This is a genomic window from Pseudomonas sp. GXM4 (genome assembly GCF_008923895.1).
Lineage (GTDB): Bacteria > Pseudomonadota > Gammaproteobacteria > Pseudomonadales > Pseudomonadaceae > Aquipseudomonas > Aquipseudomonas atacamensis.
In genome coordinates, this window is record NZ_WBRZ01000020.1 from 1 (window position 1) to 40,395 (window position 40,395).

The 40,395-nt window shown below is 61.7% G+C and carries 26 protein-coding genes; 14 read left to right on the plus strand and 12 right to left on the minus strand.

Translation table 11 applies throughout. The features are described from left to right. Positions 1-185 (minus strand): hypothetical protein (locus tag F8N49_RS28015; RefSeq protein WP_218574811.1); only part of this gene is annotated, 185 nt, incomplete at its 3' end. 207 nt (positions 186-392) lie between these two features. On the opposite strand from F8N49_RS28015, the gene F8N49_RS05200 reads away from it, so the two are divergent. From F8N49_RS05200 to F8N49_RS05235, 8 genes are read left to right on the plus strand one after another with little or no spacing between them, the layout of a single operon-like run. Then, on the plus strand, positions 393-1,706 hold the full coding sequence (locus tag F8N49_RS05200) for an aspartate aminotransferase family protein (RefSeq protein ID WP_083386944.1): 1,314 nt from the start codon (positions 393-395) through the stop codon (positions 1,704-1,706). Next, positions 1,696-2,199 carry a GNAT family N-acetyltransferase gene (locus F8N49_RS05205; RefSeq protein ID WP_151550949.1) on the plus strand — a complete coding sequence of 168 codons (504 nt, stop codon included), beginning with the start codon at positions 1,696-1,698 and terminating at the stop codon, positions 2,197-2,199. The genes F8N49_RS05200 and F8N49_RS05205 overlap by 11 nt, the downstream gene beginning before the upstream one ends. A gap of 6 nt (positions 2,200-2,205) precedes the next feature. After that, positions 2,206-2,688, plus strand: coding sequence for an adenylyltransferase/cytidyltransferase family protein (locus tag F8N49_RS05210; RefSeq protein ID WP_039758830.1), 483 nt, complete (start codon positions 2,206-2,208; stop codon positions 2,686-2,688). A 13-nt stretch (positions 2,689-2,701) separates the two neighbouring features. Further along, positions 2,702-4,414, plus strand: a complete 1,713-nt coding sequence (locus F8N49_RS05215; protein WP_083386945.1) for an NAD-dependent epimerase/dehydratase family protein — start codon at positions 2,702-2,704, stop codon at positions 4,412-4,414. Next, positions 4,408-6,669, plus strand: coding sequence for a glycosyl hydrolase family 65 protein (locus F8N49_RS28020; RefSeq protein ID WP_218574812.1), 2,262 nt, complete (start codon positions 4,408-4,410; stop codon positions 6,667-6,669). Before F8N49_RS05215 ends, F8N49_RS28020 begins: the two co-directional genes overlap by 7 nt. Next, positions 6,669-7,910, plus strand: coding sequence for an MFS transporter (locus F8N49_RS05225; protein ID WP_122746456.1), 1,242 nt, complete (start codon positions 6,669-6,671; stop codon positions 7,908-7,910). Before F8N49_RS28020 ends, F8N49_RS05225 begins: the two co-directional genes overlap by 1 nt. After that, complete coding sequence (locus F8N49_RS05230; RefSeq protein WP_122746455.1) at positions 7,894-8,997, plus strand: DegT/DnrJ/EryC1/StrS aminotransferase family protein; 1,104 nt, start codon at positions 7,894-7,896, stop codon at positions 8,995-8,997. The genes F8N49_RS05225 and F8N49_RS05230 overlap by 17 nt, the downstream gene beginning before the upstream one ends. Next, entirely contained in the window at positions 8,994-10,103 is a 1,110-nt protein-coding gene (locus F8N49_RS05235) for an NAD(P)/FAD-dependent oxidoreductase (RefSeq protein WP_122746454.1), read from the plus strand. The genes F8N49_RS05230 and F8N49_RS05235 overlap by 4 nt, the downstream gene beginning before the upstream one ends. Positions 10,104-10,123: 20 nt before the next feature. Here F8N49_RS05235 and F8N49_RS05240 read toward each other — a convergent pair whose 3' ends face one another. Then, a complete protein-coding gene (locus F8N49_RS05240; RefSeq protein ID WP_122746453.1) occupies positions 10,124-11,128 on the minus strand; it encodes an NAD(P)-dependent oxidoreductase in 1,005 nt (334 codons plus the stop codon). A 114-nt stretch (positions 11,129-11,242) separates the two neighbouring features. Then, entirely contained in the window at positions 11,243-13,066 is a 1,824-nt protein-coding gene (locus tag F8N49_RS05245) for an NAD(P)/FAD-dependent oxidoreductase (RefSeq protein WP_056786821.1), read from the minus strand. 246 nt (positions 13,067-13,312) lie between these two features. Here F8N49_RS05245 and F8N49_RS05250 point away from each other — a divergent pair, with 246 nt between their 5' ends. Together F8N49_RS05250 and F8N49_RS05255 are read left to right on the plus strand one after the other, a co-directional pair. Next, entirely contained in the window at positions 13,313-15,202 is a 1,890-nt protein-coding gene (locus tag F8N49_RS05250; RefSeq protein WP_151550950.1) for a sigma-54-dependent Fis family transcriptional regulator, read from the plus strand. Between the two features lie 331 nt (positions 15,203-15,533). Next, positions 15,534-16,037 carry a trypsin-like peptidase domain-containing protein gene (locus F8N49_RS05255; protein ID WP_151550951.1) on the plus strand — a complete coding sequence of 168 codons (504 nt, stop codon included), beginning with the start codon at positions 15,534-15,536 and terminating at the stop codon, positions 16,035-16,037. Here F8N49_RS05255 and F8N49_RS05260 read toward each other — a convergent pair whose 3' ends face one another. The 9 genes from F8N49_RS05260 to F8N49_RS05300 form a co-directional block, all read right to left on the minus strand. Next, positions 16,038-17,225, minus strand: coding sequence for an HlyD family type I secretion periplasmic adaptor subunit (locus tag F8N49_RS05260; protein WP_370593533.1), 1,188 nt, complete (start codon positions 17,223-17,225; stop codon positions 16,038-16,040). 5 nt (positions 17,226-17,230) lie between these two features. Further along, positions 17,231-19,393 carry a type I secretion system permease/ATPase gene (locus F8N49_RS05265; protein ID WP_151550952.1) on the minus strand — a complete coding sequence of 721 codons (2,163 nt, stop codon included), beginning with the start codon at positions 19,391-19,393 and terminating at the stop codon, positions 17,231-17,233. Further along, positions 19,390-20,796 carry a TolC family outer membrane protein gene (locus tag F8N49_RS05270; RefSeq protein WP_256675402.1) on the minus strand — a complete coding sequence of 469 codons (1,407 nt, stop codon included), beginning with the start codon at positions 20,794-20,796 and terminating at the stop codon, positions 19,390-19,392. Before F8N49_RS05270 ends, F8N49_RS05265 begins: the two co-directional genes overlap by 4 nt. Before the next feature lie 73 nt (positions 20,797-20,869). After that, positions 20,870-32,590: a BapA/Bap/LapF family large adhesin gene (locus F8N49_RS05275; protein ID WP_122750732.1), complete on the minus strand. Its 11,721-nt coding sequence runs from the start codon at positions 32,588-32,590 to the stop codon at positions 20,870-20,872. A 407-nt stretch (positions 32,591-32,997) separates the two neighbouring features. Next, entirely contained in the window at positions 32,998-33,957 is a 960-nt protein-coding gene (locus tag F8N49_RS05280) for an alpha/beta hydrolase (protein ID WP_151550953.1), read from the minus strand. Positions 33,958-34,018: 61 nt separating this feature from the next. Beyond that, the gene (locus F8N49_RS05285) at positions 34,019-35,047 is read right to left on the minus strand and encodes a transketolase family protein (protein ID WP_071171997.1); all 1,029 of its coding nucleotides are present in this window, start codon (positions 35,045-35,047) and stop codon (positions 34,019-34,021) included. Then, positions 35,044-35,892, minus strand: coding sequence for a transketolase (locus F8N49_RS05290; RefSeq protein ID WP_122750734.1), 849 nt, complete (start codon positions 35,890-35,892; stop codon positions 35,044-35,046). The genes F8N49_RS05285 and F8N49_RS05290 overlap by 4 nt, the downstream gene beginning before the upstream one ends. Positions 35,893-35,909: 17 nt before the next feature. Beyond that, positions 35,910-37,208 (minus strand): MFS transporter, encoded by a 1,299-nt coding sequence (locus F8N49_RS05295; RefSeq protein WP_073474915.1) that lies wholly within the window; start codon positions 37,206-37,208, stop codon positions 35,910-35,912. A gap of 100 nt (positions 37,209-37,308) precedes the next feature. Continuing rightward, on the minus strand, positions 37,309-38,058 hold the full coding sequence (locus F8N49_RS05300; RefSeq protein ID WP_024012667.1) for an SDR family NAD(P)-dependent oxidoreductase: 750 nt from the start codon (positions 38,056-38,058) through the stop codon (positions 37,309-37,311). Positions 38,059-38,252: 194 nt separating this feature from the next. Between F8N49_RS05300 and F8N49_RS05305 the strand changes: the two genes are divergently transcribed. From F8N49_RS05305 to F8N49_RS05320, 4 genes are all read left to right on the plus strand, one after another. Next, positions 38,253-39,170, plus strand: a complete 918-nt coding sequence (locus tag F8N49_RS05305; protein ID WP_024012668.1) for a LysR substrate-binding domain-containing protein — start codon at positions 38,253-38,255, stop codon at positions 39,168-39,170. An 83-nt stretch (positions 39,171-39,253) separates the two neighbouring features. Next, positions 39,254-39,478: a DUF2188 domain-containing protein gene (locus F8N49_RS05310; RefSeq protein ID WP_039758787.1), complete on the plus strand. Its 225-nt coding sequence runs from the start codon at positions 39,254-39,256 to the stop codon at positions 39,476-39,478. A 49-nt stretch (positions 39,479-39,527) separates the two neighbouring features. Continuing rightward, on the plus strand, positions 39,528-40,058 hold the full coding sequence (locus tag F8N49_RS05315; RefSeq protein WP_151550954.1) for a hypothetical protein: 531 nt from the start codon (positions 39,528-39,530) through the stop codon (positions 40,056-40,058). Then, a complete protein-coding gene (locus F8N49_RS05320) occupies positions 40,058-40,300 on the plus strand; it encodes a hypothetical protein (protein WP_071172000.1) in 243 nt (80 codons plus the stop codon). The genes F8N49_RS05315 and F8N49_RS05320 overlap by 1 nt, the downstream gene beginning before the upstream one ends. The last annotated feature ends 95 nt before the right edge of the window (positions 40,301-40,395 follow it).

Genomic DNA, 40,395 nt, shown 5'->3' on the forward strand with positions numbered 1-40,395 from the left:
AGGATGTGATTAATAAGCATCACAGTTGTTTGCGAATTTTGCGGATCAGATTTTCCCATCATCGAAAGAATGCGTTTTGCTGTGGCTAACTTGCTGAAATATAAGTGCGAAAATTCATTTATATCTGTTTGAAATAATGCGCCTGATGTTTTGCGCGACTTTCTCTTAAGAAAAACAGTTTTCATTGGCAAACAAGCTGTTAGGCGGCCATTTATTTTTTAAATTGACGCGACGTAGATGGCGGGGCTAGTTTTTCCTCCAACTTGCTGCGCTGCTTTCTACGTTATTGCGTATCGCATGATCGAATCTTGTTCGAATGCCATGGCGAATTTAATTTGCCTGGGTATTGGACTTTGTTCGCTCTAAACTTTTTAAAGGGAGAGTCAGTCGTCATGGATTGTTTAAAGGAAACACGTGTTGGCAATGTTCTATCGGGATGGAATCACTTGTCGGTAGTCGGGCCGATAAATGTGCAGAATACCGCCGGCGCGCGCGTTCAGCTGTCATCGGGCGAATGGCGCGATGATTATATTATGGGCTGGGGATCCTGCCTGTTGGGGCACGATAGTCCGGTCATCAAAAACTCCATTCTCAAGGCACTGGAGCGGGGCTTTCTTCAGCAGTATGAGACCGATGAACATCGTTTGTTGAGTGAGCGGTTCTGTGCGGTCGTCCCCTGCGCCGAAAAGTTGCGGCTGGTCAACTCCGGACTGGAAGCGACCATGTATGCGACGCGTATCGCCCGTGCCGTTACCGGTCGACGCATCATCATCAAGTTCGAAGGGCATTTTCATGGGCTTAATGACTCTTTGACCTGGAACGTGGACTCTTCACCGCGCTCTGGCGCGTTATTGGCGGGAAGAGAACTGGAACGTTTATCGGGCACTGTGGGAATTCCTGACGAATTCGGCAACTTGACGGTTTCGGTTTCATGGAATGATCTGGAAGCGCTGGAAAATGTTTTTGAAAAATACAAGGACGATGTGGCAGGGGTGATCCTGGAACCTGTTGCATTGAATATCGGATGCATCAGACCGGATGAAGGTTTTCTGCAAAATGTGCGTGCGCTGACCAGCCGTAAGGGTGCGCTGCTGATCTTCGACGAAGTGCTCACCGGTTTCCGCGCAAACATTGGTGGTGCGCAAAAGGACTTCGGTGTCGTACCCGACATCGCTGCCTTCGGCAAGGCGTTCGGCTGCGGCATGCCGATCGCGGGTATTGCCGGTAAAGCCGAATACATGGACGTAATCGCACCACGCGGTCCTGTTCAGGTCAGCGGGACCAATACGGGGCGATACCTGTCCGTGTCCGCCGCGCTTGCCGCCATCGAGCATTTGCAGGATGGAGCGGTGCACCGGCACATCGCCGCGCTGGAATCGCGCTTGAAGGCCGGGCTTAGGGACGTTTTCGATAAACACCACATACCCTGTCATATCGATGGGTACGGCGGTCGAATCGGCGTCCACATCGGAACCTCCGAACGTCCTCGAACCATGAGGGAGATAGAGCATTTCTACCCGATCGACTTTGCCCAGAAGTTGTTCGCCCTGCTATCCCGTGAGTTCAACTTGTATGGCTTTTTGATGCCCCTCAGTTATTGCCCAGAGCCTGTCACCCTGAGTGCATCGCATACGGCTGAAATGTTGGCGGACGCCTGTGAGCGGCTGGATTCGGCACTCAAGAGGGTTCAGTACCATGCCAAATGAACCTGTTACGAAGATTCGCCTGCGGCGATTTGCAAAGGCTGACATGGAAGCTGTTCTGGGGTTGGTCGCCCAGATTGCCTCTGGCGAGGATCTTACCGAGTCTGCGGGTCAGCAATTTGCCAATGAACTTGCCAATCCTCAATTTGAGGGGGGGCGATTTGTCGCCACAGTAGACGGACGGGTGATCGGGACGATGGGCTGCGCCGCAGGTCCGATCCCCTCGAAGTATGTCCTGTGGGCAGACTGGTTGATTGTTGATAGCCAATACCGTCGATACGGGGTGGCTTCGTTGTTATATGACGAAATTGAAAGGTATGCCCTGGCAAATGAAAAGACATGGTTATGTCTGGATATAGGAAATATTGACAAAGAACGTGCAGCCTACCGTTTTCATTTGCGCAATGGTTTTCAAATCGTCGGGCAGCTTCCCGATTACTGGGGAGAACTTGAACACCTGAACATCATGGCTAAATCTCTTATCTCAAAGGAATGAATAATCATGGGCGTTTTAAGTGACATCACTGCATTGCAGGATGAGGCGGTTTATTGCCGCGAAAAAGGTTTGACTATCGGTCTTTGTCACGGCTGTTTCGACATTGTGCATCCTGGGCACCTTTATCATTTGCAACGTGCCAGAACAATGGTGGATCGATTGTTCGTGTCAGTTACCGCCGACCCATATGTCAATAAAGGAGCGGACCGGCCGGTATTCCCCGATCAAAAACGCGCAGAGTTTCTTGCCTCTATTCGCTATTGCGATCATGTCATCGTAAATCACACACCCACTGCTGAATTGATGATCAAGACGCTACGTCCCAACCTCTATTTCAAGGGTGCGGATTACAGTGACGGGTCAGACGTGAGACTTCAGGCGGAGCGCGCACTGGTTGAAAGCGCAGGGGGGCGAATGATCTTGACGGACGACAAGATATTCGACTCGACGTCCAGAATCGCCCGGCTCGTCATGTCCACGCACAGATGACAGGTAAGCAATCATGTCGAAACTTTTGCTGATTGACCTCGACGGAACAATGATCGACACGCCGCATTTTCAAGCGTGGAGCAACGCCGCTCACAGACTTGCCGGCAAACAACTGACTCAGCGCGAATACATTGACCACATTGCCGGACGTCCTCGCATGGAAGGCGCTTCACGATTGCTGGCGCTGATCACCGATGACATCGGCGCTCAAAGGAGCGGCTCGCTCAGCGCGGACGAACTGGCGGAGTACAAACAAAGGGAATTTCTTCAGCTCTCCCAAGGCACTGAGCTGTTCGAGGATGCAAAGCGATTGCTGGAACGTATCGCACAAGCCGCACAGCCAGTGATGTTTTATACGGCGTCTCTGAATGCGCCGCAATTGTTCGAGGCGGCTATCGAGCGCTCCAGTCTGCGGCAAGAATCAAGGTTATCGATTACCCGACAGGCGCCCGGTCAGAGCCGCGAAGCGCTGATTCAACAACTGGTCGGAAGCCGCGATCCGCAGGATGTCGAGCTGATTGACGACAGTCCGTATGCAACGGATCTGGCCTGTGGCCTGGGGCTCCATGCCTGGCAGATCCGCCGGCATGATCTTGAGCCCAAGGCTGCTCATCCACAGGCATCAATACTGTCATCGCTTGATGAATACCCCCTGGCAAACCCATCCCAAGGAAGGACCATGAATAATCAATCCGCTGTTCTCGTTACAGGCGGTGCGGGCTACATTGGCTCGCGTCTGGTACCAAAACTGCTGGCTGCCGGTTACCGGGTCCGGGTACTGGATGCGCTTTATTTCGGCAACGGCCTGGAGGGCGTGATGAACCATCCGGCACTGGAATTCATAAAGGGCGATATTCGCGATCCGCTGCTCGTCGAGCAGTCGCTTCGGGGGATGCACACCGTTGTCCATCTTGCCGCAGTGGCCAATGATCCCAGTTTCAATTCGGCACCCGAACTCGGCCAGTCCATCAATATCGATTGTCTGCCGCATCTCATGAGCAGTGCAAAGCGCCTTGGCTGCCGGCGCTTTATCTATGCCTCCTCAGCCAGTGTCTATGGCGTCAATACAGAACCGTTTGTCGATGAGCGCCAACCCTGCGTGCCCATCACCGACTACAACCGCTTCAAGGCTGACGGCGAAAAAATACTGTTCGGGCTCACTGATGCATCCTTTGAAACCGTCGCGGTTCGAGCCGCTACCGTGTGCGGCTGGTCGCCCCGCCAGCGCCTGGATCTGACCGTCAATATCCTTACCGCCAGTGCGCTGGCGCGCGGTGAAATTACCGTGTTCGGCGGCAGTCAATACCGCCCCAATGTGCATATCGGCGATCTGACCCGGCTGTATACGATGCTCGTGGAGCGCGAATCGCTGGACGAAGTCTGCGGAACCGCAATCAACGTCGGCTACGAAAACCACACGGTGACCGAGATAGCCGATCAGGTAAAACAGGTTGTCGATCGCTACTTCCTCGTCAACGTGCCGATCACCACTACCCGCAGCGATGATGTTCGGTCTTACCGTCTGGATTCGCGACGGGTGCAGCAGACACTGGGTTTCGAGTTCATCTATTCGATCAGGGATGCCATCGTGGAAATCTGCGAGCAATGGCAATCCGGGAACTTCAACGACAGTGACGATGTGTTATCCGACACCCGCTATCACAATGTGCGCAACATGCTGCACAAAGACTGGTCGTTCCAGCCGTCGGGGGACACGTCGTGCTGACCATCGCTTATGGAGAAGAGTGCGAGGATATCGTCGGTATCGAGCCGCGGACATCGTCCTTCGCAGCCTGCGTGGCGATTCTGGCCAATCCCTTGATCGGCGTGCGCCCGCATGTGCCCAGTGCCTCGCAGCGCGCACGGCGCACGCAACTGCTCTGCGCGGGGGTCTATGCAGCCGGGGTCGGCGTTTCGCGGGAGATCATTTCTTTGCCAGCGCCGGCAGTCCTGCGCCTCTACGATGTGGACACGGGCGAACCTCTTGAGCCATCAGGCGATGGACCGGCGGTGGTGTTGGCGATGGATCAGGCGACAGTCAGCAGCCGCGAGCTGTTCCAACTGCGGGGCGTCCGTTATGAGCTGACGATTGATCAATTCATTGATGCCCCTGATGACAGCGCCGTGTCGACCCGCATCAGCCTGACTCGACTGGGCGAGCCGACCGGTGCGCACCGTTTGCGACTGGATTACGGCGTGGATGGCAGTGCCGAGAATGAATACCTGGGCACCAGTGACTGGCTGACCGCCCGACATTACCGTTTTGGGCAAAGTGTTGTCGATCGAACGGCCTTCACTCTGGATGTCGATGCCGCAGAGTATCGGCTGCGCTACGATGTACGTGTCGAACAGTCCGGTTCAGCGGCGAGTTCCGTTGTTTGCTGGCGACACGGCCTGCAGGGTTGTATTGCTTCCGTCACCATGGATTTCGACTCGGTGTTGCAGCATCGCATCGCCACGCATTGGCGGGTTGCAATCGATGGCGAGCACAGTATGCCCGACGCGCTTTCTGGCGACTTCGATATGACCCATATCCAGAGCAGCCATCTTTGCCGATGGAGCAAGATCTGGAGCGAGCATGACGTCACTGTTCAAACCGCGCAGAGACGTATCGATCTGGGCATCAAGTACGCGATGTTTCAATTGCTGCAGCACGGCGTGGGAGTCGCGCCCCCCGAGCGGGGAACGCTCTCGCCGGCGCGCGGCCTGACCAGTACGTATCACTCCGGAGCGACGTTTTTCGATACCGAACTGCACAAGTGCATGTTCTGGATCTGGAACGAACCCGGCGTCGCCAGGGCGTTGATTGACTATCGCTACCACTGTCTGGAACAAGCGCGGGAGTTTGCTCGGGCCAGTGGCTATGAGGGAGCGCGTTTTCCGGAAGCAGCCAATGATCGAGGGCGGGAAAATGGTCCCCATTATGTGCTGGCGTATCCCGAACAGGACATTCGACGAGAGTGGAGTGTCCATGAGGTGCTCCACATTTCGGCAGACGTTTGCTATGCCGTGAACAAATACTGGAAGGTCACCGGTGACGATGCGTTCATGATCTCTCGCGGCTTTGAAATGCTGCTTGAGTGCGCCCGTTTCGCCGCGTCCGTGTTCAAGTGGTCCGAGAGTCGTCAGGCGTATGTCGTTGAATCGGTCATGGGGCCGGACGAATACCACTATCATGTGGACAACAGCTTTTTTACCAATTACATGCTGCGCTGGTGTCTCCGGTCAGCGCTTTCCCTGTGCGACCGGCCGGGCTTTCCGGGATTGCCCGAGGCACAGTCCAGGCGCTGGCAGTCGATAGCCGATAACGTCTTTCTGCCCTGGATCACTGTGGGTGGGGTGGTCATTCCTGAAGAGTTTGAGGGTTATGCCGCCTTACCTGACACGCAGCTGCGTTCCGACAAAAAGCGTGGGCCGCAGTTTGCGGACGAGGCCGAACGGGAGAGCGCAGAGAACCTGCAGAATTTCGCGTCGCAGGTGGTCAAACAGGCCGACATCGTGTTGTTGATGTCGATGTTTCCAGAAGATTTTTCAACGGACGTGAAACGCGCAGCGTTCCAATATTATGAACCGCGTACGGTGCATGAATCGTCATTGAGCTACGGCCCGCACGCGGTTGTCGCCGCGCACTTGGGCAAGACGTCGATCAGTGCCGATTTCATTGCTCGGGCCAGCCGCTACAACCTGGATTTCACCCCGCTCGACGACTACAGCAATGGCCTGCATCTTTCCGCCTATGCCGGAGCCTGGCAGGGCCTGGTGGAAGGGCTGGCAGGACTTGATCTGATTGCGGACCAATTGGCCTTCCGCCCGAGGTTGCCCGCCGATTGGGATGCCTACCACTTCACCCTTGAGTTTCGGGGCCGGCGTCTGCGCATTTGCGTAATCGGGGACGATGAGCTGGAAGTCCTTGAGGGCGGCCGGCAGTTGGCAACAGAACGTGGCCAGGATGGATATATATGCCTCAAGGAGGGGCACTGATGATCTCTATCAAAAAACGCTTATCCCCCTATAACGATGCGCTGCGAGTCTTGCCTTTTCGCAAGTTGCTGATCGGCCAGGGCCTGTCGATGGCCGGCGACGCCATCTGTCTGGCGGCGCTGCCGATAGCGCTGATACGGGACGGTTTTGGTGGTGATGTGTTTGGCTTCATCATGGCCGCAGTCGGAATCGGAACCGTCGTCGGTGCTCTGGCCGGCGGCATGCTGGCGGATCGCAAGTCGCCTCGACAGGTGCTCATCTACACCGATACGGCCCGAGGCATGGCGCAGCTTGCGGCCGTCGCACTGCTTCTGACCGGTGCGCCTTGGGGCTGGCTGGTGCTGGCCTATCTGATCTTCGGCATCGGCATCGGCGTTTCTCGGCCCTGCGCGCAGGTGCTGCTGGTCAGCCTGTTACCCAAAAAGGCGCTGGTCGCGGGCAACGGCGCGATGAACTTCATCGATAACCTGGTCGCCATTCTGTTTCCGGCGACGTTGGGCGTGTTCATCATCTTGTGGGATCCGGTCTGGGGGATACTGATCGATGGCTTGACCTTCTTCGGCGCGGCGATTTACACCGCTCAGTTACCGAATGTCGGCCGTCATGAATCCGAAGAAGAGTTCTCCCTGCGCGAGGCGTTCAAGGGCATCACCGTGGTCAGCCGTAACGCCACGCTGCTGCTGGGGTTTGCGGCGACGCTGGTGGTGAACGTGCTGTGTTTTCCGATTTTTCTGGTCGTTGCACCCTACGCGATCAGTCTTCGTTTCAGCGAAGAAATGTGGGGATATTGCCTGGCAGCATCAGGGTTCGGCGCTTGTCTCGGATCGGTTGTCACCGTGCTGGCCTCGGGGCACGAACGCCTGGTCGGGCTTGCGGTGGTATGCGGGTTGTTCCTGGCCGGAGCGATGGCGTTACTCGGGCTGGGAACGGCGGCATGGATGGCGGTTCTGGGGGCGACGTTCGTCGGTATCGTCGAAGCGTCCTGGCTCACCGGCTGGGCAACCGCCATGCAGACACTGTCGCCCGAAAAGGATCTGGGCAAAGTCGTGGCGGTGGATACCTTTGTCACCAGTGGTGTGCACCCGTTCATTTATCTGGGCAGCGGCGTAGTCGGCGGGATGATCGGCTATTCCCAGACGCTTGCGTTGACCGCCGTCATCAGCGCGGTTGGCACTCTGCTGATCGTCCTGACGTCCATCATGTTCATGCCAGGGAGTGCGCGTAATGATCAAGTGCAATAACGTACAGGAACAGGCCCAGGATCTCTGTGGCGAGATCTTTGAACGCTGGCGGGAGCTGTTGCAATCGGGCGAGTTCATTCTCGGCGATCAGGTTCTGGCGTTCGAGTCATGGATGTCGGATCGTTGTGGCGGCGCGCACGCCGTTGCCCTCAATTCAGGCACGGATGCGCTGTTTCTGGCATTGCGCGCGCTCGATATCGGCCCCGGTGACGAGGTGATCACCTGCGCCAATACCTTTGTTGCCACTGTCGGAGCCATTGTTGCTGTTGGCGCCCGGCCGATCCTGGCAGATGTGGGTGACGATGAACTCCTGAGCGTCGAGACGATTGCGCCACTTGTGACTGATCGGACCAAAGCCGTGATTCCTGTCTATCTGCGCGGACGCCCTCTGGATATCGACCCCATCATCGACCTGTGCCGCTCGCGCGGGGTTGCAGTGATCGAGGATTGCGCTCAGGCGATCGGCACTACGATCGATGGCCGGCAAGTCGGCACTTGCGCTGATGCGTCAGCGTTTTCCATGCATCCGTTGAAGACGCTCGGTGGTCTGGGTGACGGCGGGATGCTGGTGACTCGCGATCCGGGAATTGCCGAGTACGCGCGGATTGCACGCAATCACGGCCTGGAAAACCGTAACGAATCGATCCGGTTCGGCATCAACTCCAGACTCGACTCGTTGCAGGCAGCAGCACTCAACATCAAAGCGCAGTATCTGGATCAGTGGCTGAAGCGACGCGTGGAAATTGCCGCGTTCTATGATGACGTCCTCTCTACAACCCGCACGGGCGCTGACCTGGGGCGCGGCAAACCGGGAAATGCCTACTATCACTATGTCGTGCAATCCACGCACCGTGACGAGCTGCAGGCTTATCTGGCAGAGAACGATGTGCAAGCGGCCATTCATTATCCGGTGCCCATTCATTGGCAGAAGGCATGGTTGAGTAGTCAGCCACGCATCGCGTTACCCACAACCGAACGCCTGTCCCGGCAAATGATCACACTTCCTTGTCACCATCATTTGTCGGATGGCGACGTGGAAAAGGTCGTCACGCTGATCAAGCAATTTGAACGCGCGGTGAGACGGTGAGCGTCGATATCGAATGTGTTGTGATTGGCGCCGGAGTGCTCGGGCTGGCTGTCGCCCGGGCCCTGGCCTTGAGCGGCCGTGAAGTGGTTGTGGTGGAGGCGGGTGAACGCATTGGAACGGGCATCAGCTCGCGCAATTCAGAAGTCATTCACGCTGGCATCTACTACCCCACTGGCAGCTTGAAGGCGCAAGTGTGCGTCGACGGCAGGCATCGTCTGTATGCCTTTTGTGAAGCGCACGCAGTAGCGTGCCAACCTCTGGGCAAGCTTGTCGTCGCAACCGATGACGCGCAGTGCGGGACATTGCAGCGCTTATGGCAGCAGGGACGGCGCAACGGCGTCAACGACCTGCAACTGCTCAGCGCCCGGCAGGCGCTGGAACTGGAGCCTGAGTTGTCATGTATCGCGGCACTCTGGTCGCCCTCTACCGCAATTGTCGACTCCCATGCCTTGATGCTTGCCTTGCAGGCAGACGCCGAGGCGGCGGGCACCTCGTTTGCCTTTAACACGCCGTTCGAATCGGCCTGTCGTCGCCCGCAGGGTTTTGAGTTGCAGATCGGCGGTGCGCAACCCATGAACGTCAGCTGTGGCGAACTGATCAACTGTGCGGGCTTGTCTGCGCCCCGGCTTGCGGGCCACATCGTTGGTCTGTCTTCGCGACATGTGCCGTTGGCCAGGTTGTGCAAAGGCAGCTACTTCAGCTTCAGCGGTCGGATACCTTTTCGCCATCTGATCTATCCCGCGCCCGAAGCTGCGGGTCTCGGCGTGCACATGACGCTTGACCTGGGGGGGCAGGCGCGTTTCGGACCGGATGTCGAGTGGATCGATCAGGTTGATTACCGCGTGGATCCTCAGCGGGCCGAAGGTTTCTATCAGGCGATTCGCCGCTATTGGCCCGGTCTGCCCGATGGCAGCCTGGAACCGGCCTATAGCGGCATCCGCCCGAAAATCAACGCCGTACACGAACCGGCGGCGGACTTTGTCATCAGTGGCCCATCGGCGCATGGAGTGCCGGGGCTGGTTAATCTGTTCGGCATCGAATCTCCAGGGTTGACGAGCTGTCTCGCCATCGCGGAGCGTGTCGTACAGGCGCTCGGGCAAAATTGACCAGCCTTTGTCCAGAGGGGTCACACGTCCAATTCGATCAGCTTGCCATCGTCTTTTTCCAGCCGCTGCAAAAACACCTGTGCGTCCAGCAGCTGGTACGGAAAATAAAGCCCGGGCGGGGCAGGCGGCTGCCCATCCAGCCCAACCAGCCGCTCCAGCAACATGGCCACGCTGAGCCCGGTCAACGCTGCTGCGCCTGATCGGTGAACCACGGCGTGCCGGGTGCGCAATGGCTGTCCATCGTGATCAGTGCCTTCAAGTTCGATGAGTATTTCCGTCGACATCGGCTGGCCCTGACGCCGGGTCGAGCTGACGCCGCTGGCGAGGTTGAACTCGACGTTCGGGGCGTCGGTGGCGGCGGCCAGGCCGGTGACGTCGATCGAGGAAAAGCCGGCGCCCTGCATGATTGTGCCGTCGACGGCGCGGAAGCTGACCTTGGCGTCGTCGCCTTCGCGCCAGATGAATTCGCCGTCACGGCGGGTCAGTGCGGCGGGCAGCATTTTGTTCAGGTGCTCGAAATCGACGGCTACGGTCGGGCCGCCGCCGTCCTGTTCGTCGACCAGTGCGTGGATGCGTATGTCGTGCACGCGGGCGAAGGCTTTGGCGATGTGCAGCGTCGCTACCGTGGTCGCGCCGACCATCCATTCGTAGCCGAGGACAATGGGAGACGCGTCGGGCGAGTGGATGAAACTGGCGATTTGCGGGGCGATTTCGAACACGCCGGAAGAGATGCTCAAGTGCGGCAACTTGCGCCTTTGCGCAAAGCGCAGCCCGGCGAGGGCGTGGTCCATGTAGAACAGGGCGATGGCGCTGACCGGGCGATCACCCAGCCCCAGATTATCTGCGCGAGCATCGATGACCACACCCTGGGCATTGCCGATTTGCTCGGCGGTTTGCTCAGCCTTGGCGAGGTCGCGTCCGCCGATCAGCAAGGGGACGTCGGGATGCGCCGCGCGCAATGCGCGGGCCGTCTGATGGCCGATGGCGCCGGAGCCGCCCATGAACAGAATGGGATGAAGTGGCATGAATCCTCCTCATTTTTCCTGGATTGAAACGTGCTTGGGCTAGACACCCTAGCACGCACTTTCCAGTTCGCCGGTGCGCTTGGTCTGCGCACCGACGAACGACCACTTGAGGAATCAGCCCAGATGATGGCGCTCTGCAAGGCGATAAACATCGGTGTCGAGGCCTTCGAAACGGGCTTTCAACTGCAACGCCAGATACAGTGAATAGTGCCGTGACTGATGCAGGTTGCCGCCGTGGAACCAGAGGTTTTGCTGCTGGGTCGGCTTCCACATGTTGCGCAGTTCACCTTCATACGGGCCGGGGTCGTTGGTGGTGCCGGAACCCAGGCCCCAGCAGCGCCCGACCTTGTCGGCGACTTGCTGGGAAATCAGCTTCGCGGCCCAGCCGTTCATCGAGCCATAACCTGTCGCATAAACGATGAGATCGGCTGGCAAGCGGCTGCCATCGGTGAGCACCACCGCATCCGCTTCGATGCGTTCGACACCGAGGCCCGGCGCGCTCTTGAGCTTGATCGTGCCGTTGGCGATCAGTTCCGAGGCTCCGACGTCGATGTAGTAACCCGAGCCACGGCGTACGTATTTCATGAACAAACCCGATTCATCGTCGCCGAAATCGAGCATGAAACCCGCCCGGCTCAGGCGTTCATAGAAGTCCTTGTCGCGCTCCTTGATCGCGTCGAAGATCGGCCGATGAAACTGTGGCATGACCTTGTACGGAATCGATGCGAACAGCAGATCGGCCTTGTCCGTGGTCAGACCCGACTCGAGCGCCTCTTCGGAATAAAGCCCGCCGAAAACCAGTTCCATCAGGCTGTCCGAACGCACGATGTGCGTGCTCGAACGTTGCACCATGGTCACCTCGGTGCCGTTTTCCACCAGATCGGCGCAGATGTCGTGGGCTGAATTGTTCGCGCCGATGACCACTGCGCGCTTGCCTTTCCACGCATCGCCGCCGGGGTGACGGCTGGAGTGATGTTGCTGGCCCTGGAAGTTTTCGGCGCCTGGATACACCGGCACATTCGGTACGCCAGACATGCCGGTGGCGAGGATCAGTTGCGTCGGTTGCAGGGTGACGGGCTCGCCGTTGCGCAGGACCTCCACGGTCCAGCGGCCAGTCTCTTCGTCAAACGTAGCGCCGAGGCACTCAGTGCGCGGCCAATAGTTGAGTTCCATGACCTTGGTGTACATCTCCAGCCAGTCGCCGATCTGGTCTTTCGGGGTGAACACCGGCCAGTGGTCGGGGAAGGGCAGGTAGGGCATGTGGTCGTACCAGACCGGGTCGTGCAGGCACAGCGACTTGTAGCGGCCGCGCCATTGATCGCCGGGGCGTTCGGCTTTGTCGATGATCAGCGTCGGTACGCCCATGCGTTTGAGCCTTGCGCCGAGGCCGAGCCCGCCCTGACCGCCGCCGACGATCAGGCAGTACGGTTGCGTGGTGATGCCCAGCGCCGCTTCTTCATCGCGGCGGCGCTCCAGCCAGTTGCGCTTGTCAGCGTGGGCATGGCCGTGGCTCGCGCCCATCGGCCGGCGGCGGCCGCTGGGTTCTTCGAAGCCTTTGAGTTCGCGCATGGTGGTCAGCAGCGTCCAGCACAAACCTTCTTTCAGGCGCACATAGCCTTTGCCGCGCGCCGAGTCGGTTTCCAGGCTCATCCAGCCTTCAAGCACGCCATCGCTAAGCGTGGCTTCACCTTCGAGTTGCCAGCGTTCGGGCCGGGTCTGCTCAAGGCGTGTTTCGAGCATGTCGCGAATCGCCGGTTTGCCTTCCAGGGTGACGAGGTTCCAACTGAACAGCAGCAAGTCACGCCAGTGGCATTCTTCGGCAAACAGCTCCAGCGTGCCGTCCACATCTCGTTGCGCCAGACGTCCGCCGAGGCGTTCGACCCAAGCGGCGAGTTGCGCTGTTGGCGATTGCAAAGGGGTTTCAATAGCGATGTTCATGGGGCCACTCCCGATCTTGTTGTTTTGGTAAGCCATGGCATCAGAGCAAGGCTTGGGCCATCTCCTTGAAAGACACGGGCCAGAGCGTTTGATGCAAAGGCCGACAAGGCTTGGCACAGGCGACATGTCACAAATTCGAGAATCGCGGATGACACTGTGTCACTCGGCGCGAAATTCCCCCGCAACGAGCTTTTCATCTAAGCTGCGGACACACCCGTGTCTTCACCGAAGCGGAGAACAACAACAATGAAACCGGCCTCGATCAACGCCCACGCGCGCCAGGTACTGCAAGCCGTGCAGGGCTCTGTTGCCAGCCACAGCGCGGCGGCAGACCTGGCGATCACCCGTTCGTGGCGGCGTTGCCTGGATCAATACCAGCTCGATCCGGCCAGCCGCCGCGCGCCGGATGTGCTCGAACAGGCGCGTTTGCGCGAACACCGTGCGCCGCTGGAACACATCATTTCCGTTGCGCACTGGCAGATGAACAGCCTGCACCAGCAACTGGGACGTGACGGCCATGTCGTGCTGCTCACCGATGCGCGCGGCGTGGCGATCGACAGCGTGTTCAACGAAGCCGAACGCGGCGAGTTCCAGCGCTCCGGGCTGTGGCTCGGCTCGGTCTGGAGCGAGGAGCACGAGGGCACCAACGGCGTCGGCACCTGCCTGGTCGAGCGCCAGCACGTGACCATTCGCCGCGACGAGCATTTCCGTGGCCAGCACGTCGGCCTGACCTGTTCGGCCAGCCCGATATTCGACGCCAGCGGTGAGTTGCTCGCGGTGCTCAACCTGTCCTCCGTGCGCGAGGAAAGCAGCCTTGAGCAATGCTTCAAGGCCATGGCCCTGACCAATCTGTCGGCCAGGTTGATCGAGAGCTGTTTTTTCCTTGGCCACGATCCGCAGCGCTATTTGCTGCGGTTTCATCCCGACGCCGGGTTTGTCGGGCTGCTGGGTGAAGGCCTGCTCAGCCTCGACGAGAGTGCGCGGATCTGTTCGGTGAATGCGGCGGCGCTCGATCTGTTGGGCCTGAGCCGCGAGCAGATGGTCGGGCAGTCGTTGACGATGCTGCTGGAAACGCCGATGGAGCAGTTGCTCGAGCAGGCCAGTGCTCAGGCGCACGTCTGCTGGCCGATGCGCCTGGCCGACGGGCGCTTGTTCTACGGCCAGTTGCGCGAACCGATCCGCTCCGCGCCGTTGACCCTTGCGCCTGTCCCGCCAATCAAGGATGAGCGCGTGTGCCTGGAAGACCCGCGCCTGCAACGCGGATTCGCTCGCGCGTTGCGTGTACTGGAGCGTGACGTGCCGGTGTTTCTGCAGGGTGAAACCGGCACCGGCAAGGAGGCCTTTGCGGCAGCGCTGCATCGCGCCAGCTCGCGCGCCGGCCAGCCGTTTGTTGCGATCAACTGCGCGGCGATCCCCGAGACGCTGATTGAAAGCGAGCTGTTCGGCTATCGCGGCGGCAGCTTCACCGGCGCGCGCAAGGACGGCATGGTCGGCAAGCTTGAGCAGGCCCATGGCGGCATTCTGTTTCTCGACGAAATCGGCGACATGCCCCTCGCGCTACAGACCCGTCTGCTGCGCGTGCTCGAAGAGCGCCAGGTTGTGCCGCTGGGCAGCGCAACGCCGCGACCGCTTGATGTACGCCTGATCAGCGCCAGTCACCAGAATCTGCCAGCCTGCGTGGCCGACGGACGCCTGCGCGAGGACCTGTTCTATCGCATTGGCGGTTTCGCCGTGGAACTGCCGCCGCTGCGCGAGCGTTCCGACAAGGGCCGTCTGCTTGACCTCCTGCTGCGCGAAGAAGCGGCGGGCGCCACTGTGCGGCTGCAATCGGGAGTTCGAGAGCGCTTGCTGGCGCAGCCCTGGCCGGGCAACGTCCGGCAACTGCGCACCTGTTTGCGTACGTTGGTGGCGTTGGCAGTGGAAGGCCGGGTCACGCTGGAGGACGTGCATGAGTTACTGCCCGCAAGTGACGACCAACCTGTTGACGATCCACTGGGCGTATCCGAACGGCAAACTCTGCTGAGCTTGATTGAAGCTGAACACTGGCATATCGCGCGAGTTGCCCGTCGTCTGGGGATTAGCCGCAATACCCTGTACCGCAAGCTTCGTCAGCATGGGATCACTCGACCTGGTTGAAGACAATCGCGATCATTTGCGTTCATTCGCTGTTGATTGCGTGCATTGCCGGGAAATTGCTTGGATCCAATCATTAACTCACTATATCGCACGCCGACAAGCGGTAGGCTGAGCCTATTGCTAAAAGTGATGGCGCAATGACATATTGCAGCACCTTTCCTCACTTCAAGATGTACCGAAAATGCGCCCCCTCAAGTCACTTGTTGCAGCGTCGTTGCTGCTCAGCGGGTGCAATGGAATGCCAGTCGCTTATGTTCAGGATCCTGTTTTAGACCAAGCCTTTGTCGTCCACTCCGGCGCACCTTTGCCTTACGTGCTGATGGGGTCGGCTGTGCAATGGAACGAAGACTTCGCCGTGACGGTGAAGCACATTCCTTACTTGTCGGGCACGGTTTTCCAAGGGCAGGCAGACGTACAGTTCTTCCGCCACAAGGCCAATAGCGTGCCGGCGTGGCGCGGCTACAAGCCGGGCGAAGAGCTGACTTCGGTGGGCTTCAATTCGCTGTACATGTCGGTCAAGGGCACCGGCCAGGCGTTGCCGGCGATGGTTCGCCTCGACGTCAAAGAGGGCAATGTGCTTTACGGCACCCACAATGGCGCGCTGGCCAAAGGCATGTCCGGCGGGCCGGTGTTTTCTGCCGATGGCAAAGTGGTTGGCATCAACGTGGCGTTTCTCACCCGCGATGATGTCAGCCGCCTCAAGCGCAAGGACTTGCTCGATCAACCGCGCGTAAGCATCTTTTTGCCGTACGCGGAGATCAATCGCGAGTGGTCGCGCTATCAGGCCAGCATCACCCCCACAGCGCCACCAGCGACCAAACTGGCCAGCCGCTGATCAGCGTTCGCGCAACGCTTCGCGGGCGCGGTTGAGTGGTTTGATCAGGTAGTCGAGCACGGTTTTTTCGCCGGTGCGGATGTCCACCGTGGCGATCATCCCGGGCACGATGGCGAAGCGTTTGCCGGCCTTGTTGCGCAGTTCATCCGAAGCGGTACGGATGAACACGCGGTAGTAGAAGATCTCCGGCTTGGCTTCGTCCTGGATGGTGTCCGGCGAGATCGTCACCACCTCGCCGTCGAGGCTGCCGTAGATCGAATAGTCATAGGCGGTGATTTTCACTTTCGCCGCCTGGCCTGGGTGAATGAAGGCGATGTCGCGCGGCGAGATGCGCGTCTCGATCAGCAGTTGCTCATCGAGCGGTACGATCTGCATGACCTGGCCGTTGGGCGCAATGACGCCGCCAATCGTGCTGACCTCGATGTCCTTGACGATGCCGCGCACCGGCGAGCGCAGGGTCAGGCGCGACAGTGAATCGGTGCGCCCACGGATCACCGCTTCGAGCATTTGCGCCTCGGCGTTGGCTTTAGCCAGGTCTTCGCGGGCGCGGACCATGTAATCGGAGCGGGCTTCGGTGGCTTTCAATTCCAGCTCCGAACGCTGACGGGTCAGGCGCAGCACTTCGACCCGACTCGAGGCGCCGATCTTCGCCAGATTCTCGGTGATCGCCAGTTCGCTACGTACCAGTTTCAGCGAGCTCTGAATGCCGTCGAGGGTTTCCGCCAGACCTTTGCGCCGGGTCTGGTAGAGCTCGGTTTCGGCGCGGATCAGATCAGGAAACTCTTGCAGCGAGGCGTCAAAGGTCAGCGGCTTTTCGCTGACCTCGGCCTGCAAGCGGTTGACGCTGGCCAGCGCCGCGCGGTACTTGGCCGCGCTTTCGCCGACGTTGGACTGGTTCTTCACTGGGTCCAGTTGCGCGAGGATCTGCCCGCGCTCGACCAAAGCGCCTTCGCTGACATTGAGCTGCTCGAGAATGCCGCCCTCCATCGACTGAATGACTTGCTCGCGCGAGCTGGGCACCACTTTGCCGGTGCCGGTCGAGACTTCGACGATCTCGAACCAAGCCGCCCAGGCAATGAAGCAGGCGAGCATCAGCGCGCACCCCCAGATCACCTTTGCGCCACCGGCAAGTGCGCGCTCATCGCGGCCATCGAGGTAGGACATCGGATCCGGCACGTCGGTCATCATCGGCTTCATACCGCCACTCCTTTGCCCGGTGCGCGCAGCCGCGCGAGTGCCGCGTCGCGATGGTCGTCAATGACGATGCGGCCGTTGTCGAGGACGATGATCCGCTCGACCAGTTGCAACACACTGACCCGGTGCGTGGCGACCACCAGCGTTCGGCCCTGGGTCCAGGTCGCGAGTTTTTCCAACAGCAGCCGCTCGGTGACGTCATCCAGCGCCGCCGTCGGTTCGTCGAGCAACAGCACTTGTGGCTGACGGATCAACAAGCGTGACAGCAACAGGCTCTGACGCTGACCGCCCGACAGGCCCAAGCCACCTTCAAGCACTAAATGATCCATGCCTTTGGGCAGCTGCCGAACAAAGTCCAGGGCACCGGTAACGGTCAGCGCGGCGATGATTTCCTGATCGCTGGCCTGACCGGCGCCGAGGGTGATGTTGTCGCGCAAGGTGCCGTGAAACAGTCGCGCCTGTTGCGAGAGCAGGCCGACATCGCGGCGCAGGTCGGCCGGATCCAGATGTGCCAGGGCGATGCCGTCCAGAGTGGTTTCACCGCTGCTCAGATCCATCGCGCCGCCCAGTGCTTGCAGCAACGTCGACTTGCCGGCGCCGTTGCGGCCGAGCAGAGCGATGCGCTCGCCGGGCCGGATGCTCAGGTCGATGTTGTTGAGCGCCGGGGACGATTCCTCGCTGTAACGAAAACTGGCCTGACGCATGCGGTAGTCGCCGCGAATCGCCGGCAAGTGCACGCGCTGACTGCCTTCGGGATGATCCACCGGCATCTGCATGATCCGGTTCAAGCCTTCGAGCGCGACCTTGGCCTGCTGCCATCGCGTGAGCACGTGGGTTAGTTGCGCCATCGGCCCCATCATCCGCGACGACAGAATCGACGCGGCGACCAGACTGCCGGTGGTCAGGTCGCCGGCAATCACCATCGGCGCGCCGAACACAATGACCACCGCGAACACTCCGCCCTGTACGTTCTGCGTCCACGCCACCAGGCTGTTGGTCAAGGTGCGCAGGCGCAGGCTGCTGTCCGCCGAGGCGGCGTTGTACTGATTCCACTGTTGCTGGAAACGCTGCTCGGCCTGCAGCGCCTTGATGTCGTCGAGGCCCTGAATACTTTCCACCAGCATGGCGTTGCGCAGCGCCGCTTCACGCATCGACGCATTGGCGAGTCGCGCCAGACGCGGTTGCGCGATGATCCCGGGGAGCAACATGAACACCAACGCCACCAGTGGAATCAAAACCAGTGGCCCGCCGATCAAATAGAACACCAGCAGGAACAGCAGGAAAAACGGCATGTCCGCCAGTGCCGTGGCAGTGCTGGAGGTGATCAGGTCGCGGATCTGCTCCAGCTCGCGCAACTGCGATATGAACGAACCGGTGGATTTCGGCCGCGCCGAATTTCGCAGACGCAAAGCGTGGCCAAAGACCAGATCGGAGACGCGCAAGTCGGCGCGTTTGCCCAGCACATCGGTGATGCGCAGACGCAGGATGCGCATGACGAAATCGAACAGCAGCGCCAGCATCACCCCGCCGAACAACACGTACAGGGTCGGCAGCGACTCGGCCGGAATCACCCGGTCGTACACCTGCATGGAAAACAGTACCCCGGCCATGCCCAGCAGGTTGGCCACCAGCGAGGCGATCATCACTTGGCTGTAGGGCCGCAGATCGGTGAGGACGATGCGCCGGAACCAGTGCTCGTCGTAGGGCTTGATGTAATCGTTGGTGCGCACGTCCGCCACCGGTTGCGTCGGACGCAGAATCACCGTGCGCAGGGCTTGCTCGGCGAGCGCGGTGGCGTCCATGCGGCTCTGCAAACCCTGGTCGCCACTGAAGCAGATGCCCAGCTCGCCGGTTTCGCCGATGCTTTCGAGCACGCCGACCTGACCATCGCGCAGTTGCACCACCAGCGGCGTGCGCCAGCGGCTCAGGCTCTTGTTGTCGAATGCCGCGAATTTCACGCTTAAACCGGCCTGCCGCGCCATGTGCCGAACCACTTCTTCGACGCGGCCTTCGCTGTGCACCGAGGCCAGGCGCACGCTTTCCGGCGAGACGTCGAGGCGATAGTGGCGGGCGACCTTGAGCACCGCTTCCAGCCATGGCGAATAATCTTCGCGAGCTTCGGCAGCGGCGGGTTCGGGGACAGTGATGCTGACATCGGTCATGGCAGGATCTCGACATTCTGGATGGCGCTGTGGTCGATGCCGAAGACCCGGCGAATCGCACCGCTGTTGTAGAAGCAGTCGATCTGCAGACGTTGCAGCTCGGCCTGGGTGTTGACCAGATCGAAGCGCGACTGATGGATTTCCTGCTCGGCGTTGAGCAAGTCCAGCAGCGGCCGCGTGCCCAGCTCCAGGTACTGGCGGCCATACAACATGCGTGCCTCGGTGATGCTGGTCTGGCGAAATTCCAGCGAGCGCAGCCGCCGGTTCAGACCCGAGGTTTGCGCCTGGGCTTCGGCCAGACCCTGGCGCGCTTGCAGACGGGCGAAGTCTTCGGCCGAGTCCGCTGCGGTCAGCGCATGCCCGGCGGCGCGGCTGCGCGCACTGATCGCACCGCCCTGATAGATCGGCACTTCGAGGTTGAGGAAGATCCCGACCTGAGTGCGATCGGCGCGCGAGTTCTGATCGTCGTAATGGTCGTCCAGATATTGGTTGACCGACGGTTGCAGCGACAGGGTCGGGTAGGCCTCGGCTTTGGCCTGGGCCAGCTCGGCCTGGGCCTGAGTGCGTTGCGCGGCGGCCTGGAGGACGGCGGGCAGGGTGTCGGAGATCTGCGAGGCGTCGCAGGCCTGGGTTAGCGTAGGCGCGGCGGCGTCGCTGACCGCCGGCGGCGTGCGCCGTCCGAGCAGACTGGTCAGGGTCGCTTGCCAGCGCGCGTATTGCGCCTTGAATTCCTGCAATGTCGCCGTCGCGCCTTCGGCCCGGGACTGCGCCTGAACCATATCGGAGCGGGTGCTGGCGCCCATGTCGCTGCGCTGTTTGGCCAGGTCGACGATGCCGCCGATGCCCTGAATCTGCTCGCGCGCAACCTCGAGCAGACGCTGATAACGCTGCACTTCGATGTAGGCCCTGGCGGTGTCGCGGGCGATGTCGTCGATTGCCAGCAGAATCCCCGCCTGACTGCGCGCCACCCGGGCGCGGGCGGCGTCGACCGAACTGGAAACCTTGCCGAAGTCATACAGCATCTGTTTGAGGGAAATGTTCACCGACTGGCTGCCGGCATCGCTGCCGTAACCGCTGGTGTAGCCACCCTTGATGCCGCCGGTGACCTGCGGGTAATAACCGGACTCGGCGACGTTGACCCCTTCGCCTTGCTGGAACAGGGTGCCGATGGCCTCGCCGATGCGTGGGTGCCAGTCCACGGCCAGCCTGACCGCTTGTTCCAGCCCCAACGTATCTGCGTTGGCGGCCGTTTTTGAAGCAGGGGCAGGGCGCTGACGATTGTCATTGCCTGCAGGTTGTTGCAGTTGCGACGGGCTGATGCTGCGCAAGCTGCTGTCGAGGTTGTCGTCGGCGCGAACGCCGACGGTGAAAGCGGGGTAGAGGCCGATGGTCAACAGGACCACCGGCCATTTCTGGCGAAAAACTGACTCCACAGACTTCCCTTACTGTTGAGAGACCGACGTTTGATGTCTTGTTTCAAACCACTTGAATGCCGTTCTGTACCCACAAGTGGTGGCTCGGATCCTCCTGTGCCGTGTATTGAACATAGTCGATGCCGTCGGCCTGTTGCGTGCCATCGGCGACCCAGCCATCGGTCATGTGCACGCTGTCCTTTTCGTCACCCTTGATCAGCAGGGTGTTGTTGTCCGAAGAGGTAATCGCCAGCAGATCGCCGAGATTCAATGTCAGCGCAACCGCACTGGAATGGTTGAGGTCGAGGATTTCGACGTTGTGGATCTTGCTCTGCAGATCGCCGAGGTTGATCGACACATCGCCACCGGCCCAGAGCAGGGTGTCGGTGCCGCTGCCGCCGTCCACCGAGGTGAACTGCTGATCGGCGATGATCAGCGTGTCGTCGCCACCGCCACCTTGCAGGGTCACGGCGCCACCGTGCGAGCCGTCGAGGATGTCGTTGCCCTCGGTGCCCTGGATCAAGTCACTTCCAGTGGCATGGGCGAGACCGAGGTCATCACTGGCGAGGGCCGAGAAAGCGGTGCTGGCAAATGCGCCGGCCTTGTTCAGGTCGATGGTCAGCGTCGCGGTGTCTACCGTGCCGTTGGGGTGGGTGAGTTGGTAGGTGAAGGTGTCTTCCTGGCCGATCACCGCATCGGTCAGCCCGGCCTTGAGCGTGTAGGTGTAGTTGCCGTTGGCTTGGACCACCAGGGTGCCGTAGTTACCGACCAGCGAGACGCCGTTGTAACCCGGCGCAACGTAACTGCCGGCGACCAGCACGCTGAGCAAGGTGTAGACCGAGCCCAACACATCGGCGCCGCCGCCAGCGGTGTCGGTGAGCAGGTTGCCCGATACCGGTGTGTAGCTGCCGACCACGAACTGATTGTTGTAGGTCGCGACGTTGATCAGGCTGGTGTTGACGCTGGTCAGCAGGCCGAGGCCGCCCACTGCCACCCGCACCTGATAACTGCCGGCGGTCTGGTCGTCGAACTTGATCCCGTAGTTGCCGCCGCCGAGATTGACCAGGGCGTTGCCGCCGTAGCTCTTGACCAGCACGTACTGATTGGTGGCGGTGTTGAGCTTGTACAGGCCCACCGTCATCGAACCGAGCAGCGCCAGCAGGTTGCTCGAGTTGACCACCACGGTCAGGTCACTGACGGTATCGGCCGCGACCACGGTGTTGTAGTTACCGCTGCCGCCGCCCAGCAGCACATTGAAGGTGCCGAGGGCAGAGTTGGTGGTGACTTCGCGGTTGATCAGGGTGACGTCAGTCGAGGCGACGTCTGGCGTGGCATCCACCACCAGCGCCGGGCTGCCAAGGTTGGCATCGTTCCACACTTCGCTGGCTTGCGGGCTGTCGATGCGCACGTACAGATTGGCGGTGTCGCTCAAACCGTTCGGGTGCACCAGTTGGTAGTTGAACACGTCGACTTTGCCGACGCTGCCGACACTGCCGTTCGGTTTGTAGCTGTAGTTGCCGTTAGCGTCGATGGTCAGCGTGCCGTACAACCCTTGCACCGTGGTGCCGGCCCCAGCGCTGACCCAGGCGCCGTTCTTGAAGATCTGCAATTGCGCGCCGTTGTCCGGGCCGGTCTGATCGGCCGTGCCATCGACGCCGACGTTGGTGATGACGTTGCCGGTCACCGCTGGCCCGGCAATGCCGTTGAACTGGGTCAGGCTGCTGACATCCAGTTGCAGCTGGGTATTGACCGTGGTCAGCACGCCGATGCCTGTACTCGAAACCGTCAGTCGATAATCGCCTGACAGCAGGTTACCGATGTCGACCCGCACGCCCTGGCCGGCGAGCGCGATCAGGTCGAGCAGACCGCCGCTGCCGTTGACATCCAGAGTCACCCAGTTACCGCTGGCATCCTTGACTTGCAGGGTATAGACCACGCCATCGATCAGCGAAATCAGACTGCTGGTGGTCAGCGTCAGGGTCGGATCAAGACGCGTGCCGCCGGCGACGGTGAAGGTGAAGGTTTTCGAGAATCCGGCCAGCAGCGTGGTGAACGAGTCGTTGAAGGTCTGCGAGGCGGTGACCGGAGCCAGGGTGACGGTGCCAACGGTGAGGTTATCGCTGGCGATCACTGGCGCGTTGACGTCGACGTCCGGCGCAATGACGTTGGCGGCCACCGAAACGTTGCCGCGAGCGTCGCTGAGATTGACGGTGAGGTTTTCGCCGTTGATCTGCGCACTGCTCAGGGTGACGGTAAACACGCCGAGGTTGTTGACCGTAGCGGTGCCCAGGACGGTGCCGCTGGCCGACTTGATGGTCACGGTTGCGCCGGCTTCGCCGGTACCGGTGACGGTCAGGCCGTCGGCGCCGACCAGCAGCGCGGTGGCCGCCGCTGGAGGCGTCAGGTCTGGCGCCGTCGCGTTCGCCGCAGCCGATACGTTGCCGCTCGGATCGGCCTGGGTGACGCTGAGCACCTGGCTGTTGATCTGCGCCGATGCCAGTACTACCGAAAAGCTGCCGTTGGCGGCAACGGTCGCGGTGCCGAGCACCACACCGCCGACGCCGCGTACGCTGATGGTCGAACCGGGCACACCGACGCCAGTGAGCACGGTGCCGCTGCCATTGACGCTGACGCCGGTCGGCGCGCCGGGCGCGGTAATGTCCGGCGCTGTCAGGCTGGCGTTGGGCGACAGATTGCCGGCCGGGTCGACCAGACGCACGGTCAACAGCTGCCCGTCGAGTTGCGCGGTGTTCAGGTTGAAGCTGAACGTGCCGCCACTGCCCACGGTGGTAGTGCCAATCAGCGCGCCGCCCGGGCCGTAGACGTTGACCGTTGCACCGGCTTCGCCCGTACCGCTCAAAGTCAGACCGTTGGCAGCGAGCGTCAGACCGCTGGCTGCAATCGGCGCCTGCACGTCAGGGGCCGTCAGATTGAAGACCTGCGACAGATTGCCCGTCGGGTCGGCCTGTTGGACGTTGAGCTGTTGGCCGTTCAGTTGCGCGCTGGACAGTTGCACGGTGAAGGTGCCCCCAGCATTGACCACGGCGGTGCCGAGGACGGTACCGGCTGCGTTGGTCACGCTGACGGTCGCGCCGGCTTCACCCGTGCCGCTGACCGCCAGCCCGGTGCCGTTCAGGCTGACATTGCTCAGCGGCGCCGGCGCGGTGGTATCGGCGACGCTGAGATTGGTAACCGGCGAAACGTTGCCCGCCGCATCGCTTTGCGTGACGCTCAGTTGCTGGCCATTGAGTTGGGCGGAGGACAAGGTCACCGAGAACGAGCCATTGCCCGCCACCGTCGCCGTGCCCAGCACCGTGCCGCCGACACCGCGAACGGTAACGGTGGCGCCGGCTTCACCGAGCCCGCCGAGGACCAGACCGGCACCGCTAAGGACCAGCGCCGTCGGAGCGGCCGGGGGAGTGATATCGGGCGCCGTTACGTTAAGCCCGGATGAGGTGTTATTGGACGCATCGGTCTGTGTCGCATTGAGCACCTGACCGTTGACCTGCGGGGTATTGAGCTGCGCGCTGAAGGTGCCATTGGCGCCAACCGTCGCATTGCCCAACACCACGCCGCCAGCGCCGGTGATGGTCACCGACGCGCCGACTTCGCCGCGACCGGTGACCAGTGTGCCGCTGGCATTGACCGCCAGATCGCTGAGTGGCGCCGGCGCCGAGGTGTCGCCTGCGGTGATTTCAGTCGGCAGCGAGGCGCCACCCAACGCAGTGTTGGCGGTGACTTCGAGGCTTTGGCCGTTGGTTTGCGCAGGCGTCAGCACCACGCTGAACGTGCCATCCGGGCCAGTGACGCCGGTGCCGATCAGGCTGTTGTCCGGCGCGTAGACATTGATGGTGGTGCCGATCGCCGCCGTGCCGGTCAGCGTCACGCCGTCGGCTGTCAGCACAAGATTGTCCGGCGCAGCCGGGGCTGGCACTGCCGGAACAGTCAGGTCGGCGTCTGCGGACACGTTAGTCGCGACGTCTGTTTGATTCACTGTCAGCACCTGGCCGGCGGTGATGCCGGGGTCCAGATCGATCAGGAACGTGCCGTTGGCGGCCACTGTGCCGGTGCCGACGATATTGCCTAGCGCATCGGTTACTTCGACACTCGCGCCGGCTTCGCCACGACCGGCGAGCTGGCTCAGATCGCCGCTGATGGTCAGACCGGTGACGGCATCCGGAGCCGTGGTATCTGCCGCCGGGTAGAGCAGCTCTGGCGATGCGTTTTGCGCCTCGTCCGTCGCGATCACTGACAACAACTGACCATTGGCCTGAGCCGGATTCAGCGTGACTGTATAGGTGCCGTCGCCCAATGCCACCGCTGTGCCGAGCACGGTGCCGGTGGCGGACAGCACTGTCACGGTGCTGCCGGCTTCGGCGGTCCCGGCGAGCAAGGTGCCGGCGCCGGTCAGCGATGTCACCGTTGGTGCGATCGGTGCAGTGCTGTCCGGCGCGTCGACCAGAACGGGCTGGGACTCGTTGTTTTGTGCGTCGGCCTGTATGACCGAAAGCGCGCGGCCATCGAGTTGCGCAGCCGACAACGTGACGCTGAAACTGCCGTCTGTGGCCACCGTCGCCGTGCCGAGCACCACCGCGCCGTCAAGCACGGTGACGGTTGCGCCGGGCTCGCCAGTACCGGTGACGGTCAAGCCGTCCTGGCTGACGTTGAGATCGGCCACTTCCAGTGGATCAGTACTGTCGCCCGATTGCAAAGGTGCTGTGGGTGAAATGTTTGAAGCCGGATCAGTCTGATTGACGCTCAACAGTTCGCCGTTCACTTGCGGCGGGTTGAGGGTCACGCTGAACGAGCCATTGCCGGCCACGGTTGCCGAGCCCAACACAGTGCCAGTCGCGCTGAGTACACGCACCGTGGCGCCGGCTTCACCGGTACCGGTCAGTGTCAGGCCATCAGGCGTGAGAACGAGGTCGGTGGGCGCAGCGGGCAGGGTGATGTCCGGCGCAGTGACGGGCACGATCGGCGAAGGATTACCCGTGGCATCGCGCTGGATCACCGACAAGGCTTCACCGTTGAGCAGAGGCTGGTCGAGGGTGACGCTGAAACTGCCATCGGCCGCGACGGTGCCGGTGCCGACGATGGTGCCCACCGCGTTGGTGACGACTACCTGCGAGCCAGCCGCACCGGAGCCGGTGATGAGGCTGCCGCTGGCGTCGATCTCGACATCGGTCAGTGCGGCAGGAGGCGTGCTGTCAGGCGCCGTCAGGGTGCCGGCAGGCGAGGCATTGCCGGCTGCATCCGCCAACACCACGAACAGCGCTTGGCCATTGGTCTGCACCGGGGTCACGGTGATCTGGAAACGACCATCGCTACCCACGGTGCCGGTGCCCAGTTCGGTGCCATCGGCCGACGTCACACGGACAGTGGCGCCGACTTCGCCGGTACCGGTGAGAAGACCGCCATCGGCATTCAGTTGCAGATCGGCCGGCGTCGCTGGCGGGGTCAGATCCGGGGCGGTGACCGTCACCGGGGCGCTGACGTTGCCGGGTGGATCAGCCTGCTGCACGCTGAGGATCTGTTCGTTGATCTGCGGCGGATTGAGGGTGACGCTGAAGGTGCCGTCGCCGAGTACCACGCTGGTGCCGAGCAAGGTGCCATTGGCATCGCGCACGGTCACGGTCGCGCCGGGTTCGCCAGTACCGATGACCAGCGCGCCGGACGAGTTGATGTCGACGTTGTCCAGTGGATCAGGCGGGGTGAAGTCCGGTGTGGTCAGGTTCACTGCCGGCGAGTCGTTGCCCGCTGCGTCGGCCTGGACCACGGTGATCACTTCGGCGTTGGTCAACGCCGGGTTCAGTGGCAGGGTGAAGGTACCGGTCGCGCTGACCACGGCGGTGCCAAGCACGTCGCCGTCGCTGTCGATGACGCGCACCTGCGCGCCGGGTTCGCCGCGCCCGGTCAGGCTTGCGCCGTCGCCGCCGATGCTCAGTTGCGAAACGGCCGCTGGCGGTGTGCTGTCGACCGAAGTGAACGGCGTGGCTGCCGAGGTGTTGCCCGCCGCATCCGTCAGCGACACGGTCAGCGCCTGGCCATTGGCTTGCGGCGTGGTCAGGGTAATCGCAAACGTGCCGTCGATGCTCACGGTGCCGGTGCCGACCAGCGCTCCGGCGGCGTTGTACACGTTGACCGTGGTGCCGGCCTCACCGGTACCCGATAGCAGGGTGCCGTCAGCACTTGCCACCAGCGCCGCCGGCGCATTGGGCGCGAGCAGGTCCGGGGCGATCAGGTTGACGCTGTTGGATTCGTTGCCGGCGGTGTCGGCCTGGCTCAGGCTCAAAGTCTGGCCAGAGGTCTGTGCCGGGCTGAGGGTGACGCTGAAGGTGCCGTTGGCCGCCACCACCGCGCTGCCGAGAACCGTTCCGCCGGTGCCGAGCACGGTCACGGTGGCGCCGGCTTCACCGCGCCCGGTCAGGGCCGTGCCGTTCGGTGCCAGACTCAGTTCGCTGAGCGGCGTTGGCGCGGCGATATCGGCAGCGGTGTAGTCGGTCGGTGACGAATTGATACCGGTGCTCGAGGTTGCCACGGCAGACAGCTGTTCGCCGTTGAGTTGCGCGGCGTTGAGGGTGACGCTGAAAGTGCCATTGGCCGCCACCAGCGCGCTGCCGAGCAACACGCCCGAGGCATTGCGAATGCTCACGGTGCTGCCGGCGGTGGCCGAGCCGGTCAAGGTCAGACCGTCGACGCTGAGGGCCAGGTTGGTCGGTGCACTTTCCGCCAGATTGCCCGGCGCGGTCACCGGCGCCGCCGGTCCGGTGTTGCCGGCTGCATCGATCTGCACCACGGAAAGATTCGATCCAGCCACCGCCGCCGGGGACAACGTGACGCTGAAATTGCCATTGCTGGCAACGGTCGCAGTACCCAGCAAAACACCTCCGGCATCGCGAACTTCCACGCTGGCGCCGACCTCACCAATGCCGGTCAGGGTGGCACCACTGGCGCTCACCGCCAGATCGCTCGCCAACAACGGCGCCGTGCTATCGACCGCATTGACGATTGCCGGGGCTGACGGATTGCCTGCCGCATCGGTGGCCGTCACGTTCAGCGACTGGCCGTTGGTCTGCGGGCTGTTGAGAGTGAGTTGGAAGGTGCCGTTCGCGGCCGCCGTGGTGGTGCCGAGGAGGTTGCCCTGGCTGTCACGCACGGTCACCGTGGTGCCGGCCTCGGCGTTACCCGACAGTTGCACGCCGGCAGCGTTGAGGGTCAATGCGCTCGGAATCGCCGGCGCAGTCAAATCCACGGCGGTGACTTCAACCGCCGTCGACACATTGCCCGGCGGATCCTCCTGAGTAACGGTCAGCACCTCAGCATTCAGTTGTGCTGCGTTCAGCGTGACAGTGAACGCGCCGCCACTGCCGACCTGTGCGGTGCCGAGCAGGGTGCCATCGGCGCTGCGCACAGACACCGTGGCGCCCGGCTCGCCGTGGCCGGTGACGGTGACACCGTCAGCATTCACCGCAACCTGGGTCAGTGCCGCCGGCGGGCTGATGTCGGGCGCATTGACGCTGGTCGACGGCGAGACATTGCCAGCAGGGTCGGTCTGGTTGATCGCCAACGCCTCGCCGTTGGTCGGCGCTGGCGCCAGGGTCACGCTGAACGAACCGTCCGCGCCAACCACGGCACTGCCGAGCAAGGTGCCGTTGGCGGTGGTGACATTGACGGTTGCGCCAGCCTCACCCGTGCCGCTGAGGGTGCTGCCATCGGCGCTGATCAGCGGATTCTGCACGGCGGCCGGCGGGGTGCCGTCGACGGTGACCACGCCAGTGGAAATCGAGGCGTTGCCGTTGGCGTCGGTCAGAGTGACCTGCAGGGTTTCGCCGGTGTTCTGCGCGTTGGGCAGGGTGACCTGGAAGTTGCCGCTCTGATCGACCACGCCGGTGGCCAGAACATTGCCGGCGGCATCGCGCACGGTCACGGTGCTGCCGGCTTCGCCCTGGCCTTTGACCACGGTGCCGACGTCATTGATCGTAACGCCAGTCGCGGCAGCTGGCGGTTGCAGATCGGTAGCGATGATGCCGGCGGGTTGCGACAGGTTGCCGGCGGCATCGCTCTGGATCGCGGTAAGCGCCTGGCCATTAAGTTGTGCCGGCGTCAGCGTCAGGCTGAACGTGCCGTTGCTGGCCACCAGCGCAGTACCGAGCACGATACCTGTGGCGTCGGTGACAGTGACCGTCGCCCCGGCCTCTCCGCGTCCAGTGAGTGTCGTGCCGTTGGTATTCAGCGCCAGATTGGTCACCGCGTCCGGCGCCGTGCCATCGACCGCCGTCACCGTGCCCGGAATCGACACGTCACCGTCGGGACTGGTGGCCGTCACCTGGAGGACTTGCGCGTTGATCTGTTTGCTGCTGAGCAACAGGGTGAAGCGGCCGAAGCTGTTGATCAGCCCGGAGCCGAGCACAGCGCCGCTGCTGCTGTTCACCGTCACGGTGCAACCGGGCGTACCGGCGCCAGTCAGGGTGAAACCATCGGCACTCAAGGCCAGATCGGTCGGGGTCGCGACCTGGCTACCGTCCAGTCCTGCCAGCGGCACGACGGGCGAATCATTGCCGCCGCCATCCGTGCTGATGACTTCCAGATTGCCGCCAGGCTCGGCCGGTGGGCTGAGGGTCACGACAAAGCGGCCATCCGCATCGGCCGTCGCGGTGCCCAGCACAGCGCCACCGCCGGCAATGCTGACGGTGACCGTGGTGCCCGGTTCGGCAAGTCCCGACACTTGCGTGCCGGCGGGGTTGAGCGCGAGATCGCTGACCGGCGCCGGCGGCGTGCTGTCCGGCGCGGCAACGCTGCCGGGAAGCGAATCATTGGCGCCGTCCGACACCACGACTTGCAAGGCTTCGCCATTGGTCTGCGCCGTATCGAGGTCGACCGTGAAGGCGCCCGTGCCGTCAGCGGTTGCGGTGCCGATGACGTTGCCGCCGGCATCCAGCACCTGCACCGTGTTATTGGGCTGCGTGGTGCCGGTCACCGTGGCCCCTGAAGGATCGACGACCAGCCCGGTCGGTGCAGGCGGGGCGGTGATGTCCGGTGCGGTGACCGGCGTGGCTGGCGAGGGCAGGGCGCTCGCATCGGTCTGGATCACGTTCAGCACCTGACCGTCGAGCTGAGCCGGGCTCAGGTTGACGCTGAAACTGCCGTCGCCGGCGACCACCGTAGAGCCGAGCACCGTGCCGTCGGGCGCGCTGACGGTTACGGTGCTGCCCGCTTGCCCAGTGCCGGTCAAGGTCACGCCGTTACTGGCGAGAACGACATTGTCCGGCGCCAGCGGCGCGGTGGTGTCCGTCGCCGTCAATGGTGTGCTGGGGGAAACGTTCACGCCATCCGATTGGCTGACTTGCAGTTGCTGGCCTTCGATCTGCGGGCTGTTCAGCGGCACTGTAAAGGCGCCGCTGCCGTCGACGATCGCGGTGCCCAACACATTGCCGGCCGAATCCTTGACTGACACCGTGGCACCGGGTTCGCCGGTGCCACTCAGTTCAGTGCCACCTGCATTCAGCGTCAGATCCGAAGGAGCCGTTGGGGCCTGGATATCCGGCGCTTCAACTGGAACTGCCGGCGAGCCCGACGGCGAGCCATCGGTCTGCACGACGCTGAGGTTCTGGCCATTGGTTTGTGGTGAGGACAAGGTGACTTCGAAACGGCCGTTGCTGCCGACGATAGCTGTTCCCAGCACGGTCCCGTTGGTGTCAGTGACAGTAACGGTGGCGCCGATCTGACCCGCGCCTGAGACTACGGCGCCATTGGCGGAAATGCTCACATCGGTCACGGCTACCGGTGTGGTCAGATCGGGTGCGATCACGTTGACCGGCGCCGATGGATTGCCATCTGCGTCGGTCTGGATCACTTGCAGCTGTTGCGCATCGGTCTGTGGTGTGGAAAGTGGAACGGTAAAATTGCCATCGGCACCCACCGTGCCGGTGCCGATGATATTGCCGGCCGGATCGCGCACGGTGACTGACGCACCCAACTCACCCTTACCGGTGAGCGTCTGCCCCTGAGCGTCGAGCGCAAGATCGGAGACGGCCGTCGGCCCTTGGGTGTCAGGCGTCACGTAGTTCAGTGGTGCGGAAGTGTTGCCAGCGGCGTCGCTGGCACTGATCTGCAGTGTTTCGCCATTGTTCTGCGGACTGCTCAGTTGCAGGCTGAACGTGCCGTCCGCGGCCACCACGGCCGAACCGAGCACATTGCCGTTGGCGTCGCGCACCGTCACGGTCGAACCGACCTGGCCGCGTCCACTCAACTGCGTGCCATCGATGCTGACCGCGATGTCGCTCGGTTGAGTCAGGCCATCGAGATCGATAGCGATAACGGTCGCTGCTGGCGAAGGGTTGCCGGCGGCGTCGGTGACCAGCACGCTCAGCGCCTCACCATCGATTTGCGCGGCATTGAGTTGCACAGTGAACGAGCCATCGGCGGCGACCAGAGCTGTCCCCAGCAGCGTGCCTTGCGCATTGGTGACGCTGACTGTGCTGCCGGGTTCGCCACGGCCGGTGACCGAGAGGCCATCGCTGCTCACCGCCAGATCCGTTGCAGCGGCGGGGCCGGTGATGTCCGGTGCATTGAAGGTCACGGTCGGCGATTGCGCACCGGCGCTGTTGACTGCCACGACACTGAAGGTTTCACCGTTGGCCTGCGCGCGAACCAGCGTCAGCAGGAAAGTACCGTCAGCGGCCACCGCCGCGCGCCCGAGCAATTCGCCGTTGGCGGCACGGACTTCGATCGTGGTGCCGGCCCGGGCGGTGCCGGTCAGTTGGCTGCCGTCGCTGCTCAAACCAAGATTGCCTGGCGTCGTCGGTTCGACGATCTCCGGCGCGCTGACCGTTGCGCCGGTCGAGGTGTTGCCTGCGGCATCGGTGGCATTCACTGTCAGCGGCTGACCGCCGGTTTGCGCGGGGCTGAGGGCGACGCTGAAGGTGCCATCGGCTGCAACCACGGCGCTGCCGAGCAGGCTGCCATCGGCGGCGCGCACCTGGATGGTCGAGCCGACTTCACCGGTGCCGCCGAGTTGCGTGCCATCGGCGCTCACGCTGAGATTGCCTGGCGCGGTGGGCGCGGTGGTATCCGGCGCAGTGACCGTACCCGGTGTCGAAACGTTGCCCGCAGGGTCGGTGAGCGTGACGTCGAGCGGCTGGCCATTGTTCTGTGGCGTACCCAGGTCGACCTGGAAACTGCCATCGGCGCCAACGGTACCGGAACCCAAAAGGTTGCCGGCTGCATCGCGTACCTGAACGACACTGCCAGCTTCGCCAAAACCACTCAGCACCCGGCCATCGGCCGACAAGGTTAATCCGGTCGCGGGCGCGGGAGGCGTCGCGTCTGCACCGCCACCACCACCTCCGCCGCCCCCACTTCCGCCGGCAGCGGCTGCCGCACCACCCGCGCCCAACAGGCCAAGCCCGGCAATCGCCCAGGCCGGCGTCGCACCATCCACCACTCCGACGCCAGCGATCAGCTCGTCCAGCGAATTGATTTCGTCAAAGGTAAAGCCATTGAACGGCTCGGCGCTGTAGCGCGCCTGCCACAGCGTCGCGTCGTCACCCTGAAAGACAATGTCATTGGGCACGCCGTCAGGGCTGGTGACAAAGAAATTGGAGATTTTGATTTGCTCGCCAGACTTCAGATTGACGATCAAGTCCTGACCGCTGCGACTGGTCGACGCCAATTGATCGGGCCTAACCGGCATTTGTACAACTGAAGGCTGACTGAGCTGAACATTGCCCCAGTTCTGGGCAGTGAGCTGAGAATTGGCTTTGTCGGCAATGACGATGTTGTCCATTACTACTCCCTGTAAATGGGTGGGGCGGACGTCCACGGATGGTTTTAAAACCATAGATAGGGAGTGTCGGATGGGGCTGCCTGATTTTTGACGAGCGTATGGATGGGCCATTTGCCCACGTTTATCTATTTGAAAATCTGCTCTATTCAGGTCGTTACCGTTTGTCGGGACGTTGGATCCAAGCGGTTTTTGGGTGCAACAAAATGTGTCGTTTTCGACATTATCCAAAGGGGTGCTGGAAAAGGTCCGGGCGGAATCGCCGAGGGTGATGGCTAAGCGATATTGAAATTCTCAAAGCGCAGGCTGCCCTCCGCAGTTGCCTGTCTGCGAAGGTATTAATCAAAAAGCGTAGAAGGGGAGGAAGGCTTTGTATAAGAAATCCCGTTGTACCGTTTCAGCTGTTCTTTCTATCCCTCAGCAGTTAATGCGCTAGCTATCGATCGCCGAAGTGATCGGACGATATCCTGCGCAGACTGATCGCTAACGCTGCCGGGGCACTGATCGAACATATGTGGCGCCCCAGGGTAGACATGCAGTTCGACGGCAACCCCGGCGCGGGACAGGCGCAGGGCAAATGCAACGTCCTCTTCCAGAAACAGATCCAGCGCGCCGACGGCCAGAAACGTCGGTGGCAAGTCACGCAGATCGTCTTGCAGGGCCGGCGAAAACCAGCCGATTTGCAGATCATCCAGCGCTTGGTCAGCGCGCAGGCACTCCCAACAGAACTGGTTGGCTTGCGCTGGCCAGCCAATCACGCCGGTCGTGCTGTTCTGCTGAGGCGAGGCTGCGCTGCCCGAACGGTGATCGAGCATCGGATAAACCAGCACCTGACTGGCGATGGGATATTCGCCGCGATCCCGCGCCACAATTGCCAGCGCTGCTGCCAGCCCGGCGCCGGCACTGTGGCCCATGACGATTACTTTGTCGGCGTCGATGTTGAGCGTTTGCCGGTGGGCGAAAACCCAGCCAAGGGCGGTGTAGCAATCTTCCAGGGGAATAGGAAAGGGGTGCTCTGGCGCGAGACGGTAATCGACGGCGACGATGATCGCTTGAAGTTCTTCGGCGAGCTCAGCCAGATAGTCATCGGCCATTTCGGGGCAACCGAGGACGAAACCTCCACCGTGGATGTACAGGATCACCGCAAAATTACCGTCCGCTGCTGCGGCGGCGGGCCGGTAAAGACACAGGCGCAAATCCTCACCGTCGTGGGACTTTATCCATAGGCTTTCACCGCGCGCTTGTTCTCGGGATTTGAATGTCGCGTGAACACGCTCCCTGATCGCGGGCAGCGATGACAACGTCCAGGCTTCTGCGCCGGGGGTTAAAAAGCTTTTGAAGTCGGGATCCAGCAGTTCATGTGCTTTCACGTTCTGCCTCCTGGTTGCGAATGAACGAGCGCCTCGGATGGAGGCGCCGCTCACGGTGGAGTTACAGCCAGGCTTTGATCTGCGCGCAAACGGCCGGCGTCGAAATGCCGTAGCGATCATGCAGCGTCGGCAGGGCGCCGGCGTCAAGGAACGCGTCGGGCAACGCGATCTGTCTGAAGGTGGGCGTCACGCCATTGCGCAACAACAACCCGGCAACCGCCTCACCCAAACCGCCGATGATCGAGCTGTTCTCGGCTGTGACCACCAGACGCCCGGATTTACGCGCTTCGGCGAGAATGGTTTGCTCATCCAGCGGCTTGATGGTCGGCACGTGCAGCACAGCCACATCAATGCCGTCGGCCTGCAATTGCTTGGCCGCTTCCAGTGAGCGCATGGTCATCAGCCCGGTGGAGATGATCAGCACGTCGTTGCCCGTGCGCAGGGTCTTGGCCTTGCCGATCTCGAATTTATAACCGTACTCGTCCAGCACCAACGGCACATTGCCGCGCAGCAAACGCATGTAGACCGGGCCTTGGTGAGCGGCGATGGCCGGCACGGCCTGTTCGATTTCCAGTGCATCGCACGGGTCGACAATCATCAGATTGGGCATGGCGCGAAAAATAGCCAGATCATCGGTGGCCTGGTGGCTCGGCCCGTAACCCGTGGTGAGGCCGGGCAAACCGCAGACGATTTTGACGTTAAGGTTTTCCTCGGCGATGGCCATGCAGATGAAGTCGTAAGCGCGGCGCGATGCGAACACCGCGTAGGTGGTGGCGAAGGGCACGAAACCCTCACGCGCCATGCCCGCCGCAGCGCTCATCAGCAACTGTTCGGCCATGCCCATTTGATAGAAACGCTCCGGATGCGCCTTGGCGAAAATGTGCAGGTCGGTGTACTTGGACAGGTCCGCAGAGAGACCGACGATGTCCGCGCGCTGGTCTGCCAGCGCTGCGAGCGCATGGCCGAACGGTGCCGAGCGAGTCGCCTGGCCCTCGGAAGCAATCGAGGCAATCATCGCCGAGGTGGTCAGGCGCTTTTTCACCGGCGCGCCAGTAGCAGTCGAAGGCGCAGTATTGGCGGCGTTGCTCATTGGTCTTTTCCTTCTTCAAGGTTGCTCAGTGCCAGGTCCCATTCGTGCTCTTCGACGCGAATGAAGTGGGTCTTTTCCCGGTTCTCCAGAAACGGCACGCCTTTGCCCATTTTCGTGTCGCAGATGATCACGCGCGGTTGCCCGCCGGGGTGATTGCGCGCGGCATCGAATGCAGCGACCAGGGCGTCGAGGTCATTGCCGTCGACGCGCTGGGTGAACCAGCCAAAGGCTTGCCAGCGATCGACGATGGGTTCGAACGAGAGAATCTCGCTGGAATGGCCGTCGGCCTGTTGGTTGTTGACGTCGACGATGGCGATCAGGTTGTCGAGCTTCCAGTGCGAAGCCGACATCACCGCTTCCCAGGTCGAGCCTTCATTGAGTTCGCCATCGGACAGCAGGTTGTAGACGAACGAGGCCGAGCCTTTGCGCTTGAGGCCCAGGCAGGCACCGACCGCGATGCCCAGGCCCTGACCCAGCGAGCCGCCGGTGATTTCCATCCCCGGGGTGTACGCGGCCATGCCCGACATCGGCAGGCGGCTGTCATCCGAACCGTAGGTTTCCAGCTCGTCGAGCGGAATGATCTCGGCTTCGATCAGCGCTGCGTACAGCGCGATGGCGTAGTGGCCGATGGAGAGATAGAAGCGATCGCGCTGCTCCCATTCGGGATCTGTCGGGCGATGGTTCATTGCATGAAAGTAAGACACCGCCAGCAGGTCAGCCGCGCCGAGCGCCTGGCCCACATAGCCCTGGCCCTGAACCTGGCCCATGCGCAGTGCATGGCGGCGAATGTTGTGCGCGCGCTGGGTCAGGCTCAGCGATGCAGCGTGTGCAAGATTAGTCGTCATGATGAAACTCCGTTGACTCAACGATTGACCAAAGCGGCAGGAATACGCAGAACCAGGCTCGCGCCGAGGAACAGCACGCCGGTAATCAGGTACATGCCGATGGCGCTGGAACCGGTCAGGGTGGTGATCCAGCCGATCAGATAGGGCGAGCAAAACCCGGCGAGGTTGGCGAAGCTGTTGACCGCCGCGATGCCGGCGGCCGCAGATACCCCGCCAAGCAGCGTGGTGGGCAGCATCCAGAACAACGAGGTGGCGGAGAGAATGCCGGAGGCGGCCAGGCACAGGCTGAGGATCGACAAGGTCGGATTGCCGCCCATCAGCGCTGCCAGGCTCAAGCCGATCGCACCGGCGATCATCGGCACGATCAGGTGCCAGCGGCGCTCGCGGTGTTTGTCGCCACTGCGGCCGACCAGGAGCATGGCGGCGATGGCGCACAGATAGGGCAGGCTGGTCAGGAAACCGATGTGCAGCGGGTCGGAAACCCCTGCGTTACGCACCAGTGTCGGCAGCCAGAAGGTGATCGCATATTGGCCCATGACCACACAGAAGTAGATCGCCGCCAGCAGCCACAAGCGCCGGTCGCGGATGAACTCGCCGATCGAGGCGTGGGTGACCTTTTGCTGGTCGTCTTCGGCCAGTTCGCGAGTGATCAGCGCTTTTTCCTCGTCATTGAGCCAGGTCGCCTGATGCACGCCGTCCTTCAGATAACTCAGCACCAGCAGGCCGACGACCACGGTGGGCACCGCCTCGAGAACGAACATCCACTGCCAGCCGGCCCAGCCGTGCACGCCGGCAAAGTGGTTCATGATCCAACCGGACAGCGGGCCACCGACCATGCCTGACAGCGGAATGGCGATAAACCACAACACGGTCATGCGCGCCCGCCGATAGGACGGAAACCAGTAGGTCAGGTAGAGCAGCAGGCCCGGCGCCAGACCGGCTTCGGCGATCCCCAGCAGAAAGCGCAGGGCATAGAACTGCCAGGCGGTTTCGACGAAGGCGAACAGCGCCGAGACGATGCCCCAGGTGATCATGATCCGCGCAATCCACACTCGCGCGCCGACCTTGTGCAGGATGATGTTGCTAGGCACTTCGCAAAGGAAATAGCCGATGAAAAACACCCCCGCGCCCAGTCCGTAGACCGTTTCGCTGAGAGCCAGATCGTTCATCATTTGCAGTTTGGCGAAACCGACGTTGACCCGGTCCAGATAGGCGCACAGGTAGCACAGCATCAGGAACGGCATCAGCCGCCATGCCGTTTTGCGATAGGCAGAAGAACGCACGGTCGAAACCGCTTCGAGCGACAGGGTAGTCATGATGGTCTGATCTCTTGTTTTTATTGACCGCCAGGCCATCAGGCCCGGCTGCATCATCGATCCAGAACCGCACGGGCCACGCAGGCCCGCCCAGAGTTACTCAGTGAATCAGCATGCCGCCGTTCACATCGAGGGTGATGCCGGTCAGATAAGCGGACAGGTCGCTGGCCAGAAACAGCGCGGCGTTGGCGACGTCCTGCGCTTGACCCAGGCGCCCGAGCGGAATGCCTTCGATGATGGCGTGGCGGCGCTCGTCCTGCATCAGGCCGCCGGTGATGTCGGTGTGAATCAGGCCCGGGGCGATGGAGTTGACGCGGATGTTGTCCGGCCCCAATTCCCGCGCCATGGCCTTGCCCAGCCCCAGCACACCGGCCTTGGCCGCGCTGTAATGCGGGCCACCGAAGATGCCGCCGCCGCGCTGGGCAGACACCGACGACATGCAGACGATGCTGCCGGAAGACTGTTGGCGCATCAGCGGAATCACCGCCTGGGACATGAGCAAAGTGCCGCGCAGGCTGACGTCCAGCACCTTGTCGTAGTCCGATGGGCGAATATCCAGAGTCTTCAGTGGCTGGGTGATGCCGGCGTTGTTGACGAGAATATCGATGCGCCCGAAGTGCTCAATGATGGCGGCGACGGCTTGCTGAACCTGCGCTTCGTCGGCCACGTTGGCCGCCAGGCCCAGATGACCTTCGCCCAGTGCTGCGGCGGCGTCACGTGCTGCGGATGCATCCAGATCGAGGATGACCACGCGAGCGCCGTGTTGCGCAAATGTGCTGGCGGTAGCGCGGCCAATGCCACGGGCAGATGCGGCACCGGTAATGATTGCGACTTTGCCTTGAAGAAGCATGGAGGATTCCCTCGAATTTTTTTTATTGGGTCGGTGTGTAAGTAACCGATGACTCAGCTTGTCCTCCGGGGCGAGCGTGAGCAATAACGCGGAAGTCACTCAATGCTGAAAAAAATTCAGCACTCGTCAGGCCGTTTCGCAAATGCTTGAATGAAACCAGTCCGTACATCACAAGAAATCACCACGGAGTCCCCATGCGCTCTGACACTGAGGCATCGATCATCCTGCCACCGCTGAAAGCAATTCAGGCCTTCGAACAAACCGCGCGCTTCGGCAACGTCGCCAGGGCAGCAGAAGTGCTGGACCTGACACCCTCGGCAGTCAGCCATCAACTGGCGAAACTGGAAGGGATGATCGGCCGGCAATTATTCGTTCGCGCTGCTCGGGGCGTCTCGCTGACGCCGGTCGGCGAGCAGTACCTCAAGGAAGTCTCCGGGATTCTGCACAGCCTCGCCGTTGCCACCGAGCGTGCGGCCAGCGATGTCAGCCTCGATTGCCTGCGCTTGCACTCATCGCCAAGCTTCGGCCTGCTCTGGCTGATGCCGCGCCTGGAAGCGTTTCGCGCCAGTCATCCGGACATTCAGATCAACCTGTCGTGCTCCTATGAATCGCTGCACTTCAGTCGCGACAAGATCGACGTCGATATCCGCCACGGTCTGCCGAACTGGCCAAGCTATGAGGTGCGCACGGTCAGGAATGAGACGTTCGCGGTGCTGACCTCACCGAAACTGCTCGCGCAACGCCCGGTGCGCGGCGCGGCGGATCTGCTGGAGTGCGATCTGATTCTGTCGGAAGCCACCCTGCTCAAATGGCCGCAATGGTTTGCCCAGCATGGCCTGGCGCGTCCGGAGCGGCCTTACGCATTGAGCTTCGATCGTTCATACATGTCGCTGGAAGCCGCGAGTCACGGCTTGGGTTTCGCTCTGGAAAGCACATTGCTGGCGCAGAAGTATCTGGCCGCGGGCACGCTGGTTGAAGTCGCGCCTGAATCACTGAGTGCTGCGGTGGCGGCGCACCATCTGGTATTCCCCAAAGCGCATTCCAGCTTCCCACGGGTCAGGCGTTTTCTGGCGTGGATGGAGAGCGAATTGGGGCACGAGTTCGCGTATTGAGTCGGGATCAATTCTTTCAAACTCTCTGAACCGCTCAAGGTCAATCCTTTAACGGTCACGTCATTCACATCAGAGGTGAAGGAATGGATAACTACCACATCAGTAAAAACCAGCAGCGCTGGGAACTGGTCAAAGAGGGCGCGCAGCGTGCGTCGAAAACGGCTGCAACCAAAGCCGAGATCACCCAAATCGCCAGCGACTACCTCCAAGACAAAACCGCCTCGCTGAAAATCCATAAAGAAGACGGGACGATCCAGGAAGAACGCACCTTTCCCCGCGCAGCCGACCCGCGAAAAACCAAAGGCTGAGCAGGCTGTTCTTTTCTGTGTTCATCGTTTCTTCAGAAGGGTCTGATTTATGGTCATTGCATGTCTGGGATGGGGCTCACTGATCTGGAAACCGGACGGCTTGCCGCTGGCCAGCGAGTGGTTTGCCGACGGGCCGCAGGTACCGATCGACTTCGTTCGCGTCAGTGACACTGGCGAGTTGACTACAGCCATAAGCGCGAACGCGCCGCCGTGCAAAGTGCTGTGGTCGGTCCTGGACGTGACTGATCTCGATCAGGCCCGCGAACACCTGCGTATTCGAGAAGGCGTGCCGGAGGGCAGGGAGGATGGCATCGGCAGCTTCACCCTCGGTCCCTCGGCGATGGGCGTGCTTGCTGAATGGGCAATTCCTCGGCAACTCGATGCGGTGATCTGGACTGCGCTGCCGGGCAGATTCAAGAACATCGAAGGTTTGGTGCCGAATGTCGACGACGCAGTTTCTTATCTGGCCGGGTTGAGCGGCGCGGCGCACGAACAAGCGCGCGACTATATCGAACAGGTGCCGGCGCAGATCGACACGCCGTATCGCCGTGAAATCATTGCCAGGCTCGGGTGGAAATAATGAGCACCCGCAGCCAGGCGCAGATTGCCGTGATCTTCGATCAGCTGTTGGCACTGCGAGAAAGTGTCGACATTCTCCAGCACGTGGAGAGCGCTAGCGTCGAGTCGCTGCGTGGCCATCAGACCGTGGACGCCCCCGAGTCGCTGGATCTGGTGTTTCAAAAGCTGCAAGAAGACATCGCCAGCATGGAGGAAACGTTGGCGACGATTGCCGAGGCGACCGGGGACGTGTCGAAGTTGTGAGGGGGTCGCGGGGGTGGCATGCAGAGATGATGTGGCTGGTCTGGCGCCTTCGCGAGCAGGCTCGCTCCCACATTGGACTTGTGAATCGATTGCTT

Coding starts and splice junctions, on each gene's coding strand:
- F8N49_RS05305 (WP_024012668.1), top strand. CDS start 38,253: ATGCGCTCTGACACTGAGGCATCGATCATCCTGCCACCGCTGAAAGCA.
- F8N49_RS05215 (WP_083386945.1), top strand. CDS start 2,702: ATGTCGAAACTTTTGCTGATTGACCTCGACGGAACAATGATCGACACG.
- F8N49_RS05295 (WP_073474915.1), bottom strand. CDS start 37,208: ATGACTACCCTGTCGCTCGAAGCGGTTTCGACCGTGCGTTCTTCTGCC.
- F8N49_RS05300 (WP_024012667.1), bottom strand. CDS start 38,058: ATGCTTCTTCAAGGCAAAGTCGCAATCATTACCGGTGCCGCATCTGCC.
- F8N49_RS05275 (WP_122750732.1), bottom strand. CDS start 32,590: ATGGACAACATCGTCATTGCCGACAAAGCCAATTCTCAGCTCACTGCC.
- F8N49_RS05240 (WP_122746453.1), bottom strand. CDS start 11,128: ATGCCACTTCATCCCATTCTGTTCATGGGCGGCTCCGGCGCCATCGGC.
- F8N49_RS05265 (WP_151550952.1), bottom strand. CDS start 19,393: ATGACCGATGTCAGCATCACTGTCCCCGAACCCGCCGCTGCCGAAGCT.
- F8N49_RS05245 (WP_056786821.1), bottom strand. CDS start 13,066: ATGAACATCGCTATTGAAACCCCTTTGCAATCGCCAACAGCGCAACTC.
- F8N49_RS05260 (WP_370593533.1), bottom strand. CDS start 17,225: ATGATGACCGACGTGCCGGATCCGATGTCCTACCTCGATGGCCGCGAT.
- F8N49_RS05285 (WP_071171997.1), bottom strand. CDS start 35,047: ATGAGCAACGCCGCCAATACTGCGCCTTCGACTGCTACTGGCGCGCCG.
- F8N49_RS05320 (WP_071172000.1), top strand. CDS start 40,058: ATGAGCACCCGCAGCCAGGCGCAGATTGCCGTGATCTTCGATCAGCTG.
- F8N49_RS05205 (WP_151550949.1), top strand. CDS start 1,696: ATGCCAAATGAACCTGTTACGAAGATTCGCCTGCGGCGATTTGCAAAG.
- F8N49_RS05210 (WP_039758830.1), top strand. CDS start 2,206: ATGGGCGTTTTAAGTGACATCACTGCATTGCAGGATGAGGCGGTTTAT.
- F8N49_RS05310 (WP_039758787.1), top strand. CDS start 39,254: ATGGATAACTACCACATCAGTAAAAACCAGCAGCGCTGGGAACTGGTC.
- F8N49_RS05315 (WP_151550954.1), top strand. CDS start 39,528: ATGGTCATTGCATGTCTGGGATGGGGCTCACTGATCTGGAAACCGGAC.
- F8N49_RS05200 (WP_083386944.1), top strand. CDS start 393: ATGGATTGTTTAAAGGAAACACGTGTTGGCAATGTTCTATCGGGATGG.
- F8N49_RS05230 (WP_122746455.1), top strand. CDS start 7,894: ATGATCAAGTGCAATAACGTACAGGAACAGGCCCAGGATCTCTGTGGC.
- F8N49_RS05250 (WP_151550950.1), top strand. CDS start 13,313: ATGAAACCGGCCTCGATCAACGCCCACGCGCGCCAGGTACTGCAAGCC.
- F8N49_RS05225 (WP_122746456.1), top strand. CDS start 6,669: ATGATCTCTATCAAAAAACGCTTATCCCCCTATAACGATGCGCTGCGA.
- F8N49_RS05290 (WP_122750734.1), bottom strand. CDS start 35,892: ATGACGACTAATCTTGCACACGCTGCATCGCTGAGCCTGACCCAGCGC.